Source organism: Sphingobium agri, assembly GCF_023051225.1.
GTDB lineage: Bacteria > Pseudomonadota > Alphaproteobacteria > Sphingomonadales > Sphingomonadaceae > Sphingobium > Sphingobium agri.
In genome coordinates this window covers 1-57,671 of record NZ_JALKHS010000002.1, presented here as the reverse complement: position 1 = coordinate 57,671, position 57,671 = coordinate 1, and the positions used below count along the sequence as shown (strand labels likewise).

51 protein-coding genes (1 of these 51 running past the window's edge) are annotated in these 57,671 nt (G+C 59.3%); 29 read left to right on the top strand and 22 right to left on the bottom strand.

Annotation, left to right across the window (positions count from 1 at the left end; genetic code table 11):
* The 3 genes in view from MU848_RS00555 to MU848_RS00545 are tightly spaced (at most 4 nt apart) and all read left to right on the top strand, a layout consistent with a single transcriptional unit that may run on beyond the window.
* Positions 1-221 carry the final stretch of an SDR family NAD(P)-dependent oxidoreductase gene (locus MU848_RS00555; protein ID WP_247229499.1) on the top strand. 541 nt of this gene lie to the left of the window's left edge, so the window shows 221 of its 762 coding nt (coding positions 542-762); its start codon lies beyond the left edge, outside the window; the stop codon is at positions 219-221.
* Positions 222-225: 4 nt separating this feature from the next.
* Positions 226-1,038: a ThuA domain-containing protein gene (locus MU848_RS00550; RefSeq protein WP_247229496.1), complete on the top strand. Its 813-nt coding sequence runs from the start codon at positions 226-228 to the stop codon at positions 1,036-1,038.
* Complete coding sequence (locus tag MU848_RS00545) at positions 1,035-1,496, top strand: nuclear transport factor 2 family protein (protein ID WP_247229494.1); 462 nt, start codon at positions 1,035-1,037, stop codon at positions 1,494-1,496. The genes MU848_RS00550 and MU848_RS00545 overlap by 4 nt, the downstream gene beginning before the upstream one ends.
* Here MU848_RS00545 and MU848_RS00540 read toward each other — a convergent pair.
* The 4 genes from MU848_RS00540 to MU848_RS00525 all read right to left on the bottom strand — a co-directional run bounded on the left by MU848_RS00540 (position 1,493) and on the right by MU848_RS00525 (position 5,350).
* The gene (locus MU848_RS00540; RefSeq protein ID WP_247229492.1) at positions 1,493-2,608 is read right to left on the bottom strand and encodes an acyl-CoA dehydrogenase family protein; all 1,116 of its coding nucleotides are present in this window, start codon (positions 2,606-2,608) and stop codon (positions 1,493-1,495) included. The two genes, MU848_RS00545 and MU848_RS00540, sit on opposite strands and share 4 nt — an antisense overlap.
* Before the next feature lie 4 nt (positions 2,609-2,612).
* Positions 2,613-3,818 (bottom strand): acyl-CoA dehydrogenase family protein, encoded by a 1,206-nt coding sequence (locus tag MU848_RS00535; protein WP_201516628.1) that lies wholly within the window; start codon positions 3,816-3,818, stop codon positions 2,613-2,615.
* A 95-nt stretch (positions 3,819-3,913) separates the two neighbouring features.
* The gene (locus MU848_RS00530; RefSeq protein WP_201516627.1) at positions 3,914-4,711 is read right to left on the bottom strand and encodes an enoyl-CoA hydratase-related protein; all 798 of its coding nucleotides are present in this window, start codon (positions 4,709-4,711) and stop codon (positions 3,914-3,916) included.
* A gap of 108 nt (positions 4,712-4,819) precedes the next feature.
* Positions 4,820-5,350: a MarR family winged helix-turn-helix transcriptional regulator gene (locus MU848_RS00525; protein WP_247229490.1), complete on the bottom strand. Its 531-nt coding sequence runs from the start codon at positions 5,348-5,350 to the stop codon at positions 4,820-4,822.
* Between the two features lie 197 nt (positions 5,351-5,547).
* On the opposite strand from MU848_RS00525, the gene MU848_RS00520 reads away from it, so the two are divergent.
* From MU848_RS00520 to MU848_RS00510, 3 genes are all read left to right on the top strand, one after another.
* Complete coding sequence (locus MU848_RS00520) at positions 5,548-6,354, top strand: enoyl-CoA hydratase/isomerase family protein (RefSeq protein WP_247229487.1); 807 nt, start codon at positions 5,548-5,550, stop codon at positions 6,352-6,354.
* A gap of 102 nt (positions 6,355-6,456) precedes the next feature.
* Complete coding sequence (locus MU848_RS00515; RefSeq protein WP_201516624.1) at positions 6,457-7,206, top strand: SDR family NAD(P)-dependent oxidoreductase; 750 nt, start codon at positions 6,457-6,459, stop codon at positions 7,204-7,206.
* A 26-nt stretch (positions 7,207-7,232) separates the two neighbouring features.
* Entirely contained in the window at positions 7,233-8,672 is a 1,440-nt protein-coding gene (locus MU848_RS00510; protein WP_201516623.1) for an aromatic ring-hydroxylating oxygenase subunit alpha, read from the top strand.
* A gap of 84 nt (positions 8,673-8,756) precedes the next feature.
* On the opposite strand, the gene MU848_RS00505 is transcribed toward MU848_RS00510, so the two are convergent.
* From MU848_RS00505 to MU848_RS00495, 3 genes are read right to left on the bottom strand one after another with little or no spacing between them, the layout of a single operon-like run.
* Entirely contained in the window at positions 8,757-9,452 is a 696-nt protein-coding gene (locus MU848_RS00505) for a 2-oxo acid dehydrogenase subunit E2 (RefSeq protein ID WP_247229485.1), read from the bottom strand.
* Between the two features lie 52 nt (positions 9,453-9,504).
* Positions 9,505-10,641 carry an epoxide hydrolase family protein gene (locus MU848_RS00500; protein WP_247229483.1) on the bottom strand — a complete coding sequence of 379 codons (1,137 nt, stop codon included), beginning with the start codon at positions 10,639-10,641 and terminating at the stop codon, positions 9,505-9,507.
* Positions 10,641-12,038, bottom strand: coding sequence for a phosphotransferase family protein (locus MU848_RS00495; RefSeq protein ID WP_247229481.1), 1,398 nt, complete (start codon positions 12,036-12,038; stop codon positions 10,641-10,643). The genes MU848_RS00500 and MU848_RS00495 overlap by 1 nt, the downstream gene beginning before the upstream one ends.
* A gap of 251 nt (positions 12,039-12,289) precedes the next feature.
* On the opposite strand from MU848_RS00495, the gene MU848_RS00490 reads away from it, so the two are divergent.
* The 5 genes from MU848_RS00490 to MU848_RS00470 are packed head-to-tail and all read left to right on the top strand — an operon-like array spanning position 12,290 to position 17,364.
* Entirely contained in the window at positions 12,290-13,456 is a 1,167-nt protein-coding gene (locus MU848_RS00490) for an acyl-CoA dehydrogenase family protein (RefSeq protein WP_201516619.1), read from the top strand.
* Positions 13,457-13,478: 22 nt separating this feature from the next.
* The gene (locus tag MU848_RS00485) at positions 13,479-14,462 is read left to right on the top strand and encodes a thiamine pyrophosphate-dependent dehydrogenase E1 component subunit alpha (RefSeq protein ID WP_201516618.1); all 984 of its coding nucleotides are present in this window, start codon (positions 13,479-13,481) and stop codon (positions 14,460-14,462) included.
* A 10-nt stretch (positions 14,463-14,472) separates the two neighbouring features.
* Positions 14,473-15,492, top strand: a complete 1,020-nt coding sequence (locus MU848_RS00480; RefSeq protein ID WP_247229479.1) for an alpha-ketoacid dehydrogenase subunit beta — start codon at positions 14,473-14,475, stop codon at positions 15,490-15,492.
* Positions 15,489-16,331 carry an enoyl-CoA hydratase/isomerase family protein gene (locus MU848_RS00475; RefSeq protein ID WP_247229477.1) on the top strand — a complete coding sequence of 281 codons (843 nt, stop codon included), beginning with the start codon at positions 15,489-15,491 and terminating at the stop codon, positions 16,329-16,331. Before MU848_RS00480 ends, MU848_RS00475 begins: the two co-directional genes overlap by 4 nt.
* A gap of 34 nt (positions 16,332-16,365) precedes the next feature.
* On the top strand, positions 16,366-17,364 hold the full coding sequence (locus MU848_RS00470; RefSeq protein WP_247229475.1) for a hypothetical protein: 999 nt from the start codon (positions 16,366-16,368) through the stop codon (positions 17,362-17,364).
* Between the two features lie 48 nt (positions 17,365-17,412).
* Here the strand turns inward: MU848_RS00470 and MU848_RS00465 are convergent, their stop codons facing one another.
* From MU848_RS00465 to MU848_RS00440, 6 genes are all read right to left on the bottom strand, one after another.
* Positions 17,413-18,372, bottom strand: coding sequence for a hypothetical protein (locus MU848_RS00465; protein ID WP_201516614.1), 960 nt, complete (start codon positions 18,370-18,372; stop codon positions 17,413-17,415).
* A gap of 138 nt (positions 18,373-18,510) precedes the next feature.
* Positions 18,511-20,760, bottom strand: a complete 2,250-nt coding sequence (locus MU848_RS00460) for a TonB-dependent receptor (RefSeq protein WP_201516613.1) — start codon at positions 20,758-20,760, stop codon at positions 18,511-18,513.
* Positions 20,761-20,994: 234 nt separating this feature from the next.
* A complete protein-coding gene (locus MU848_RS00455) occupies positions 20,995-22,623 on the bottom strand; it encodes an FAD-dependent oxidoreductase (RefSeq protein ID WP_247229473.1) in 1,629 nt (542 codons plus the stop codon).
* A 68-nt stretch (positions 22,624-22,691) separates the two neighbouring features.
* Positions 22,692-23,555, bottom strand: coding sequence for a sugar phosphate isomerase/epimerase family protein (locus MU848_RS00450; RefSeq protein WP_201516611.1), 864 nt, complete (start codon positions 23,553-23,555; stop codon positions 22,692-22,694).
* Positions 23,556-23,616: 61 nt separating this feature from the next.
* Positions 23,617-25,239, bottom strand: coding sequence for an FAD-dependent oxidoreductase (locus tag MU848_RS00445; RefSeq protein ID WP_247229471.1), 1,623 nt, complete (start codon positions 25,237-25,239; stop codon positions 23,617-23,619).
* 81 nt (positions 25,240-25,320) lie between these two features.
* The gene (locus MU848_RS00440; RefSeq protein WP_247229469.1) at positions 25,321-26,943 is read right to left on the bottom strand and encodes a GMC family oxidoreductase; all 1,623 of its coding nucleotides are present in this window, start codon (positions 26,941-26,943) and stop codon (positions 25,321-25,323) included.
* 227 nt (positions 26,944-27,170) lie between these two features.
* Here MU848_RS00440 and MU848_RS00435 point away from each other — a divergent pair, with 227 nt between their 5' ends.
* The 6 genes from MU848_RS00435 to MU848_RS00410 all read left to right on the top strand — a co-directional run bounded on the left by MU848_RS00435 (position 27,171) and on the right by MU848_RS00410 (position 33,191).
* Entirely contained in the window at positions 27,171-27,920 is a 750-nt protein-coding gene (locus tag MU848_RS00435; protein ID WP_247229467.1) for an SDR family NAD(P)-dependent oxidoreductase, read from the top strand.
* 45 nt (positions 27,921-27,965) lie between these two features.
* On the top strand, positions 27,966-28,757 hold the full coding sequence (locus MU848_RS00430; RefSeq protein ID WP_247229465.1) for an SDR family NAD(P)-dependent oxidoreductase: 792 nt from the start codon (positions 27,966-27,968) through the stop codon (positions 28,755-28,757).
* Between the two features lie 43 nt (positions 28,758-28,800).
* Positions 28,801-30,048 carry an MFS transporter gene (locus tag MU848_RS00425; RefSeq protein WP_247229463.1) on the top strand — a complete coding sequence of 416 codons (1,248 nt, stop codon included), beginning with the start codon at positions 28,801-28,803 and terminating at the stop codon, positions 30,046-30,048.
* A 54-nt stretch (positions 30,049-30,102) separates the two neighbouring features.
* Positions 30,103-31,776, top strand: a complete 1,674-nt coding sequence (locus MU848_RS00420; RefSeq protein ID WP_201516605.1) for an FAD-binding protein — start codon at positions 30,103-30,105, stop codon at positions 31,774-31,776.
* Positions 31,777-31,907: 131 nt separating this feature from the next.
* Positions 31,908-32,291, top strand: coding sequence for a VOC family protein (locus MU848_RS00415; RefSeq protein ID WP_201516604.1), 384 nt, complete (start codon positions 31,908-31,910; stop codon positions 32,289-32,291).
* A gap of 156 nt (positions 32,292-32,447) precedes the next feature.
* Entirely contained in the window at positions 32,448-33,191 is a 744-nt protein-coding gene (locus MU848_RS00410) for a TetR/AcrR family transcriptional regulator (protein ID WP_201516603.1), read from the top strand.
* A gap of 55 nt (positions 33,192-33,246) precedes the next feature.
* Here MU848_RS00410 and MU848_RS00405 read toward each other — a convergent pair whose 3' ends face one another.
* The 6 genes from MU848_RS00405 to MU848_RS00380 form a co-directional block, all read right to left on the bottom strand.
* Complete coding sequence (locus MU848_RS00405; protein WP_201516602.1) at positions 33,247-34,701, bottom strand: acyl-CoA reductase; 1,455 nt, start codon at positions 34,699-34,701, stop codon at positions 33,247-33,249.
* Between the two features lie 26 nt (positions 34,702-34,727).
* The gene (locus MU848_RS00400) at positions 34,728-36,158 is read right to left on the bottom strand and encodes a hypothetical protein (RefSeq protein ID WP_201516601.1); all 1,431 of its coding nucleotides are present in this window, start codon (positions 36,156-36,158) and stop codon (positions 34,728-34,730) included.
* Positions 36,159-36,212: 54 nt separating this feature from the next.
* Positions 36,213-37,733, bottom strand: a complete 1,521-nt coding sequence (locus MU848_RS00395; protein ID WP_247229461.1) for an FAD-dependent oxidoreductase — start codon at positions 37,731-37,733, stop codon at positions 36,213-36,215.
* Positions 37,730-38,272 carry a VOC family protein gene (locus MU848_RS00390; RefSeq protein ID WP_247229459.1) on the bottom strand — a complete coding sequence of 181 codons (543 nt, stop codon included), beginning with the start codon at positions 38,270-38,272 and terminating at the stop codon, positions 37,730-37,732. The genes MU848_RS00395 and MU848_RS00390 overlap by 4 nt, the downstream gene beginning before the upstream one ends.
* A 35-nt stretch (positions 38,273-38,307) precedes the next feature.
* Entirely contained in the window at positions 38,308-40,656 is a 2,349-nt protein-coding gene (locus MU848_RS00385; RefSeq protein ID WP_247229457.1) for a TonB-dependent receptor, read from the bottom strand.
* A gap of 408 nt (positions 40,657-41,064) precedes the next feature.
* Positions 41,065-41,985 (bottom strand): TetR/AcrR family transcriptional regulator, encoded by a 921-nt coding sequence (locus MU848_RS00380; protein WP_247229455.1) that lies wholly within the window; start codon positions 41,983-41,985, stop codon positions 41,065-41,067.
* 391 nt (positions 41,986-42,376) lie between these two features.
* On the opposite strand from MU848_RS00380, the gene MU848_RS00375 reads away from it, so the two are divergent.
* From MU848_RS00375 to MU848_RS00345, 7 genes are all read left to right on the top strand, one after another.
* On the top strand, positions 42,377-42,703 hold the full coding sequence (locus MU848_RS00375; RefSeq protein WP_247229453.1) for a Rieske (2Fe-2S) protein: 327 nt from the start codon (positions 42,377-42,379) through the stop codon (positions 42,701-42,703).
* A gap of 207 nt (positions 42,704-42,910) precedes the next feature.
* Positions 42,911-44,515, top strand: coding sequence for a GMC family oxidoreductase (locus MU848_RS00370; RefSeq protein ID WP_380799898.1), 1,605 nt, complete (start codon positions 42,911-42,913; stop codon positions 44,513-44,515).
* 54 nt (positions 44,516-44,569) lie between these two features.
* Positions 44,570-46,192, top strand: a complete 1,623-nt coding sequence (locus tag MU848_RS00365; RefSeq protein WP_247229451.1) for an FAD-dependent oxidoreductase — start codon at positions 44,570-44,572, stop codon at positions 46,190-46,192.
* A 13-nt stretch (positions 46,193-46,205) separates the two neighbouring features.
* Positions 46,206-46,814 carry a CoxG family protein gene (locus MU848_RS00360; RefSeq protein WP_201516593.1) on the top strand — a complete coding sequence of 203 codons (609 nt, stop codon included), beginning with the start codon at positions 46,206-46,208 and terminating at the stop codon, positions 46,812-46,814.
* Positions 46,815-47,020: 206 nt separating this feature from the next.
* On the top strand, positions 47,021-48,349 hold the full coding sequence (locus tag MU848_RS00355; RefSeq protein WP_201516592.1) for an aromatic ring-hydroxylating oxygenase subunit alpha: 1,329 nt from the start codon (positions 47,021-47,023) through the stop codon (positions 48,347-48,349).
* Between the two features lie 135 nt (positions 48,350-48,484).
* Positions 48,485-49,045: a VOC family protein gene (locus MU848_RS00350; protein WP_247229449.1), complete on the top strand. Its 561-nt coding sequence runs from the start codon at positions 48,485-48,487 to the stop codon at positions 49,043-49,045.
* A gap of 17 nt (positions 49,046-49,062) precedes the next feature.
* Complete coding sequence (locus MU848_RS00345) at positions 49,063-49,998, top strand: aldo/keto reductase (protein ID WP_247229447.1); 936 nt, start codon at positions 49,063-49,065, stop codon at positions 49,996-49,998.
* Between the two features lie 83 nt (positions 49,999-50,081).
* Here MU848_RS00345 and MU848_RS00340 read toward each other — a convergent pair whose 3' ends face one another.
* Positions 50,082-50,396, bottom strand: a complete 315-nt coding sequence (locus MU848_RS00340; protein WP_247229445.1) for an NIPSNAP family protein — start codon at positions 50,394-50,396, stop codon at positions 50,082-50,084.
* A 390-nt stretch (positions 50,397-50,786) separates the two neighbouring features.
* Here MU848_RS00340 and MU848_RS00335 point away from each other — a divergent pair, with 390 nt between their 5' ends.
* Positions 50,787-53,132, top strand: a complete 2,346-nt coding sequence (locus MU848_RS00335; RefSeq protein ID WP_247229443.1) for a TonB-dependent receptor — start codon at positions 50,787-50,789, stop codon at positions 53,130-53,132.
* A 49-nt stretch (positions 53,133-53,181) separates the two neighbouring features.
* Positions 53,182-53,976, top strand: coding sequence for an SDR family oxidoreductase (locus MU848_RS00330; RefSeq protein WP_247229441.1), 795 nt, complete (start codon positions 53,182-53,184; stop codon positions 53,974-53,976).
* Between the two features lie 278 nt (positions 53,977-54,254).
* Here MU848_RS00330 and MU848_RS00325 read toward each other — a convergent pair whose 3' ends face one another.
* The gene (locus MU848_RS00325; RefSeq protein ID WP_201516586.1) at positions 54,255-54,806 is read right to left on the bottom strand and encodes a VOC family protein; all 552 of its coding nucleotides are present in this window, start codon (positions 54,804-54,806) and stop codon (positions 54,255-54,257) included.
* A 26-nt stretch (positions 54,807-54,832) separates the two neighbouring features.
* Positions 54,833-55,018 carry a hypothetical protein gene (locus MU848_RS00320; RefSeq protein ID WP_201516585.1) on the bottom strand — a complete coding sequence of 62 codons (186 nt, stop codon included), beginning with the start codon at positions 55,016-55,018 and terminating at the stop codon, positions 54,833-54,835.
* A gap of 277 nt (positions 55,019-55,295) precedes the next feature.
* Here MU848_RS00320 and MU848_RS00315 point away from each other — a divergent pair, with 277 nt between their 5' ends.
* From MU848_RS00315 to MU848_RS00305, 3 genes are all read left to right on the top strand, one after another.
* A complete protein-coding gene (locus MU848_RS00315; protein WP_201516584.1) occupies positions 55,296-56,114 on the top strand; it encodes an SDR family NAD(P)-dependent oxidoreductase in 819 nt (272 codons plus the stop codon).
* A gap of 205 nt (positions 56,115-56,319) precedes the next feature.
* Positions 56,320-57,465 carry an NAD(P) transhydrogenase subunit alpha gene (locus MU848_RS00310; protein ID WP_247229439.1) on the top strand — a complete coding sequence of 382 codons (1,146 nt, stop codon included), beginning with the start codon at positions 56,320-56,322 and terminating at the stop codon, positions 57,463-57,465.
* A gap of 18 nt (positions 57,466-57,483) precedes the next feature.
* On the top strand, positions 57,484-57,671 hold a 188-nt coding region (locus tag MU848_RS00305; protein ID WP_247229381.1), incomplete at its 3' end, for a proton-translocating transhydrogenase family protein.

Genomic DNA, 57,671 nt, shown 5'->3' with positions numbered 1-57,671 from the left:
TCAACAACATCGCACCGCTGGCAGGATCACCGGCCATGCTGGCCTGGCTGGACGCCAAGCCTGAAGGACCGGACGCCTATCTTTCCACCATTCCGATGCGGCGGATCGGTGATCCCCAGGCGGATATCGGGCGCGCCGTCCTCTTCCTCGCGAGCGACGAGGCCGCCTACATCACCGGCGCCACGATACCAGTGGATGGCGGACAGGCGAATTGGAACTGAGGCTGTGACTAAGGGGAAAAGCAATGGGGATGAACGGTCAAGCGGCACCGTGCGGGCATTGCTTTTGGTCGGTGGCAATTTCCACGACTTCGACATGGTGCGCCGCCGCCTGCTGGAGGCGCTTGGAGCGGATGAACGGATCAGGACGACGTGTACCAACGGCTTCCACGATCTGGACGCATTGAAGGCCGCTGATTTTCTGCTGACCTACACCACCAATATCTTCCCCGAAGGCGAAGCTCTGGCGGAACTGGAACGGTTCCTGGCGCGCGGCGGACGCTGGCTCGCCATCCATGGCAGCGCCGCCTATATTGAGTTTTCCGGCCCGGAGGTGGAGATTGGCGGCATCAAGCTGCCGGGCCTTACCGACACGCCGGATCGCCATCCCGCCTATATGGATTTGCTGGGCTGCCGCTTCATATCGCATCTCGCGCTCCAGCCCTTTACCGTGCGTTCGGTGTCCGATCATCCGATCGTGGCGGGCCTGCCGCCGTTCGAGGTAGTGGACGAACCCTATATCCTGGAATTGCGCGGGGAGAGCGAGATCCTGCTTGAATCTCGCTATACCGGCGACGCGCCCGGTTACGTGAAAGGGCCCTGGCTGGAAGACCTGCCGCGTCCGCAGGCGGTGCTCCATCGTCATGGCGCAGGCGAGGCACTGTTTCTGGCTCCGGGCCACAGCTGTGGACGATATGACCTGCAGCCATTTATCGCGGAGATCGAACCGCAAGTGGGGCCTTGGGGCAACCATGTCTTTCTGGAAATCATCCGCCGGGCGATCCGCTGGGGGGGGCGCATTCCATCGGACGCGTCATGACCGATGCCGCTTCTGTCGAAGCAGTGCTGAGAGCCGCATATGTGCTCGATGAAGCGGTCGATGCTAAAGATTGGCTGCGCGTAAGACATAGTTTCATGCCCATGGTCACGGTCAGAATCGGCGTGCTTGTCGGTGATGAGGCTGCGCTGGTGCCGGTGGACGAACTGGTGGCAGGCATAGCCTCGCTCAATCCCCCGGCGAAGCTGTCCTGCCACACGCTGCTTAACCCGATCGTCACGGTGACGGCCGACCATGCGAGCTTGCGAGCGAAGCGCCATGGCTGGGCCAGTTGCGCGGAGCTGGCACCGTCGCTTCATGAACTATGGGGCTTGGTATCTTATGGTTTCAAGCTGTCGGAAGGCGCGTGGCTGATCGAGGAAATGGGGCTGGTCACGCTGCGCGAAGCGGGCAATCAGGATGTTGCCCTGTTTCGCGGTGTAGGCCGCCCTGCTGATTAGCGACTTTCTACCTCGTCCGTCGCACGGGCGAAGCGCGCAAGGTGCATGTCGGCGTCGCCAAACTGGCGCGCGATGACGAAGAGACGGCGATAATGGTGGCTGATGTTCAGTTCTTCGGTCACGCCGATGCCACCATGAAGCTGGATGGCCTGCTGGCCGACGAACAGCCCTGCGTTCGACGCCTGAACCTTGGCAGCTGACACGGCGGCGGTCCTGACCGCCTCCTCCTGCTGCATGGCGCCCAAAGCGTTGAAGAGAGCGGATCGGGTCATCTCCACCTCGATCAACATGTCCGCCATGCGATGCTGAAGAGCCTGGAAATTGCTGAGCGTCGTGCCGAACTGCTTGCGGACCTTGAGATAATCCCGCGTCGTCCAGAGCGCGGTGTCCATGATGCCGAGCGCCTCGCCGCATAGCGCGATGATGGCATGATCCGCGGCCAAGGCGATCGCGCGTTCGGCGTCCTCGCCTTCCATGAGCAACTCCGCCGATGCGTCATTCAGATGAAGGTCGCAGACCCGGCGATTGTCGAGCGTACGATAGGGACGAAGTTCCAGACCAACCTGTCTTTGGCTGACGAGGTAAATGCCGATTCGATCGTCCTGCCGAGCGGTCACAAGGAACATGTCCGCCTGCCTCGCGGCCTCGACCAGAGATTTGACGCCCGTAAGGAGCCGCGACGAGCCCGAACCTTCCGCGCGCACTTCGACAATCCGCCAATCGCCGCGCCCAACCGGCTCCTGCAATGCCGCGGCGGCCCGCTGCTCGCCCATGATCAGGTTTGTCAGAAGGGTGCTGGCGCTGTCCGATCCGACGGCGGCCAGCAACTGGCTGGCGAGAACATGCCCGATAAAGGGTTCGGTCACCAGGCCGCGCCCCAATTCTTCGGCTATCAGCGCATTTTCTATCGGGCCTCCGCCAAATCCGCCTGCCTCTTCCGCAAGGCCCGCGCCCAACCAGCCCAATTCGGCGAAGGCGCCCCAATGATCCGGCGCGACGCCATCCGCTGACCGGATGATAGCGAACCGCTTGTCCCAGTCATATTCCCGTTCGACGAAGCGCTTGACGCTGTCGCGCAGAGCGTCCTGCTCAGCTGTATAGTTGAAATCCATGATGTCACAGCTCCAGGACGGTCTTGGCGATCAGGGTGCGCTGAATTTCGTTTGCCCCGCCATAGATAGTGGTGGCGCGGCGGAACATCGCCTTGGCCGCGACGCCGATGCCATGCTCGGGGATGGGACTGCCACTCTCGTCCTTATCGGAAAGGCGATGTTCGGCATTGCCATCGGTGCTGACGGCCATGCCATAGTCACCCAGGGCTTCGGCGGCGAGATCAGCGACGCGCTGTCGCAGTTCCGATCCGCGAACCTTGACCAGCGACGCGACGGACGCGCTGCCGTGATTGTCGGAGGTGAGGGCACGCAACACCGCATATTCCAGCGACTTCGTGTCGACTTCGATACGCGCCAGTTTCGCGCGAAACACCGGATCTTCGATCAGTGGGCGGCCATTCTTCGTTTCGATCCGGGCGATCTCGCGCAACTGGGCGATGTCTCGCCGAGTGTGCGGGACCTCTGCGCTGTTGGTGCGTTCGTTCCCCAGCAGGAACTTGGCGTGAGTCCAGCCCTGGCCCTCCTCTCCGATCAGGTTTTCCACCGGAACGCGCACATCGTCGAAGAAGAATTCGTTGACCGTCAGCCCCTCGTCCAATGTCCAGATCGGGCGGCGGGTGATGCCGGGCGTCTTCAGGTCCACGACCAGCGACGATATACCTGCCTGGGGCTTCACGTCGGGGTTGGACCGCACGAGCATGAACATCATGTCGGCATGGTGCCCTTCGGTGGTCCAGGTCTTTTGTCCATTGACGATATAATGGTCACCGTCTCTCACGGCGCGCGTGCGCAGCGAGGATAGGTCCGAGCCAGCGCCTGGTTCGGAAAATCCCTGCGCCCAGAATGTCTCGCCCAGCCTTATGGCTGGCAGATAGGTTTGCCGCTGTTCTTCCGAACCGAATGTGTAGATAACCGGCGCGACCAGTTCGGCGCCGATGCGGTCGGCCGTGGGGGCGTAAGCCCTGCGCATCTCATCCTCGAAGATGAAGCGCTGAACCGCGCTCCACCCAGGCCCGCCGTGTGCTGCGGGCCAGTGCGGCATAGACCATCCCCGCTCGGCGAGAATACGAGTCCATGCCGCCTGATCTTCGCGGTGGGGATGAAAGTCGTGGCGGCCGCGCCGGGCGAGGTCTGCTGGAAGGCTGGCTTCTACAAACTCCCGGATTTCGGCTCTGAACGCCTTATCCTCTTCACTGTAGGCGGGATCCATCGGTTTAAACCCAATGCTGTTTAGTATGTAATAATATGGTATGCATACATACCTAATGGGCGGGAGCGCAAGATGCAAATCACAGTCAGCGTTACTCAGCGGCCGGTGAAGGATGGGTGCCGCTTTTCGCGGATGGCGTTCAATGCTTCGCCGAAATCAGCGGTATAGGTCGCCAGTCCTTCATAAGCGACGCCGGCTTCAAACACCGAACTGAACAATTGCCGCAGGGCGATGTTGGTCACCGACTTGGTGTAGCGTATCGCTGATTGCGCGCCGCGGGCAAGGCGAGTCGCATATTCCGCGACATACTCATCGAGTTCGTCGGTGGGGACGGCGAAACTGATTAGGTTGCATCGTTCCGCTTCCACCGCACCGATAGCCTCGCCGGTCAGCAGATAATGTTTTGCCTTGCCGAAACCGATAAGTTGCGGCCAGATCAGGGCGCCCCCGTCGCCTGCAACCAGCCCCAGCTTGACATGAGGATCGGCGAACCGGACGTGGTCGGCGGCGATGACGATGTCGCACAGCAGCGCAATCGACGCGCCAAAGCCGATCGCGTCTCCGTTCACTTTGGCAATCACGGGCTTGGGGCAGTCGAGTAGGCCCATGACGATGCGCCGCATGCTTTTCGCCTCATTGACGAAGGGCTCCCGACGCCCCGCTGCCTGGTCTTCAAGCCATCCGAGGTCTCCCCCGGCCGAAAAAGCGCTCCCGGAGCCAGTCAGAATGATGATATCGCTGTCGGCATCGTCCGCAGCGTCGAAGAAGACGCGCGCCATTTCCTCATGAAGGGCGGGACTGACGGCATTCAGCACGTCCGGGCGGTTCATCCTTATGGTAAGAATGCGCCCTTCGCGTTCGAACGCCAGGGCTTCATAATGTTCGAACTTCATGTCTTCTCCCATTGATGCTCGGGCTGTCCGGCTTCGACAGCCAATTGCAGAATCTAGAACGCTAGCATACTAACGTGTGGCCATCATGTGAATGGTCCGGTGGCTACCCTACTCCAACATGCCCGCACTTTCCGCATCGGCTGAAAAGCTACCCGACAAGAGTCGATTGGATTCCCCCAGAAGGTTCGTCAGCATGGCGATGCGTTCTGACCCCAGCTTCCGCAAGAGCAGTTCGTCCTGTTCAATCGCTCCGCTCTTCAATGGCTGATGCAATGTCTGGCCTTTTGCAGTCAGGTGCACCATGACCAGTCGCCGGTCGGCCGCAACCCGACGCCGCTCGATTATGCCGGCTTTCTCCAGCCTTTGAAGTGTCTGGCCGATGGTGGCCTTCCCGATCTCCAGCCTGCGGGACAGTTCGACCTGCGAAAGAGGTTCTTCCAGCCACAATTCGCCAAGGACATAGGCCTGGGCCGGCGCAATGCCGGTCATCCTGATCCGTTCAAGATAATCGGCCTGCGTGATGCGCGCCAGCAATTGCGCCTGATATGCCAACGTCCTTTTGAACATCGGGAATGAACGTTCTTCGGTCGCCCCAACGGTCTGCGCTGGCTCGCTCATCTTGTTGGCGGCTCTCGCCATTCTCATCCTCCCCTGCGTCGCGCGGTGCAGCCGCGAATCATTGATAGTCGCGGCGGCCTTGCATCGCCACCTTGCACAGAGGCTCGCCTGCATCAATAAATGACATTTGTATGTTTATGCGCCATGTTGTAGTGACGGTTGTCAATAATGGTCGGCAGGAACCTCAAGTGCCGCCGGCGGCATCAGGAGAGAATCACGTGACAGGAAATGTAGACACGCAGTGGCCCGGTGATGGCATCGCATTGATCACCGTGGGCGATGGCGGCGTATCGGGAAAGCTCACCACCTGCGCGACGGTAAGCCTGCTTGCGGATGCATTGGAGGCTGCAATTGAACAGAAGGCGCGCGTCATCGTGCTTGCATCCTCGATGGAAGGGCACTGGCTCGAACATGCCTATCTGGCGGATATCGTGAACCTGGTTGAAGGAAAGCCAGCGACTGGCGATCCGGCGGGTTGGTTCCGCTCGCTCCAGCTCCTCAATCGCGGGCCAGCGGTCACGATCGCGGCGATCAATGGTGACACGTCAGGTGGCGGATGCGAGCTGGGCTGGGGCTGCGATCTGCGCGTCGCGGAAGAGCAAGCGCGCTTTAGCCAGCCGGAAGTCGCCATCGGCGCTGGAACGGGGATCGGCGGAACGTCGCGCCTGATGCGGCTGATCGGGCGGACAGTCACGGCCGAAGTCGTCCTGACAGGACGTCCACTGACCGCGCAGCGACTTTATGAACTCGGCGGTGTCAATCGCGTGGTGCCCAAGGGCAAAGCTGTAGAGGAAGCACTGGCGCTTGCCCAGCATATCGCATCGCTGCCGCCGCAATCGGTCGCTGGGATGAAGAAGATGCTGGGCGAGGCGGAAGACCTGAACCAGAGCCAGGGTATCGAGAATGATCAGCAGATCAGTCAGGGCTTGTTCGCGCATCCTGACAGCCTCGCCAGCATGAAGGCGATACAAGCGCGTTTTGACGAAGGCGAGAGCATGGACCAGCTCTATTGGAAAAATGACTGATGTCATCTATTGAAAATAGTATGCTAGCATAGTAACGATGGTGGCGAACAGCGGTCGGCCGTACGGCCTCGCCAATCATATCTAAAAAATGGGAGAGAGTTCATGGATCTGGGCTTGTCAGGATTGAAGGTCATCATGGGCGGCGCGACGCGCGGGATCAGCCGCGCTGCCGCAGAACTGTTCGCTGCGGAAGGTGCACAGCTGGGCCTCTTCTCCCGCAACGGAGAGGCGCTGGAAGAATTTAACAGCGAGTTGGGCGGCAAGGCCGCCACGCGGGAATTCACGCTGGAAGATCGCGAAGGTTATAAGGCGATGCTCACGGGCCTAGCCGACGAACTGGGCGGATGCGACATCTTCATCCATTCGATCAGTTCTTCGGGCGCGCAGGGCGCCATGGACTGGGACGAAAGCTACCGCATCGACATGCTGGGCGCGGTGGATGCGTGCGAAGCACTCGAACCCTATCTCGAAAAGTCGCACGCTGGGTCCGTCATCTTCATGTCGAGCACGGCGGCCATCGAGACATTCCTGATGCCGCAGGCGTTCAATGCGATCAAGGCAGCGTTGATCACCTATGGCAAGCAGCTGTCGCAGGCTTGGGCTGCCAAGGGCGTGCGCGTGAACATGGTCACTCCCGGCCCGATCAGCTATCCGGGTGGGAATTGGGAAGGCGCAAAGGCGCTGATGCCAGACCTCTATAACGGTATCGTCGCCCAGATCCCCATGGGGCGCCTAGGATCGCCCGAAGAAGTGGCGAAGTCGATCGCATTCCTGGCAAGCCCGGCCGCCAGCTATGTGACTGGCGCCAATCTCGTCATTGATGGTGGCTTTACCAAACGCGTCCAGTTCTGATCCGGGGTTAGTCAGGAGTAGGGTGAATGGCGGCGAATGTTCGCTACGCAGAAATCCGGTTCAACGATCGTCCTATAAAGGAACAGTTGTCCGATCCAGAAAGCTTCATCCTGGAGCCGGGAGAAGTCACCGCAGACTATGAGAAGAAGTCGCCGTGGCGGCTGGAAGACCTCCATCCCAACATCGCGAATTATCGAACCGTGAAGACAAGCAGGTCGATCGACCCGGCGGTCATGGCCGCCGAGGAAGAGCGACTGTGGAGCAAGGTCTGGCTGCTCGCGGGAATTTCTAGCGATATTCCCGATGTAGGCGACTGGTTCCGCTTCGACCTTGGCAAGCAGTCGATGATCGTGGTTCGCAACAAGGACGGTGTCGCCGCATTCTACAATGTCTGCAAACATCGCGGCAACGAACTTGTGCAGGATGATTTCGGCCATGGCGCCACGTCCTTCACTTGCATCGTGCACAGCTGGCGGTTCAACCTCAATGGCAAGAATGTCCGCGTGACGGATCGGGAGACTTTCCGGGAAGAAGCGCTATGCCAGAATCTGGACCTGACGCCGGTACATGTAAGGGAATGGGGCGGCCTGATTTTCGTCAGCATGAATCCCGATCCCATGCCGTTTGAGGAATATTATGCTGACCTTCTTCCCATGTTGGCCTCTTACAAGATTCAGGATATGTTCGTTGTCAAGCATTTGACGATCGATGTTCCAGCCAACTGGAAGACGATGTATTCGGCATTCAACGAGACCTATCATGCTCATGCGACACATCCTCAGATAAAGCCCTATGTCGATGATCATTATGTCCAGTACGACTTCTATCGGAACGGCCATAACCGGAACCTGTTTTCGGTAGGTTCCGTCAGCCCGCGCTGGCCGGACAATCGCTTCGTCAATGTGGGGCTTGCCTATTTCCTGCAGGAAGCGGGCATCAAGATGTCGGCGCTGAAGGGCGACGCGCGTCACGTTCGCAGAGCATTGCAGCAGGCCAAGCGCAAGGAGGACAACCCTTTCGGCGTGGACTATTCGGGCTACACGGACAATCAACTGACCGACGACTGGAACCCGTCGCTGTTCCCCAATGTGACGATGAACATGCACCCGGAAGGCATATTGCTACAGCGGTTCAGGCCTCATCCGACCGACCCCGAACGGGGCTATCAGGATGTGTTGGTGCTGTCCGCCAAGCTAGCCGAAGGCCGCCGCCCGCCCGCTTACATGGGTGTAGAGGATGATGTCGATGTCTCGGGGAAGATCCGTCCTCCAATCCGTCGCTCGACCCATGAAAACCCGCAGGCCGGAGAGGTTGTCGAGCAAGACATTGCCAACATGGTGACGATGCAGCGTGGCATGCGGTCGAAAGGACTTAACGGAACCATCGTTTTTTCCGAACAGGAGCGTCGAATTCAGCACTTCTACGCTGAGCTCGACCTCTATCTGGAAGGAAGGAAAGGGGGCTAAGCCAGATCAATAAACTGAAATGGCTTAGCAAATCGCCGGGGGCTGCATATCAATGATATGCGGCCCCCTTTTTTCGCCCCTGGATCAGCCCGACGTGGGAGAGAAAGCGGCCCCGCTTTCCAGTTCCTGAGCCAGACGTGTAAGGAAGTCGCCGGCGGGCGCCCCATCGATAATCCGGTGATCGACAGTCAACGACAGACCCATGACAGGCCTGATCACGAGGGTTTCGCCATCTTCCGCGACCCATGGTCTGGCGGTCATCCGGCCCAAACCGATGATCGCCTGTTGCGGGTAGCTGAGGATCGGCGTGAAATGTTCGACCCGCGTAAGACCCAGATTGGTCACGGTAACGGTTGCGCCCGTCAATTCAGCGATTGTGAGCTTGTTCACCTTGGCCCTCGCAACCAGGTCGGCCCGCCGCTGGGCGATGTCGGCCAAGGACAGGCTGCCCACGTCGAAAATGGCGGGCGCAACCAATGCACCGGGTAGCGCGATCGCGCAGCCGACGTGGAACTGGTCCTGCGGTTCGGCTCCCCGTTCCGTCTCGACCGCGTTGAACAGGGGGAAGTCGCGCAACGCCGATGTCAGTGCGGCGATGATCAGATCTTCATAGCCCAGTTTCAACCCGCTCGCTTTCCATCGGTTGCGTGCCTCGACCAGCGCGGATGCGTCAATGTCGCAGAAAAAGCTCAGCTGCGCCGTTTTCTGAAGGCTCTCGCTCATCTTTTGGGCGATGATGCCCCTGATGCCGGTCAGGGGAAGTATGTTGTCAGACGCCATGATGTGACCTCGATATCAGTGAGTTGATTTGCAGGCTCTGCCGCGCATGCCGTCAGCCACGAATGGTGCGGAAGCAGTCCCGAATTTCGCGCACGAAAATGCTGGGCTGTTCCCAGGCTGCGAAATGACCACCTTTTTCGACATTTTCCCAATGGATGATGTTGTCGAAATAACGCTCAGCCCATGCGCGCGCGGGCCAGATGATCTCGCGCGGGAAATGGCTGTAGCCCAAGGGCAGCTTGACATGCCGGGGACGGAAACCGTGCATGCTTTCCCAATATAGCCGCGCGGAGGACGCGCCGCTGTTCGTCAGCCAGTACAGGGTGATGTTGTCCAGCATCTCATCCGGGGAGAAGACGCTTTCCGGTACGCCGTCGCAATCCGACCAGCGCTGAAGCTTCTCGTAGATCCAGGCCGCCTGGCCGATAGGAGAATCCGCCAGCGCAAAGCCGATGGTCTGCGGCTTCGTCGCCTGAAGCCTCGCATAGGCGGATTCCACTTCGCTGAACTGTCGCATGGAATCGAGCGCTACTTGCTCCTCGGGAGCAAGGGTTTCCGGCAGATCGGGCGGCACGATGGAAAGCATGTTGAAGTGTACGGCGGCCAGTTCGGCAGGCGCGTCGACGGCAAGGCACATCGTCACCAACGAACCCCAATCGCCGCCCTGCGCGACATAGCGGTCATAGCCCAATCGCCGAATCAATTCGGCCCAGGCTTTTGCGATCCGTTCCACCCCCCACCCGGTGGTCGGAGGCTTACCGGACAATCCATAGCCCGGCAGCGAGGGGATAACGAGGTGGAAGGCGTCGGACGCCTCGCCGCCATGGGCGCACGGGTCTGTCAGAGGACCGACGACGTTGCGGAACTCCAGCACCGAACCGGGCCAGCCGTGCGTCAGCAGCAGCGGTATAGCGTCCGGCTCTGGCGAGCGAATGTGGAGGAAATGAATGTCGATGCCGTCAATGCGCGTGCGGAACTGGCCAAGGCCGTTCAGCAGCGCCTCGCATTTCCGCCAGTCGTAATCGGTGCGCCAATAATTGGCCAAGGCGCGTAATCGCTCTGAAGGCACCCCCTGTTCCCAACCTGAGACCGGTTCCTCGTCGGCCCAGCGCGTCCGCTCCAGCCGATTGCGCAGATCGTCAAGCTGCACCTGTGGAACGTCGAGCGTGAAACCTTCAATGAGCGACATTAGGGGCGCTCCAGCACGGATTGCAGCACTACGGCAATGCGATGCATCAGCCGCTGGGTGAAATGCGCCCCGGCGCTTGCGACCAATATGTCGTTGCTCAGCCCTTTTTCAAAAGTGTCCCGGCCGCCCTTCAGCACCAGGTTCATGAGCCTTAGTCCGCCTCGTAGCGCGAAATAGTCGATCTGCCGCTGTGGAATGTCCAGTCCGCCGGCAGAGCGATAGGCGGCCATGAAGCTTTCCCAATCTGCTGCGGCAATCACGATGGGGTAACAATAGCCGAGATCCTCGCCCGGATGACCGATCGCCGCTTGCTCCCAGTCGAGGACTGCCGTGATGTTGCCATCCTGCGCCAATATATTGTGAAAAATCATGTCATTATGCACGATCGACTGCTGGCCTTCGATGCAGTCGACATTGGCGCGCAGCCATGAAATCACCGCCGACATGGTGATTGATGGCCACCGGGCGAGGCTGTGCCATTCCTGGGCCATCTCCTCCAATTCCTTCTTCCAGCTTTCACTGTCGAACGCATTGCGCGAAGGGCGCAGGCCCTGTCCCACTTCGCCAATCGGCTGCCTGTGCAGGACTGCCATCTGCCGTGCCAGATCGAGTACGACATTGCCGTCGGCGACCGGGAGCCAATAGTCCGGTTGCACGGTCGCGCCGGGTGCATGCTCCACCAGCATGAAGGGGGCATCCAGCCATACGGGATCCGTTTCGACCAGAACAGGCGCCGGGACGCGCATGCCTGCACTATGCAACCGGCCCAGCAGATTGAATTGTGTCAGCTCATCCAGAAAGCTGTCATTGGTCGCCAGATTGGGAATGCCGCGCTGGATGACCAGCCTGGCGGGCAGATCGCCCATATCTGCCAAGCCGATCAGCGCCGTCTGGCGCGATCTGCCGCCCACGACCAGTTTGAACGAATCGATGCGCAGAGCATCGCGTGCCATTCGCTGCCGCAGATAGGCTTCCAACCTCTTGGGATCGATGGCGTCGCTGTCGGCATCCGCCTGCTGGGGCTGAGCGCGTTCGACATCGTCCATGCGGGCAACCGCTGACTCAAGCAGGCTGCGTTCGCCCGCTATCGCATCGAGAAATCCGGTGATGTGCTCACCCCTGTCGAGACATTGCGCCACTTCGGCAATGGCCCCGCCAGTCGTCCGGTAGGCCGCCGCATTTTCGGCAGGGCCTCCCAGGCGATCCGTGTCAGCGAGTTCCGATATATTCGGCGAACCCGGGAACTCCGATGGTCCCCGTTCGAGCCCGTTCGCCGTCGCGGTGAGGACCCGGATGCCGCTGTCGAGCGTGGCGAGGGCGCCATTGTCGGTAACGAACGGGCGAACTTCGCGCTGCAATGCTTCGGCGACGGCCCAAAGATGACGTGCGTTTGTCATAGCTTCCTCTTTTGGGAAAGAAGCATATGGTACGATAGCGAATTAATCAACTGAACGAGGTACGGAGGATGAAAATTCCTTCCGATCCCTGATCTTTCCCATTGGTAACGGGTTCAGAAGCGTACGGACCACATTGTTTTTGGCTGCAGGGCGCCGCGCTGCTTGACATAGGGAACGCAGCATATAGTAATATCGCGTACCAATGTAGGGCGCACCTGAATCAGCAGGCTTGACGCAAAGAGAGCGATGCAGTGGATATAAGCTTATCAGAGGAACAGGAAGCCATCCGCGACAGCGTACGCAAGGTATGCGACCAGTTCGGGGACGAATATTGGTCCCGCTGCGAAGATGAGAAGATCTTCCCATCCGAATTTCACAGGGCGATGGCCGATGCCGGCTGGCTTGGCATCACCATGCCGGAGGAGTTTGGCGGCGCCAATCTGGGCGTGACCGAAGCCGCGATCATGATGCACGAGGTTTCAGCGAGCGCGGGAGGTTATTCTGCAGCGAGCACGATCCACCTCAACATCTTCGGCCCCCATGCGGTGGTCGTTCACGGCACGGACGAGCAGAAGAGGCGAATGCTTGGACCGTTGATCGCGGGCGCGGACCGTGCCTGCTTCGGAGTGACGGAGCCGGATGCCGGACTCGATACGACGAGTATCAAGACCTTCGCCACGAAGGTGCCTGGCGGATACCGGGTGACTGGCCGCAAGATTTGGACATCGTCCGGCCAGGTCGCAAACAAAATCCTGCTGCTGACCCGCACCACGCCCAAGGAACAATGCAAGAAACCTACGGATGGGATGACGCTATTCTATACCGACCTCGACAAGAGTCAGGTGGAGGTGCGTCGCATTCCAAAGATGGGACGCAACGCGGTCGATTCCAACGCGACCTTCATCGACGATTATTTCGTGCCGGATGAGGACAGGATCGGGGAAGAGGGCAAGGGGTTCCACTATATTCTCCACAGCCTTAATCCCGAACGCATACTCGTCGGCATCGAGGCCGTGGGATTGGGCCGGGGCGCTCTGGCACGTGCCGCCAAATATGCGTCCGAGCGCAAGGTCTTTGGCCGCTATATAGGCCAGAATCAGGGTATTCAGCATCCGCTGGCGGAAAATTGGACCTATTTGGAATCGGCCTATTGGATGATCATGCGGGCCGCAAACCTCTACGACACCGGCAAGCCCTGCGGAGCGGAGGCAAATGCCGGTAAGTTCCTGGGCGGCCGCGCAGCCTTCGACGCCTGCACCCGTGCGGTGATGACGCATGGCGGCATGGGCTATTCGACCGAATATCAGGTGGAAAGGCTGTTCCGCGAATCCATCCTGATGCGTATCGCGCCAATCACCGAACAACTGATCCTCAGCTTCATCGCCGAAAAAGTGCTGGATCTGCCGAAGTCTTACTAAAAACTCAGCTGGAGTGGATGACATGTCCAATTGGCCAAAACCAGATGCGGCAACGCTCCTGGAAATCTATCGCAAGGCAACGCTCATCAAGCAGAACGACGAGCATGTCATCAAGCAGATGATGGCGGGCAAGCTGGTGATGCCCTATTACAGCCCGCGCGGGCAGGAAATCATCCCCTCGGCGATATCCGTCAGCCTGGACGATGACGATTATATCTGCACCATCTATCGCGGCATCCACGACATGCTCGCCAAAGGCTTTCCGCTAGATGAGCTGTGGGCGGAACTTGCAGGCAAGGTCACCGGCACGTGCAAGGGCAAGGGCGGCCCGATGCACCTGACTTGCCCGGAAAAGGGCATGATGGTGACGACCGGGATCGTCGGATCGTCCATGCCGATCGCGACCGGACTCGGCTGGGCCGCGAAGCTCGACGGCCGCAACCGTGTTTCGGTGGCGAATTTCGGGGACGGGGCGACGAACATCGGCGCTTTTCACGAATCGATGAACATGGCGGCCGTATGGAAGCTGCCCGTCATTTTCCTGTGTCAGAATAATCATTATGCCGAACATACGGCCCCTGAATATTCCCGCGCGATCGACCGCATTTCGGACCGCGCAGCGGCTTATGGAATGCCTGGCGTCACCGTCGACGGCAACGATCCGGACGAGATGTATGGCGCCGCCAAGGTCGCGATCGAACGCGCCCGGGCGGGCGAGGGGCCGACGCTGATCGAAGCCATGACCTTCCGCTTCAACGGCCACATACTGGGCGAGGCTGGTCACTATATGGACAAGGACATCTACGCGAATGCGCAGGCCAAGGACCCGATGCCGGTCCTGCGCGCGCGCCTGCTGTCCGAAGGGATCGCCACGGAGGCGGACCTCGCCGAGATCGAACAGGATGCCGACAGCCGGATCGTGGCGGCGATCGAAGCCGCCATGGCTGCAGACTTTCCGGACGTCGCCGAACTGAAGCGTGACGTGTTCGCTGAAGAAATCGCTTGAGGTAATGGCAATGACCGACACAATCACTGCACCCGCCACGTCGCAGGACAGCACCGCAAAGAAGATGACGATGGTGGAGGCCATCAACCTGGCGCTTCATGATTCCATGGAGGCCGATTCCAAGGTGATCGTTCTTGGTGAGGATGTCGCCGATCCGCAGGATGGCGGCGTCATGGGCGTGACCAAGGGGCTGTCCACCCGTTTTGGCGAAGAGCGGGTCAAGTCCACGCCCATTTCCGAACAGGTGATCATCGGCGCCGCGATCGGCGCAGCCGTGGGCGGCTACAAGCCCGTGGCCGAGATCATGCTGATGAATTTCATCGCGGTCCCGATGGACATGATCTTCAACCATGCCGCGAAGCTGCGCTTCATGTCGGGCGGGCAGACTGGCGTGCCCATGGTCATCCGCACCATGACCGGCTCGGGCTTTTCCACAGGCGGTCAGCACAGCGACTATCTGGAAGCATGGTTTGCCCATACCGCAGGCATAAAGGTGGTCGCACCCTCGACCCCCGACGACGCCTATGGCCTGATGCGCGCGGCAATCGATGATCCCGATCCCGTGCTGTTCATCGAAAACATGCCAAGCTACTGGACCCCAGCGCCGGTCACCAAGCAGGTAATTCCCATCGGCAAGGCACGGGTTGCCCGGAAAGGCACCGACGTCACGATCATAGCGCATTCGCTGATGGTGACGCTAAGCCTCGCAGTCGCCGAAGCATTGGAAGCAGAGGGCAAGTCAGTCGAGGTCATCGACCTGCGCACCATTTCGCCTTGGGATCGGGAAACCGTTCTTGCCTCCGTGCGCAAGACCGGCCGGGCGGTCGTCGTCCACGAAGCGGTGAAGCAGTTCGGCATCGGCGCGGAAATTGCGTCGACCATCTCCGAGGAATTATGGGGCACGCTCAAAGGCCCGGTCGAGCGGGTAGGCGCAGCCTATTGCGCCGTGCCTTTTTCCAAACCGCTGGAGCAAGCCTTCGCACCCAATGCCGATACGATCCAGGCCGCCGTTCGCAAGGCGCTCGGTTGACCAGCCGCGAAGGGACAGCGGCGATGCTCCAGTCTGCGCCTGACGAAAGCTATCTGGTCGACACGCAGGATGGCGTCCTGCGCCTGTCGTTCAATCGGCCGCAACAGGGCAATGCCATCCCCAAGGCCATGGTGCCGCTGCTGACTGATCTTTTCCGCGCCGCGCAAGCGGACCGGACCGTCCGATGCATCCTCGTTCGCGGAGAGGGAAAGGTGTTCTCGGCTGGCGGTGATGTCGCGGGCTTTGCAGACTCGATCAAGCAAGACGTGGCGGTCCGGCAGTCGGATTTCGCTCGCCGCCTGCCACTGGCGCGGGCTCTTGTGGAAGCCATCGTCGCGTTCGACCGGCCGATCGTCGTGTCCGTGCGGGGGGCGGCGGCCGGTGCAGGGCTCTTCTACCCTCTGATCGCCGACTATGCGATCGGCGATGATAGTGCCACCTTCGTCTTCGCGCATCAGCGCGTGGGGCTCAGTCCGGACGGCGGGGTTACTGCCGTGCTGCCGCAAGTTGTGGGTACGCGCATGGCCCGCATGCTGCTGATTACAGGGGCCAAGGTCGATTCCGTGGAAGCGCTCCGGTTGGGCATGCTTCACAAGATCGTCCGGGCGGACGCGTTGGACGAGGAAGCAATGAAGATCGCCCGCCGCCTTGCTCAAGCGCCGCAGCTGGCCGTCGTCCAGGCGAAGAGGCTCGTCAACGATGCGGCTGCGCGGAGCCTGGCACAGATCCTTGATGCCGAAACGGACGGCATCGTCGCGTGTGTTGGCGACGCCGACTTCGAAGAGGGCGTTACGGCCTTCCTGGAAAAGCGCGCGCCCGCATTTCCTTCTGCCCGCTAAAGGCGCGGGCGCTCGCCGCGCGTTGGAGAAGATCATGCATATTCCGCTACAGGAAACACCGTGGGAAGGGGATTTCCCCGACATAGAGAATTGGAGCGAGAATTTCTGCCTCGCCGGGTTCGATCCACAGTCGGGTGTAGGCTTATGGCTGCATATCGGTCGATGGCATCATGACCTCACTTTGTTCCGGGAGGTCGTCATCATCCGCTTGCCTGACGGCACGGTAATCGCGCATCGGGCGATCGGCGATGCCCACGCCGCTCAGGATGGGCCGGGCGGCCCGCATCTCGCCGTGCGCATCGTGGAGGCTGGGCGCAAGCTCACTTACCGCTTCAGCGGCGGCGTGATGCGCGTACCCGCCGCGCAGATGCTTCAGGGCTTGGTGGGTGATGGGCGACGCACGCCCGCTTCCTTCGACCTGACCTTCACATCGACTGCGAACATCTGGGATCTGCACAAAGTAGGCGGGCTTCAGGAATTTCTCCCAGCAGGTCATATCGAACAGCCTGGCCTGCTTTCCGGATCGATCCGCGTGGGCAGCGAGCAATTCAGCTTCAACGCAATGGCGAACCGGGATCACAGCCTGGGCGGCCGGGACAATCGCAATCTGCACAGCCATCAATGGTTTCAGGGTTATTTCGAAAACGGCTTGGCCTTCTTGCTGTTCGATGCGGAGATCGACCAGGGCGAAGTGGTTTTCTCAGAGGCGGTTGTCTATGAAGATGGCCAGAGCTTCGACGCCAAGATCGACCAGATCGAACGATGCGGCCATGTGAATGACGATCAAAAGCTGATCAGGACAGTGCTGAGTTATGAAAAGGGCACGCTCGTCATCGATACGGCCGCATTCCACGGCAGCTCCTATCTGTCGCTTGCCTCTCCGAACGACACCTATGTCGGCGTCTATCCTACCGATCCGGGTCCGACGCGCGTGGTTGACGAGCAGTCCGTCAGCCTCCTTCTAAATGGCGCGGTGAAGGGTTATGGCTGTTATGAACGGACGATCCCCGGCGCCCATATCCGGGAGGCGTGAGAGGGGCCGCCATCCGGCAAGCTGTGAGCCGGATGGCATGCTGGCGCTTCAGGCATCCTTCAATGTGCCGATTTCGACATTGGCGAGACCCTCTTCCCCCGTTTCTTCGCACCGCACTCGGCACATATTCTCGACATTGTAATAGACTTTCGCGCCGGGCTTTTGCGAATGTAGAGGCAAGCGGGCAAAGGCATTGCCGACGTCGGCGGTGAGGGTGAAGGTCTCACCGCCCAGCGTGACGGTGTGGAATATGACCTTGTCGGGCATGCCTTCCGGCCCTTCACCGACATTCTCGATTCTGAGTGTTTTGATGACCTCATTGCCCTCCGGCCGCGCGATATAGCCTTCTGCCGTCATATTTTCAGGACGGACGATGTTGCGCACCGTGAAAAGATGAAAGCCCATGGTCGGGAAGTTGAAGAATGACCAGTTGTGATCCTTCACGATCTGGTCATTGCGCATGCCCCAACTGTGGTCGCGATAGCCTGACCCGTCCACGTCCACCGACAGGCCTGCGAGTTCCCCGGTCTTGAACGTCACCACCCCGGTTGCATTCATGCATTGGCCTTGATGGCGAAAGCCAAATCGATCGAGGGCGGTATTTTCGGAAATGGAGAACTGGTCCGGATTGACGTCCGCGCAAGCGAGAAAGTCGAACAGATGCATCCGGCGCGTGAAATGGAGAGAAGCCGCTACCGTGTCATCCTCATATTCAACGAGAAATTTTTCCTGCGGCTTCAGGAAATGAATCCTCTGGTTCCCGTAACGCAGCAGCTTCTGATGCTCGAAGGGCTGAGGTAGAGGAACCTCGCCGCTGTGGCTGACCTTCACACCCTTATGCAGGACGGTGAAGGAGGCGAACGCCCGGTCAAAAGTCGGCTCCGCCGTGCTATGGGCCAGGCAGCACAGGTCACGATCGGGGTCCATGAAGACCCAGAAGTAATTTTCCTTCCAACGAAGCCAAGCCCGTGCCGGGACCGTATGGGGGTAATCTTCGTGCAGCAGCATAGGGCCTCCAAAGGGCGGCAAAAGGGCGCGAGGGCGCCCTGTGGACCATAGACATGGCTGGCCAGGTTCATGACCCGCGTCGATTGAATTCGGCGCGGGTCACATTCTGTTTTTCAGCAACCACGCAGGCGACCATGATCAGAGATCGAAACGGACCTCGACCCCATATGTCCGCGGATCTCCAACACCGCCCAAGTCACCGGCCGGCGTATTGGTCTGCGGAATCTCGTTGTTGAAATATTTCTCGTTCGTAAGGTTGGCGCCCCACAAGCGGAAGGTCAGCTTATTGTTGAATTCCGGCTTGAACGAGATGCTGCCATTGAACAGCGTCAGCTTGGGTTCCGTAAGGATGTTGTCCGGGTCCCACTTCAAGCTGGAACGATAGGACATTTGCCCGGCGAAGCTGAACTGACCGACAGCGGTCGGCAGTTCATAGTTGAAGCCCGCATTGACCTTCCATTTGGGCGTCTGGGAAAGCCGGTTGCCGCCAACGTCGCCAACGGCCAGGGTGACGCCCCAAGGCGGCGTGAAGATGGGAACGTTGATCGGCGCACTGTCGAAGCTGATAAATTTCGCCCAGAGATACTGCCCCGCCAGGTCAAGCCTCAGTCGCTCGGTCACCTGGAAGGATGTATCGAATTCGAAACCCTTGGTGCGCGCTTTGTCAGCGTTCGCGAATGCGACGAACGGCGTCGGCCCAGCAGGGGTGTCCACTAGCTGAACGAGCTGGACCTGCGGGTCCTTGATGTCGTTGCGGAACACTGCGACGTTTGCGCGTACCCTCCGATCGAACAGGGTCATCTTCAGGCCTGCTTCATAGGAGGTCACCGTTTCCGGATTGGTCGGCGGAGCGCTCAGCGGAATGGTATTGAACGTACCCGACTTGTAGCCGCGGCTCCATGTCGCATAAGCCATTATGTCATCGGTGAAATTATGATCGACCGAGACCTTGTAGGTCCACTTGTCGAAGCTTGCCACTTGATGATAATCCGGCGCTGCGGGTATGTCGGCTCCAACCAGCGGGGTCAGCGACACTTGGCCGTCCCCCTGAACGCGATCTTTCGTATAACGTAGGCCAATCGTGACATTGGTCTTGTCATCGACGACAGGGAAAGTGGCCTGTGCGAAGGGGGCGAGGGATTCGATCTTCTGTCGGCTGTGGATATTCTGGCTGGCGAGCCCGTTCAAAGTGAGAGCATCACCATTGATGCGGACATTTACGTTCGTGCGCGAATTCATATAGAAGAAACCGAGAATCCAGCTGATCTTCGAGGAAGGCAGTGATTTCAACTGGAGTTCTTGCGTTATCTGCCGGTCTCCGATCCTGATCGGGAAGGCTAGCCAGTTCAACTCGGTGTGATCGCCCTCATAATTCAGAAGTTCCTTTGCCTTCCGATAGGAGGTGATGCTTGTGAAATCGGCGAAGCCAAGTTCCTGATCGATCTTGATCGACCCTCCCCAACCACGCAACCGGTGGAAAATCTCGGTGTTGGCGTAGATATCGTAAAAGCCTGGAGGATCGAAATATTGCGTGCCCTGAAGGGGAGATCCCAAAGGATAGCCACGGGTCGTGCCTGGATAGATACTGACGGCGTTGCCCTGGTTCTGCCGCTGATAAGTGTAGAAGCCGCTCAACCGGATCTTGGTCGTATCGCTGGGTTCAAAGACAAGCTTGGAGCGAATATTATAGAATTTGCGCTTGTACGTGTCCTTGTCCAGGAATTCGTTTCTTCCCCATCCGTTGCGCTGATCCAGCCCGACAACGGAGATACCGGCGGCGACGCCATCTCCCAATGGTGTGGCGGCATACAACTTTCCGCTGATCGTGTCGTAATTGGCATAGCCCAGCGTTGCCGAGAGATCCGTGCTGTCACCAGGATCGCGGGTGAAGACTTGCATCAAGCCGCCGGTCGAATTCCGGCCGAACAATGTACCCTGCGGACCTTTCAGCACTTCGACACGTTCGATGTTCGCTAGTTCAAGATAGGCGCTGGCAAGACGGGAATAATAAACGTCATCGATATAGACCGGAACGCTTGCCTCGTTCCCGGGGGTAGACGCCCCGGGATTTCCGACGCCGCGCAGGAATGGGATGACGACACCGGACATCTGTGACACGAACAGCGAGGAGTCAGCCTGCTGCAGGTCTGCCACACGGGCAATGCCCTTCGTTTCGAGAGCTTCCCCAGTAAACGCCGTGACGGCAACAGGAACGTCCTGCAGATTCTGGCTGCGGCGCTGGGCCGTGACGATGATATCGGTGAGGCCTGTTGGCGAGGACTGGGGCGCTGCATCATTTTGCGCGGCCGCATCAGTCTGGGCAAGCAGCGGCGCCGGTGCCACGCTCGCCAACAACAAGCCTACGACAGAAAATGCCTTTTTCCTCATGATCTTCCCCTAAGCTAACGATTATGATTATCAGCTAATCGAACGAAAACGGGTAAGGCGGACATTGCAATGTCCTTTTCGTGCCCCTTCAAGACGTCGCACCATCTTCGGTCGCTTCGCAGTTCGTGCGACACATCGCACACCTATCAGGCGATCGCACTTCAGCACCATTCACGACGATTGTCAACTAAGTAAACATGCGAACGGTAAATAGGTGTATCGCATTGTGAGCTGCTATCGACGGTTCGTCCTGACCGCAGCTTCGCGCCCGGCGATGTGGCCGAAGACCAGGGCCGGGCCGATCGTCCCGCCTGCGCCTGGATAGGCCATGCCCGTGATACCCGCCGCGGCGTTGCCCGCTGCATAAAGGCCGGGAATGTGGCCCCCACGCAAATTCTGCACTTCGGCTCTGACACTGATTTTCGGACCTCCCTTCGTTCCCAGGACGCCGGGATAGACGCGGCAGGCATAGAAGGGCGGCTGATCGAGGGGGCCGACGGTTTGAAAGGGGCCCTTCAGAGCCCAGTCGCCATGGTAGCGATCATATTGGCTCTCACCGCGATGGAATTGGGGATCAGCGCCCTCTCGCGCCGTTTCGTTGAACTGCTGAACCGTCCGCTCAAGGCCATCGGCATCGACGCCGATCTGGTCGGCCAGTTCGCGCAGCGTCGCCGCCTGCACCATCCAGCTCGGAACCGGATCACCGGGATAGCGCGTCAGCACCGGATATTTGTCCAGATAGGCGTGGTGAAAGATGATCCAAGCTTCCCGATTGGGATATTCGAACGTCTGCGGATCGAACTGGAAAAAGGAGCGGCCGAGGTCGTTGTAGTTGCAGGCTTCGTTGACGAACCGCTGCCCCATGCGGTTCACCATGATCGATCCGGGCTTTGTGAGTTCCGTCACTGCGAAACGGATCGCTGGATTGCCCTCATATTCCTCGCCGGGGATTTTCATGATCGGCATCCACCATGCCTCATCCGTGTTGGCGAGGGCGGCTCCAGCCTCCGCCGCCATCAGTAAGCCATCGCCCTCATTATCGGATGGACTTGCCGCCCCCTCATGTGGGCCGCGCAGCAGGTCCTTCACCAGACCGGCATTCCATTCAAAGCCGCCGCTCGCAATGATGACACCCCTGCGCGCACGCATCTGAAATGGCTCGCCATTCTGGCTGCCTGTAACGCCCGCGGCTGCGCCGTCCTGCATGATGAGACCTTGCGCCCGCATGCCGAACAGGACGTGGACGCCCTTTTCGACCAGACTGGCCGCCAGCCCTGCCACTAGGGCATTGCCGACACCCACCAAACCCTTTTCCAGCCGTTCGCCGATGATCGCGGGGTCGAAGATGTCAACGCCGTCCTCCAGGTCGTTGCTGGAGACGGGAATTGGAAAGGTCAGGCTACCCCTCAGCCTGGGCCGTAACGCCCCCAGCTTCTCACCGGGAAACAATCCAGCCGACAGCGACCGGCCATATGTCCCACCGGGCAGTTCGGGATGATAATCGGGCCATTTGAGTGCCCGAAAGCGAATGTCCGTCTGCGCCTCGATGAATTTGATGACGTCTGAACCCTGATCGACATAGGTTTCGATCATATCGTCGTCCATGCGGCCCAGTGACTGGCGGCGCAAATAGGTAAGCGCTGCCTCGCGGCTGTCGCTGGACCCGACCTCATGCATATGGTGGTTGCATGGGATCCAGGGCACGCCACCGGACATCGCCGTGGTCCCGCCAAGCTTTTCCGAACGTTCCAAAATGACGACATCCGCTCCGGCATGGCGTGCGCTCAGGGCCGCTGCCAGCCCGGCCGCGCCCGAGCCGATCACGATGACGTCGGTTTCTTCAATTCGATCCTGCGCTGACACCTTATCCTCCCGAAACATCTATGAGCACTGCAGCGGCGCCTCCTCGCGGGAGGCGCCGCCGCCGCAGATCAGGCATCTTCCCGTGCCAGTGCGAATTGGCGGGCGACGGCGTCGAAAGACCGCTTCGCCGCTTCTTCCGGTTCAAGCGCGCGGAATTCGTGCGACAGCATCTCGACCCCGTAACAGCCATCATATCCGGTCGCCGCGATCGCACGCAGAAATGCCGGCACGTCGAAGCTACCTTCGCCTGGCAGAAGGCGATTGTCCGTCGAATCGTCGAAAATGCCGCCAACGACTTCAGCGGCCGCATCGTCCAGTTCGACATGCTTGATATAGCTGGCGGGCAGGGCGGCTACTTCATCATAGGGAATCCCCGGACGCGTCATGTGCCAAATGTCGATTAACAGCCCGCCATTGTCCGAACCCGCCATTTCAATGAGTTGCCGCCCCGACTTGAGATCGCGAATATTCGCCAGCGGGAAGACCTCGATCGAAACATAGGCACCCACCTCGGCAGCCTGCTCGCTCAGCAGCCGGAAGTCTGCGGCCATCGTTTCCATCGAGACACCGCTGTCGCTGATGTCGCCGACGATCTTGATATGCTTGGTCCCGATCTCCATGGCGGTATCCAGCCATAGGCGCCGCATCTTGTCGGAAGCAGCGCGCGCCTCGCCCTGTGCGAACCAGTCGGTCAGGCATTCGACTTCCAGGAACTGAACTCCGGCATCGTTCAGGATGCGGCGGATGCCAGCCGTGCCGTGGAGCGCGACGTTTGCGGCCAGATCATCCCCTGACAGCCCCATCCCATAATATCCTGCCGCCACCGCTGCGGCGGCACGCCGCTCCAACGGGAAAGGACTAGCGACCGGCGCGCCTGGATAGGCATCGCCTGCGATCGTGTAATAAGTCGCGACAATTTTTGGATCATTCATGATGAAATTCCTTCGTCAGCATCGCAGGAAGGGGCAGGCCGCTTCCGCTGGACAGGGGTTTTCAGAAGCGGTTGGAGCCGCGCGCGGCTTCGCGCCCGGCGATATGGCCAAAGGTCAGCGCCGGGCCCAGCGTCGCTCCACCGCCCGGATAGGCCATGCCCATGATGCTCGCCATGGCGTTACCCGCCGCGTAAAGGCCGGGGACGATGCCGCCGGACAGGCTCATTACTTCGGCGCGCTCGTTGGTGCGCGGACCACCCTTCGTGCCGATTGTCCCGATCTTGGTTTCTACGGCATAATAAGGTCCGCGCTCGAGCGGCCCCAGCGTCCTTGCAGGGCCTTCGGCGGCAGGATCGCCCCAATAATGTTCATAGACGCTTTCTCCGCGGTGGAAGTCCGGGTCGACGCCTTTGCGTGCATTATCGTTGAAGCGCGCGACCTCTGCCTCCAACCCGGCAGGATCGACGCCGATCTTCGCTGCCAGTTCAGCAAGCGTGTCCGCGTTTGCCATCCAGGACGGGACCGGATCGCCCGGGTAGCGCGTCAGGAACGGGAAGCGGTCCATATAATCCTGGCTGACGATGTGCCAGGCAGGCAGGTTGGGATAGTCGAAATTGACCGGATCGAACGCTTGAAACACGCGCCCAATGTCATTGTAATTGCACGCTTCATTGACGAACCGGCGACCCATCCGGTTGACGATGATCGATCCGGGGCCGCACCGTTCGATGCCGGTCAGCCGGACCAGAGGGCGGCCGTCATATTCTTCGCCAGGTATCGTCACTGATGGCTGCCACCAGGCTTCCGACATATTGCCAAGCTCTGCGCCCGCCTGAATCGCCATCTTCAACCCGTCGCCTTCGTTCCAGGGCGGGCTGTGCGGGCCATGCAAGGGCCCGCGCAGAAACTGGCGGGTCATTTCCTTGTTCCACTCATATCCGCCGCAGGCCAGGATCACTCCCTTGCGCGCGCCGATGCGCAGCGGTTCTCCATCTTTGTCGGCTTCGACGCCGATGACGACATCGCCATCCTGTACGACCCGCAGCACGCGTATATTGCGCCTGATCCGGACACCGTGATCGATCGCACCCTTGATCAGCCCCGCCATCAGCGCGCCGCCCATTCCGACCATGTCCTCGTTGAGGCGACCACCGATGACCTCGGAATCCAGCACGTTGATGCCGTCTTCCACATCGGCGATGGAAATCGGGATGGGGAAATGTGCGCTCGATCGCAGGGCGGGCCGTAATTCGCCCAGCTGCCCGGCCGGAAAAATGCCAGCCGTCACTGAACGGCCGATATTTCCGCCCGGAAATTCAGGATGATAATCGGGCATCTGAAGAGCGCGGAAGCGAAGATCGGTCTCCTGTTCGAGGAACAGCAGCACCTGTGGTGCGGTGTCCACGAAGGTCTCGATCATGACATCGTCCATCTTGCCCAGCGAAATGCGGCGAAGATAGGTGAGGGCCTGCTCGCGGGAATCACTGCGCCCGATCTCATGCATATGATGATTGTTGGGAATCCAAGGTACGCCGCCCGAAACCGCACTCGTACCACCCAGCTTGTCCGTACGTTCAAGCAGCAGCACCTCTGCGCCCGCTGTCCTGGCGGCCAGCGCCGCGGAGCAGCCCGCAGCGCCGGAGCCTATCACCAGAACGTCTGTTTCCTCATCCCATTGGGTCACGATTATCTCTCCTGCATTTTTCAGACGATCGCCTGGCTGCATGCCCTTTATGGGTCTTGCGCGCGGCCGCCCCGTTTGCGCCTAGCGCGCGTCTTCAAGGATCAGCGATGATGCATGCCACGCCATCGCCATCGCCGGTGCATTGGTATTGCCCGAAGTCAGGTTGGGCATGATCGAACAATCGACCACGCGCAGGCCTTCCACGCCGCGAACGCGCGTGCGGGGGTCCACCACGGACTCGTCATCGCTGCCCATCCGGCATGTTGCGACGGCATGGGTGCCGCAACTCAAATGGCGGCGCACGGCAGTCAATATCTGTTCGTCGCTGTCGTTGCCGCTCAAACCCGGCGCAACTTCGCGTGTGACGAATGGAGCAATGGCAGGCTGCGCCATCAACTTGCGCACGAACCGCACCATGGCGATCGCCGTCTCGCAATCCTCCTGCGTCGTCAGCCAATTGGGATTGATCCGCAAAGGATCGTCCGAGTGAGGCGAGGTGATTGTCAGGGTGCCTTCACTGGTGGCCCGCAGCATCGCAGTTGCGATCATCATGCCGGGTGTCTTGTTGACGCCGTTGGTCGGGACCGCGACATCCGCCTCTCCCTGCGCCAGAGTCACGCCGCCGACGAAACACTGAAGGTCCGGCCGCGTGACGCTTGGACGGCTGCGCGCAAAGATGCCGATCTCCTGCGGCACCGTCGCCATCGGGCCGCCCTTGAACAGGAAATATTCTGCAAGGCTGCGCGCAAGGCCCAAGCCACGATAGCGGTGATTGAGGCCCTTTTCGCCCTGCAAATCATAGTTGATACCGTAAATCGGGTGTTCCTGCATCCGCCGCCCGACATCGGGGCTGTTGACAAGAACATCGACGCCTGCAGCTTTCAAATCTTCTGCAGGCCCGATCCCCGAAAGCTGGAGCAGCTTGGGAGAAGCGATCGCGCCTGCCGATACGATGACTTCACCCCTGCAGCGGAACTCCGTCTTCTGTCCGCCGATCCTGCACATGACGCCCTTCGCCCTGCGCTCTTCGATGATGATCCGGTCTACCTGCACGCCTGTTCGGATCACCAGGTTGGGTCGATGGCGTATTGGGTCCAGAAAGGCGACCGCCGCGCTCTGCCTGCGGCCATTCTTGATATTATGATGATAGTAGCCAACGCCCTCCCGGCTTCCGGCATTGAAATCGTCGTTGCGCGGCAGCCCCATCTGTCCGCCTGCTTCGATCATCCGGTCGGCAAGGGGGTAATGGAACTTCGACGTCGATACATGCACCGGGCCGCCGACCCCATGTTCTTTCGACGCCCCCAATTCATGATCCTCGATGGCGTTAAAGGCGCGGAGCATGGTGTTCCAGCCCCAACCTTTGGCGCCGCGCTCCTCCCATTGTTCGAAATCTTCGGGTTGGCCACGGATATAAATCATGCCGTTGATGGCGGACGAGCCGCCAAGCCCTCTACCTCGCAACCATATCTCGCTCGCGTCCAACCCGTCTTCGCGCGGCTGTTGAACCGGAAAATACTGGGCGAACTTAGGGTCGCCGACCAGTTTCGCCACGCCTTTCGGCATGCGAACGAAGATATGCTTGTTTTCGCCACCAGCTTCCAGAAGCAGCACCCGATTCGACGGATTTTCAGAAAGCTTGTTCGCAAGCACGCAACCGGCGCTGCCTGCTCCGACGATGATATAGTCGAACTCGTCAGCCATGTCCTCTCCAGAAATTAAATGACATCCGTCTTATATAAGCTTCTATGACACGGCGGATTGGCAGATACAATGGACTTTGCGTTCTCTATGTTCGGCCGCGTATCAAGCGCATATGCCAGAGCTATTGACAGTTTGTACGACATTAGTCACGTAATGAGGGAAGATAAAGCGGTCCGTTAGGGATGGCCGGTCTGCCGAGTGTCGGCTCACTGCTGGGAGAGGTTGAGATGGGTGTATTGGACGGCAAGGTCGCCTTGGTGACCGGCGCCTCAGGTGGCATCGGGCGACAGGTTGCCATTGCCTTGGCGCAAAATGGCGCGCGGATCGTTGCGCACTATTCTTCCCGCCGTGAAGGTGCTGAACGGACGGCAGCCGACGTGCGCCAGGCAGGCGGGGACGCCGTGATCGTCCAGGCGGATCTCAGCCATGCGGACGGGGTCGCTCATCTGTACGAGCAGTTCGATCAGCAGGCTGGGGGACGGCTGGATATTCTGATCAACAATGCTGGCGCCGGACGAAGCTCGCCGATCACCACGATCGATGAAGAAGAAATCGACAGCATGTATCGCGTCAATTTCAAGTCGCCGATACTCGTCACGCAGCAAGCGTTGAACCGCTTCAACGACGGCGGCGCGATCGTCAATATCTCATCGATGAGCGGACTGATGGCCCAGCCCCCCGGCTTTGCCTATGCCATGAGCAAAGCTGCCGTTAATTCATTCACGGTTTCGATGGCCGTCGAGCTCGCGCCGCGCAAAATCCGCGTCAACGCCGTCGCTCCCGGGCCAGTGGATACGGACCTTATCAACGGCTACCGCGAGAGCGACGAGGCGATGCAGATGTTCAGGAGCATGGCGGCGCTCGGCCGCATCGGCACTCCTGACGACATTGCCCAGATCGTGCTTTTCCTAGCGTCGCCCGCGTCAGGGTGGCTGACGGGCCAGGTGATCCAAGCGAGCGGCGGCATGAGGCTTTGAGCCTCATCTTGCACGAGCGCGCGTCACTGCACTTAGGAGAATGAGATGTCTGTAACCTATGACTTCAAGGAAGGCGCGGTCGTCATATTCGGCGGCAGCGGCGGCGCAGGTGGTCACCTCACACGCGCCTTTGCAAAGGCGGGGTGCACGGTCGCCTTCACCTATTTCGGTGGAAAGGGGCGGGCGGACGATCTGGAAAAGGAACTGCGCGACGCGGGATGCACTGTCGCTGCCTACCAGGCCGACATAAAGCAGCCGGAACGGCCGCAGGAAATCATAGACGAGGTCGCCTACAAATACGGGCCAGTGCATACGGTTGTCTATGCGGCCGGTCCAGTGATCGAGGTTTGCCCGATCGTCGAAAATGGACCGGAACGGTTCAAGCTGCAGGTGGATTCGGAGCTGCTAGGCTTTTTCCACATCGTGCGCGGCGCCATCGGTCATCTGCGGGAGAACCGCGGTACCTTGATCGCGTGCACATCCTTCGCCAATTACAAGGTTCTCATCAATGACGGCTTGTCCGCTTCGGCAAAGGCAGGCATCGAGAGCTTGGTTCGACAAATAGCGGTGGAGGAAGGCCGCTATGGCGTGCGCGCCAATTCCATCGGGCTTGGCTGGTTCGACATCGGCCAGGGCGCGATCGCACCGATTGACCAGTCCACGACGCAGAGCGACATCGGCAAGGACATGGTCAAGCTGATGAGCAGCATGATCCCGCTCGGCAATCGTCCCGGCCGCGGGGAGGAGTTGGCAAACACGGTGCTATTCTTCGCATCCGAGCAGGCGTCCTACATCACCGGGCAGACGCTGCTGGTGGATGGGGGTATTTCGCTGTGATGACACTTCGCGCCTGAGGATGGGACCGCGAGGAGCGATGCTCATGAGGACGACGGAGATGAATGAGGGCGCCTTCTCTGGCTGGCGCATGGCCGCGCTCCTGTTCGTGGTGTTGAACATCGTCCTTGGCATCAATTTTGGCAGCTACGGCGCGCTGGTGGACGCCATTCAAAAGGCGTTCGGCACCACCCGGGCGCTGGCATCGGCAGGGTCGAGCGTGCTGACGCTGGCGATGGGGCTATTGTCGCCGCTGGCAGGCGCACTGATGCTGCGCTTCCCTATCAGGTTGCTGATGATGGCCGGTGCCCTGTTCAGCGCCGCGGGCTATCTGCTGATGGCCCATGTTCAATCCATTTATGCAATGCTGGCCTGCTATGCGCTGCTGATCGGGCCGGGTTTTTGCTTGATTGGCGTTATCCCCTGCACCCATGTCGTCAGCAACTGGTTCATATCGGAGCGTGGCAAGGCCATCGGCCTCGTCAATATGCCCATCGGCAATATGATCATGCCGGTGGTCGCCGCGATGATGCTCCAATCCATAGGATTGCGCAGCGTCTTCCTGTGCTTTGGCGTGATGATGGCGGCGCTTGTCCCCTTGCTGTTCCTGCTGATCGATCATCCCGCGCGCGTTGGGCAACTTGGAAGGAGCGCGGGCATCGGCGCGGTTCCGGAGGCGCAAGCCGCCCGTGGCACCCCCGTACGATTGCTGCGCGAGCCAGCCTTTTGGGTTATGACCATCGGCGTAGGCGTGCTCAGTGCGGCGGGCCTCGTCATGATTACGCATCTTGCTGCGCTCGCGATTAGCCGCGGGCTTGACCTTGGATCTGCCTCGCTGTTGCTGGCTGTGCAGGGGATGGCAGGGGTCGCGGGCGCCCCGCTGTTCGGCTGGATCGCCGACCGCATCGGTGGAGCGAAGGCTTTCGCCATCCTCTCACTTGCCCAGATCCCGCCATGGCTCGGCCTAGTCCTGGCGGGCGCGAATTTCCCGGTCCTCCTTGCCTTGTCCATCCCGGTCGGTCTGTGTTGCAACGGGATATTGACGCTGTTCGGCACATTGACCGCCGAATGGCTAGGACGTGATCGTGTCGGCATTGGGATGGGCATGTCCTACCTCTTTCAAGTGCCGCTGATCTTCGCTGCAGCGCCGATGGCTGGTATAATCTTCGACATGAGCGGCTCTTATGACGGGGCCATCTATATTCACACCGCCTCCTTTGTAATGATCGGCCTTTTGTTCCTGATCTACAGGCCCGTCACCGCTAGTGACCCAGCGGGGGCTGCGAGAGGGTGATGGACCGGACGAATATAATGATATCGGACCAGAATGGCCGGAAGGATTGAGATGATGACATCGATGCAGGGCGAGCCGCAGGTTTCCATCGGCGATGCCGACAGCTTCCAGTGGGATGATACGGCTGACGTTGTCATTGTCGGCTATGGCGGAGCGGGTATCTGCGCCGCGTTGGAATTGGTCGAAAACGGCGCAAGCGTCATTGCGATCGACCGCTTCAATGGTGGGGGCGCTACGGCATTCAGCGGCGGCGTGGTCTATGCCGCCGGAACGGACATCCAACGACAGAACGGCGTTGTCGACGATCCTGACAACATGATGAAATATCTGAGACTCGAAGTCGGCGATGTCGTCAAGCCGGAGACGCTGAAGCGCTTTTGCGATCAAAGCGCGGGCAATCTGCAATGGTTGCAGGCCCATGGCGTTGTGTTCGGGACAAAGCTTTATACAGGCAAGACGACCTATCCGCCCGAGGGCTATTTCCTGCAATATTCAGGCAATGAAAAGGTGGAAGCGTATTGCCGCGAGGCCAAGCCCGCGCCGCGAGGGCATAGGACACTTGGACGCGGATTCACGGGTAACAAGCTGTATCGCGCGCTGCGGGAGACCGCTGATCGATCGGCCATTCGCACGAGGCTGCATACGATCGTTCAAAGCTTGGTCGTCGATGGCAACGGGCGAGTCGTCGGCGTCGCCGCGCTCGAGCTGCCAGCGGCGAAACATGCCGAGCATCAGAAATATTACGACAAGTTCCCGCCTACCGCTCCATTCAAGGAGAGCAAGGCCGAAGCCGCGAACAAGGCGGCGCGGGCTGTGGAGCAGGAGCATGGCCAGTTGCGCTATATCAGGGCGAAGACCGGCGTCATCCTTTCGACGGGCGGTTTTGTCTTCAATCTGGACATGCTCAACCAGCATGCTCCGACGCTCGCCAGGCATTACAAGACCATGATGCGCTTGGGCACGCTGGGCGACGACGGAACGGCAGTGAAGCTCGGCACGGCGCTCGGCGCGGATACCGTGGGGATGGATGCCATGTTCGTAGGTCGGGTCCAATCTCCGCCCGCGGCGCTGCTGGATGGCATCCTCGTCAACCAGGCGGGCGACCGGTTCGCCAACGAAGCCGTTTATGTCGGCACTCTCGGCCGAGCTATCGCCGCCCAACCCGAGGGCAAAGCATGGCTGATCATGTCCACCAAGGACATTCGAAAGGCGATGCGGCAGGTGGCCACGGACGGCGTGGACGCATTCATGCGCTTTGGTGCTCCAGCCATGCTCAATCTTCTGCTTGGCGGCACGAAGCGAGCTAGGGATCTCGACGTGCTTGCCGAAAAATGCGGCATCAACCCCAATCGCCTGCGCCAGACCGTGCGCCGCTATGAAGACTTGGTCCGCAACCGGCATGACGATGATTTTTCAAAGCTGAAGGATCATTTGAAATCGCTCGGCAACGGCCCCTATGTGGCGATGAATGTGTCCCTGGCCAACCGCTACAGTTTCATCACTTTCCATACCTTGGGAGGATTGGCGCTAGATGAAGCGACGGGTGCGGTCCGACGCGCCGACGGCAGCACGATCCCAGGTCTCTATGCAGCGGGCCGGGCAACAGGAAGCATTCCATCGCGCACCTACATTAGCGGTCTTTCCCTGGCGGACTGTGTCTTCACGGGCCGCAGAGCTGCCCAATCCTGCTTGCAAGAGGCGAAGCAGGACGCGCTCGCTCCGGCCTGAGAGGCAACAGATGCATCCGACGTCAGATCGGCGTTGCGAGCAGTTTTTGACAAATGTCATTTATTCCGAGATAAACCGAGTGCCTAACTGCAAGTTGACGCCCGCAGGGCTATTATTTTGGAGAGAGATTCATGTTTTCCCATATCGTGCTTGGCAGCAATGACATCGAAAGGTCTAAGCGCTTCTATGACGCAACGATAGGAGCGCTCGGGGGCCCGTCGGCATTCATTGATGATAATGGGCGGCTGATCTACATGCATAATGGCCTCTCGCTGCTGATTACCAAACCGATCGATGGCCAGTCAGCGACCCATGCCAATGGTGGTACGGTCGGCTTCGCCGTTCAAGATCCAGCGCAGGCCGATGCGTGGCATGCGGCAGGGGTAGCCAATGGCGGCGTGTCCATTGAGGATGCTCCGGGCGTGCGCGAAGGGCCGATGGGAGCCCTCTATCTTGCCTATCTCCGTGATCCGGACGGTAACAAGCTTTGCGCGTTGCACCAGCTTCCGCAGTAAGTTCATCAATCCATGGCTGAGGCGCGACGCAGCCGGCTTTCGCCTGCTTCTTTGCAGGAAAGAGGCGGTAAGGCTTCAAGCGGTTGCGCCTCTCTTCCTTCCATGGGATAATGGCGGCGGGAGTGACTGCATCGATAAGTTGATGGAGAGGTGCCCATGACGAAGCTAGGCGACGCCCGCCCTGGTGCATTTGCCGCGCGTGGTCGACCGACGGTTTCCGACAACCGCGAAGTATCGAACGAGTTGCTCCATGCGATGGAGCATGGCTTGCGAAACAAGAGTCATTTGGACCTGACGACGCGGGAGATCGCGTCCGCCGCGGGCACCAACGCGGGCATGATCCACTATTACTATCACGGCAAGAATGGCTTGATCGACGCGGCGCTGGACAATCTGAGCAGCGACATCGCGCAGACTCTCAATGACCTGAACAGCTTGTTCCTGACCGACTGCCAGGACGCCACCCGCAAGATCGTCAGCGGCTGGATGAATGTGCTCGAAATCCACCGCGGTACGGCTAGCGTGGTCCTGATTGAAAGTTTCCGCCCCTATTCGACGGTATGGCATTCCTACCGGCAGAAAAAGTCGCAGGGCAGCTTCAATCGGATGCAGGAACTGATCCGGACCTTGGTACGGCAAGGCTATTATCGGGCGGATACCGACCCTCAAGTCGCAGCTTTTTCAATCATCTCCATTGTTCTTTCGCCTCTCCTGGTAGGACAGATAATGTCGGAGATCGGTCACAAGATCAGTCACATAATGGATGACTGGGAAAATGAGGCCGTCAAGCTGATCGATGAGCGCTACCGTCAAGTTGACGCAGGGCGCGGTCGCGCCGCGTGGCAAAAGGGAAGGGGAGCTTTGACAGGAGCCGCTGATCGGGGAAGATCACAGCATTGAGCGGCCCGTCGGAGCGTATTGATCCCGCTCCCCTTCATGAAATGTGCGCATCTCGTTAGGCCGCGCACATCATCCCGGCGCCTGCTTCCGCAATGGCTTCGTCGAATTGCTCCCGAACACCCCAGCGGGCGAGCCTCCGCATGATCTCCATCGCGTCATGAGGATAACCAAGTCCCTCATAGGCAATGCAGCCGAGCGGTGAGAGCCGCTGCGCCCCGCGCAACATGCACCGGTCAGCGATCTCCGCCTGCGTCGCATCGGGATAGATGCCGATCGTCTGCGTATGGATGGTCACGGCGGCAACTGCGGCATCGAGATCGGGGACGGGGATGATGTTGATGACGCGCCCGCCGATCCGGTCGCTGAATTCGACAGCCTCGGCTTGTTGCGACACGATCACGCCGCCCTCATTCGCCTTGACGCCGAACACCCTGTAATCTTCGGAGTAGCGGATGCCTTCTATTTCGTCGCGCAGCACCGGGTCGAAAGCGGGATGGGGCGAGCTATAAGCGGCGGGCAGCGCCTGCAACGCCTCATGGACCAGTCGGCCAAAGTGGTTCAGCCGGTCGAGCGAAGGCCCATCACTGCCGCATACGACATAGGCGAGACGGCTATTGCCGCAGCCTTCCTGATTGAAATAGCCGAAGTCCTTGGCCAGTTGCTGTGCAACCCAGCGCATCTTTTCCTCTGATTCCAACGCTTCCGCGCCAATGATCGAGGCGCTGACCTTCGGATCAAGCGCGATCAGGTCGAGGCCCGAGGTCAAGTGCTGACGGATGTGATTCATCGACGCCGGGCCGCCCCAGGCGACGATCTTGTCGATATTGCGTGTGTCATATAGCTTCTTCTCGAAGCCAAGGTCGCCGCCCTTCCAATAAGCAACTGTCATATGGCGGGTGATCGGATGGTCGGGGTCCATCGCGATCATCGTCTTTGCGATGGCGACGGCGGTGAAGGGATCGTTAGAGGGGCTCTTGACGATATTGTCACAGCGCAGCACGGACCCGTTGATCACCGCGTGCAACGCCACATTGGGTGCGTTGCCAGCGTTCAGGTGAACGATGCGCGACCCAAAAGCGCGCACCATCGCGTCCCGGTCATGCAGCGGCCTTGGCTTCCAGCCTTCCAGATAGTCGCGGCCGATATTTTGATCGACGGCTTCCTCGACGATTGTCCGCCGCAGGTTCGCGGCGAAGGAAACATAGGCGGTGCGCAGTATATCGGGTGACTGGCCCGACGACTGCATGTTCATTTCCAGCGCCAGGCGAATGTCGGGATTTATGTCCGGGTGCAGCCTGCGGCCCAATTCCTCAAGGAAGTCGAGAATATTATCCAGGCTGACGGAATAATAATCCTGCAGGTCAGCGCCATTGCGCAGGACGATCTGGTCCAGATATTTGTTCACGTCGGGGGTGAGGAAAGCGATTTCTCCCCGACGCCCTTCATAACGGACCAGATTATCCTCTATGATGCGGCCCCGGATGATGAGCGGGATAGTATATTCTTTCATCTTCAGATACTCCGAGACAGATTGGGTCAGGACGCCTTGGCCAGGAAATCTTCTAGGCTCTGGAATGCCTGCGGTGTGCGGGCACATACGATTTTGTCGTCGCCGCCATTCAGCTCCGAAATGCGGGTGATGTCATTATCCATGAACGGACCCTTGCGCCCGCATGCGCATCCGCCGTCGAAATGTACCGTCACCTGATCGCCAGTGATGACTCCGGCCCAGAAGGTGGTCGGCATGGGGTCGAACACGACCATGCGTCCTGTCTGTGTGCCTGTGCGCGGCAGCGATTGGCCGGTTGCCGGGTCCATCAGGTGAGTGATGCCCCAAGGCAGGGGATGCAGTTTGTCATGGGGGCAGCAGACCGCAGTCGAGCTGGATTCGGTCATGCCATAGACTTCTTTGACGCGCCCCGGCACATGATGTGGGAACCGTTCCGCGACGACATCGCGCCACCCTTCAGGGAAGCTGAACCCCTTGGCTCCGCCGCCGGTCATGATCATGGAATCGGGATGCCATTCAACGAAGATGTCCATCTTCCGGCAGGCCTCAGCCATGAGGTAGAGGTTCATGAGCGCTCCGTAGAACATGACCTTCTGGCCTTTCAGGCCAATCACGGCATTTTCGATGAAGCGGGTCCACCGTTCATCCGCATTGGACGCGCGGGTTGCGAGCGCCTTGGCGATTGCCTGCTCGGCAGGGCTCAGCTCCAGTTCCTCGCCAAGCGCCTGTGCCCGTTGCAGTCGTCCGTTCAGCCACATTTCGTCAGCGGTCAGCGTGCCATCGTCCAGCGTGATGAACATGTCTTCCCGGCCGCCGTAGCAATTTTCCTTCAAGACACGCATGATGAGGGGGATGTTATGGCGGCCGTAGCGGGAAGGCCACGGACAGACGAAAACATATTCACCGCTCTTCGCGTAAATACCCGGCTCGTCATGATATGGCTCGACGATATAGGTGTTCTTGTCGATGAAAAGTTTTTCTTCGACCGTACTGAGCGGGAATAGCGAAATTTTTCCGCTCGTTCCTGATGAAGTGACAGGACGCAGCGGCGTCGAACGCTCGACTTCCAGCAACCATTGTTCGATCGACTCGCAGTGTTCGGCATGAGCGCTCGACAGATCGTGCGTAGTAAGCGCCTGAAGCCAGCGAGTCAGCTTGTCGAACCGTGCTTTCTGCACGTCCAGCGCGGAATAGGATTTGAACATTGTGTGCGGCATCGCTAGACGCGTGAGGTCATCGAACCCGCTGATTTCTTCTAATCCGACTTCCTCGGCCAGGCGCTGGAGAGCGCGTAATTTGGGTTTCAAATCCCGGAACCGCCGCTGGAAGAGGGCGAGCTGAATCTTTTCGACCTCAGTATAATCCAGGTCGAACAATTCTTCCTGGCTCAGTTTCAGGAAACGCCAGGGATCTTCTTCCAATCTATCGTAGAGATTGGCCGTTGGGTTGGATGTCATGAATTGCTCCTGAAATGATAGGCGTATGTTTGGAGACGGCCGATCGCTGTCGCGTTATCGGGCGGCGTCGGCTGGAAATTCCGGGCGCTCCGAGCCGGGATCGAGAGCGAGGCGGACGGGTTCAGCGGCGGCAGCCTTGCCTGCCCTGCGCCCGAAAAAGGTCGCGCCGCCGATCAACAGACCGCTCGCGTAGCCCCAGCCTTCGACCGAAAGGTTGGGGGCAACCTGACCGACTGCGTAAAGGCCGGGGACAGGCGTGCCATCGGCCTTCAATGCCCGACCGTCAACGTCAGTATCGATGCCGCCCAAGCTAATGCAGCAGAAATAGGCCGATCCTACTGAACAATCGATTGCCGCGAAGGGTATTTCCGAAATGGGCGCGAGCCATTTGGGGTTCTTGCGGAATTCCTCGTCATATCCGGTTGTGGCATAGCGATTGTAATTGCCGATCGTCTCCACCAGCGCGCCCTCAGGCATTCCAAGATCGGCCTCCATTTCCGGGATATTGTCCCAAGCATCGACGACCTCATGCTTGCGCTCGGATCGGATGTCGCCAAGCTCTGGCCGCCCGAAATTGACATTGTCGCAGATAAGATAGGCTTTGCCGTCGGGCTGGTTCAAAATCGCGTCTGTGGACCAAGCGTGATAGACATCCTCGGCTACGAACCGGCGGCCCAGACTGTTCACCAATATACCTTTTACCAGGCTGGCTGGCGGATAGAAGGGCGACGTCACCATGCTCTGGTCGAGCGCCATGGTTGCCGCACCCATGCTCTGGCCTAGGGCGATGCCTGACCCGTCGGCGGTAGGGACGCCCAGAGGTGAGATGCCGTCGCGCACGCCCTTCGATCCATGGGCAAGGCCAAGCTCCCGGTTCCATTCGCTGCCGCCGGTGGCGAGCACCACGCCCTTGCGCGCCGCCACTGCGACGTTTCGGCCTTCCTGTCGATACTGGATGCCGACGACCGCGCCCGCATCGTCACGGACGAGCGCGTTAACTGCCGCATCGTAGATCACGCGTACCTTGAGTTCATTGAGGCGCTGAAGCAACCGGTCGAACAGAAGATGCCCAACAAATCCGCCACCCGGCTTGTGCCCCCGAGGCATAGGCTCAGCCGCTTCAGACAGAGGCCAGCAGGCTTCGCTGCCAGTCCACACCAGCGTTTCATCGCTATGGGGATGGAAATGCTTGCCGTCGAAATAGCGTTCGTTGAACGTGACGCCCAGCGACATAAGCCAGTCATAATGGCCGACGCTGCCCTTACAATAAGCCTCGATCTTGTCTGCTGCGGCCTTCGGTTGCGTGGCCCTCAGGAACCGGGCCATATTCTCTGGCGTGTCGGCGAAGCCATTGGCCTTTTGCGGAGGCGTGCCGCCGCCCAGGTAGATGAAGCCGCCCGACATGGCGGTAGACCCCCCTCCGCCGGACGTCCTTTCTATGACCAGAACGTCGGCTCCCGCTTCGGCGGCGGCAATCGCTGCAGAGGCGCCAGCACCTCCCAGCCCAGCGACTACAACGTCCACCGCCGTCGCGAATGTGACCTCGTCCAGCGTCTTGGCTGCCTCTGTCTTCACTGTGGTGCTCCCATTTCCAAGTCCCCGCCATTCTTGAGCTTCAGCATGCGGATGGGATCGGTTCCGTCCCAGTTTCGTGCGGCTTCGGCCACGTCACGGAACAGGTTGATCAACACTGGCTCTGCAGGCACCAATTCCAGCATGCAACCTAGCTCGCTGCGGGTGTCGGCATAGGCAACCTTCGCTCCGCCGACCGAGCGGAACTCGCTTGCCATCTCTATGCCTCGCGCTCGCAAACGCTCGATTTCTTCTTCGACGCTTTGAACTATCCGGCACATGTGATGAAAGCCGCTCTGACCTTCAGGAACCATGTCGCGATAGGCGGATGCACCTTTGCTGGTCTGTTGGATCAATTCAATTTGAACCGGACCGGCTTGGGCCAGCGCAGCCTTGAAGGCGAGCGGCTCTGGTTTTCCACGATAAAGGGCTTCGGGATAATCGGCATCGCGCCGAAAAAATGGCCCCACCCCCATTGATAGCCACTGCTCCATCGCAGCATCCAAGTCGGGTACAACCCAGCAATTCTGGAGCAGCGCCATCTTGTCACTGCCGTGAAAGAAATCGTGGGCCGCCATCAGAAGTCTGCCGCCAGGGATGCGCCCCACGTCCGGCCTACCGACGGGATCGCAAAGTCAATGAAGGATCCGATGGTGTTGCTGGACGTGAACCCGTCATAAATGGTGTTGTTTGTCACATTCTTGACGAAACCGGTCAGCGTCATCTTTAACTTGTCATGCACCGGGAACTCGTAGCGCATGGCAAGGTCGATTTTTGTCACCGGGGGAATGGACCCGCGTGGATCATTGAGTACACTCGTTTCATAGCGCGAGGTGTAGTAGAGTGCGGCATTAAGTCCCGCTCGGCCGGCTCCAAGGTCAAACGCATAGTCGGATATCAGCCCAGCGGTCCATTTGGGGGTCCGGCGAAGCTTGAGGCCGGAGAGGTCGGCAAGACCCTGTCCGGCAAGATTTCCGACGAAGCTAAGATATTTCGCGTCCAGGTAACCGGCCGATCCCGTGATTGTCCATCCGGAAATGGGTACGATCGCGAGTTCAGCCTCCACGCCCTTGTACCGCGCCTTCGCGGCATTCACGGTCGCGGTCACAACGGCTCCCCCAGGCGCAATTGTGAGGACATCTTCCTGCTTGTCCTTCAGCGTGTTGTGGAACGCGGCGACGTTGAGGCGGACGCGGTGGTTAAACCACTCGCTCTTGAAACCGACCTCATAGGCATCCATGATTTCGGGGCGATAGGGAATGACGGCGTTAACGATGCTTCCTGCTCGGCCGTTAAACCCGCCAGCATTATAGCCGCGGCTCCAGTTGGCGTAGACGAGGAGGTCGGGCTTTACATCATATTGCAATCCGATGCGCGGCGTCAGTTGGTCGAACTTGACCGAAGCGTTCACCGGGCCTTGTTGCGGGCCGAGCACGAACTGGTCGCGGATCGGCTGAAGGATGCGTCCCCAGAGCGTGAAGTTAGTCTGTTTGCGATCCCACGTCTGCCGTGCGCCTGCCGTCAGGCGCAGCTTATCAGTGATGTCCCAATCGCCCTGAAAGAACAACGCGAAGGAACGGCTCTTCTGATGGATGCGGTAGGCGTTGAGCGAGTTGTAGAAGGCTGTGCCCGGCGGGGTCGTCGCCGACAATCCGGCTAGATCGACGGAAGGGAATTGCCGCGCGGTGAATGCATATTCGATGAAGAATGCGCCCGCCACGAAGTTGATCGGACCGTCGAACTGCGTTTCCGCGCGTAACTCCTGGGAAAACTGCCAAGAGCTTTCCCGCTTGTCGTTCCGCTGGATTGCAAAGCGGGTCGCGTCGAAATCGCCAAGCTGGTCTTCTTCGTCTTCACGATAGCCTGAAAGGCTGACCAGCTTGACGCCATCCAGTTCGTGAGCGACTTCCAATGTCATCGCGCTCAGATTGTAATAAGCCGGGAACTGCGATGTCTCTACGTCATTGCGCTTTTTGCTAAGCGGCCTGCATACGATTGAGGTTGCGGGATTGAGGCACTGGATATTGCGCCCTGAAACGTAAGTTGGGTAACCCAGCGTGCCCAAGCCATTGGGCGTGAGCAGCTTGGGACCGGTCAGCGGAATAAGATCCGGAGTGAGGAGAGGGACGTAGGGCGGCACCTCACTGTCATCTTCCATCCGTTCTAGTGACAGATAGATGCTGGTCCGGTCGGACGGAGTTGCCACTAGCGACAGCATATAATCCCGCATATCGCGTTTGCCTTCGCGATCGCCCGTGATGCTGTTGCGGAACTCACCCTTATGCTTCTTGATCGCGATCGCGCCCTTTACCGCCAACAGGCCGGGAATGATCGGCGCCATCACGACGCCTTCAAAATCCGTTCGTCCGAAACTGCCCACCGTCGCGCGCAGTTTGCCGCTGACGGGCGCGTCTGGATCAGGGCGAGAACGAATGACGTTCACCGTCCCGCCCGTCGTATTGCGACCGAACAGAAGGCCCTGTGGGCCACGCAAGATTTCCAAACGTTCGATATCGAAGGCATCAAGCAGCGTGCCGCGCTGAAACGCCAGCGGAATACCGTCGATCGTAAAGCCGATGCCGGATTCGACGGCGCGGTTCGGGTCCTGGAGTGAGATGCCGCGAAGGCTGATCTGGGGCGTGTTGAGGGCTGCGCCGGATCGTGAAATCGTCATGCCGGGCACCATGCCGCGCAGGCCGGTCAGGGCATCAAGGTTGGACGCCCGCATCGTCTCGCCAGTGAAAGCCGTCACTGCGACCGGCACATCCTGCAATGGCACTGCTCGCTTCTGAGCAGTGACGATGATGTCCGCCAGTTCTGCGGCGGAAGACTGCGCCGCACCGCCTGAAGATTGCGCCAGAGCATTACCAGTCCCAATCGCGCTCAAACTGAGCGCCAACAGCGAAGAGCCTGTAAAGGTCCGCATGCTATCCCCTCCATTGTCGCGTCCTTTGCCGCGCGACTAATCTGATTACCGGTGGCTCATCCTTGGACGGCCACAGATGCATGAGAACGCAATCCGGTGATTATGGAAAGTTCGATAATAGGCCACAGGACCAAGCTAGCAATCGCCGGACCGAATTGGCACCTTTCGGGCATCAGAAAACTAGGACAATGGGCGCGCGAGCTTAGAGTACTCGCCTGTTGCGTCAGCATATGATCGCTGGTTCAGTGCGGCTCCCGGACGGATTCCGCTCTAAATGGTGGGTTGACGTGGGTGGCAGACGACTCGTCAGCGACAGCCATTCCCAGTGCCATTCTCGCCCGTTGAGTAGTTTCGCCGACTGCGGTCAACCAGAGAAACGGCACTTGCGCTGTGTCGATGCCGTTCCGGTCAAACTTTCTTGCGGCGCTTTGGCGCGGGCTTCGCTGCCAATTTTGTTACCGTAGACGCCAGCAATTCGATCTGAGCCGTTGCCATTTCGAGCATAGCGGGGTCGTCATGTGCGGCCAGGGTTCTCGCGGCCGCCATTATCCTGTCTTCCTGCCTGCTTTCCGTGGCCGTGGCTTCTTCCGGCGCTGCGCCGTAACGCGCCTCGGCACGCGCCAAGAAATCCAGCGCGACTTCTGTCGCCTGCTTCACCGCTAGATCCGTGATCTTACCATGCTGCTGTATACTGGCTTCGAAAATTGCCGACTGGATGATCACCAGTGTCCGAAACGGGTCTTCTTCCGACAGTGGTTCGATCGACCATCCCGTGTGCCACAAAGTGTGGTAGGGCAGAGCTGCAACCTTGTCGAAATCACGCACCAGATGACGCGATTCAAATGGAATGTGACGCGCCAGTGCGCCCGGCTTCGCTGGATTGGGCTGGTTGAAATAGTTCTGGATGCCCTTGATCATCAACGTGACCAGTTGTTCCAGGCTCTGCGGCTTGCGTCGCCGCACATAGCGCTCCACTTCAACGCCCGTCTGCTGGACGAACCGAATTGCAATCTGGCCCAATATCTCATCAACGCTGGCGAAGTGGGAGTAGATTGATGTGCGGGTGATACCGCCGTGGTCGGCGATCATCGCAATGGAGATGTCGGCCGGCTTATGCTCTTTGAGCAACTCTATCGTTGCCTCAATGATCCGGTCGACACGGGCTCTGCCGGGCGCGCGCTGCCCCAGCTTCTCCCGTTCGGAAAGCAATTCACTTTGAAGGGTTTGAAGGGTGTTTGGCTCCGAATCCGTTCTCAAACTATGCGGTTTGATCTTCGTCGCATTTTTTTCCGCTTTGGCTTTACGCGGCGCCAGTCCCTGTTTTGTCATCGCTCAACCATAGCATAGAGGGGTGAAGTTTCAAGTAAGCGCAGTCCCGCCAAACCTGCCAATTGTCACGTGGCAAAAAATAGTATCCTAGCGCACGATATCGCTTTACAGGCCATGGCTGCGGCGATAGATGATGGTATGTGACATTTGTCTGTCTTTGAACAATGTGAGCTGGATTCCGGCCGCACGGAAACAAGCTATGAGGAGAGGTGCGTTGGCACAAGCGCCAAGGGTAGGCCATAGCTGCGGACGATCTCGCCGTCGTCGTGCTTACGGCATCAGCTCTGCTATGTCGGCCGAAGGATGTCGCTCATATCGCTGTTCCTGCCATCTTAACGGCGTCATATGGCTCATGCCAAAAATTGGTGGTTGATGGAGGCTTGATCATAGCATGAACGCCGATTTCCTTCCGGTCGCGGCGGCGGCCGACCTGCCGAACAACAGCAGCAAGCCGATCAGCGTGAACGGCTTGGACCTTCTGCTGTGTAATGCGGATGGAGAGTTTTTTTGCGTGCAGAATGAATGCACGCATCGTGCCTTTTCTCTGGCCACTGGGCGCATCAGACGCTGCATGGTGCTATGTCCTGAACACGGCATGCCCTTCGATCTGCGAACCGGCAATCCCAAGGGGCAGCTTACGGACAAGCCGCTGCGAACGTTCCAAACACGTGTCGTGGATGGCCAAGTCGAGGTTGCGGTGCCAGCGGAGGTGGGTTGAGATATTTGCGAAGGCGGCCATTGCGCCACGTGACAGCAGTCGCATAAACAGGTGCAGGATGCCGAAGGGTGCCGATAGATAACAGGTGCGGACTACGCGCCTAGCGGGAGTAGGATTGTTGCAGGGTCTTTTGCGTTCAGGCCAACGCGCGCCGGTGAGCCATTGCAGCGGGAATCCCGTTCCCGACGGTCGGGTCTTGATGGTGGAGTGTGGGCATTGAACGCGGATTATATTATTGTGGGCGCTGGGGCGGCAGGCTGCGCGCTTGCCCACCGCCTGTCGGAAGACAGTCGGCGCAAGGTCATCCTGCTGGAGGCGGGTGGTGCTGACCGTGACCCCTTCATCCACGCTCCCGGCGGGCTGATGCCGCTCCTGATGTCGGGAAAGCATAGCTGGAATTATACAAGTGCGCCCCAGACGGAATTGAACGACCGTATATTGTTCTTGCCTCGGGGCAAGGTTCTCGGCGGGGGCAGCTCCATCAACGGAATGATCTACGATCGCGGCACGCCGAGTGATTATGACCGGTGGGCTGCACTGGGCAACAGCGGTTGGTCCTATGCGGATGTGCTGCCCTATTTCAAGCGGGCTGAAAATTACGAACCCGGCGGAGACGCTCTGTTGCACGGTCATTCCGGGCCGGTCAGGATCAGCCGTCCGGGTGTTCACAACCCGCTCGCCAAGGCGTTTCTGCAAGCCTGCGAACAGGCCGGCTATCCCTATAATGACGACACGAACGGGGCGGCTCGCGAGGGTGCGGGTCCCGTCGATATGTTCGTCAGCGCAGGACGTCGGTGGAGCGCGGCGACGGCCTACATAAAGCCGTTCCGGTCGCGCTCAAACCTGGACGTGCGGTTGGGCGCGCATGTGCTCAAAATACTGGTCGAGAACGGCCGCGCCGTGGGTGTCCGCGTCCGGGAAAAAGGTCAGGATTTGGATCTTCGGGCAGATGGTGAGGTGATCCTCTGCGGCGGCGGCATCAATTCGCCCCAGCTCCTGATGCTGTCTGGCATCGGTGACGCTTCGACATTGTCGCAGCTTGGCATAAACCCAGTGTCCAATCTGCCAGGCGTGGGTCAGAACCTTCAGGACCATCTTTCCCTTTATGTGAAGCAGGCGGTCACGCAGTCTGTGTCCCATTATCAATATGTCAGCCCGCTCAAAGGCGCGCTAGCACTTGGCCAATATCTGGTTCTGCGCAAGGGGCCGCTCGCCAGCACGGGTATGGAGGCGGTTGCCTATATTCGGTCGCAGCCCAACGTCACTGAACCGGACATAAAGCTCTCGCTTGTGCTCGCCCTGATGAACGACGAATTGACCGGCCTGATGCCCCGGCATGGCTTCATGGCGCATGTCTGTGTGGTTCGGCCCCACAGTCGCGGGCAGGTAACGCTCGCGTCACCCGACCCGCAGGCGGCTCCGGTTGTGGATCACCGTTACCTGAGCGACGCTCGCGACATGGTCGATTTCCGCAACGGCATCAAAATGTGCCGCCGGATTTTCGGCCAGGCCGCTTTCGATCCCTATCGTGGCGATGAACTGTCACCTGGCCCGTCGGTGCAGACTGACAATGAGATCGATGCCTTCATCCGCGCCAATGCGAACGCGGATTACCACACCGCCGGCACCTGCAAGATGGGATCGGACGATGACAGCGTCGTTGATGCTCGTCTGCGTGTCAGGGGCATTGGCGGCCTCAGGGTTGCCGACACGTCGGTGATGCCGACGCTGGTGGGCGGAAACACGAACATGCCCGCCATAATGATCGGCGAAAAGGCCGCGGACCTGATCCGGGAACGCAGCCATGCGTAACACATATGAACGACAAAGGACGCGGCGCGGACCGCGAACGACTGGAGAGCTATAATGGCTGCATGGGATGAGGTTTTCGACGTGGTGGTCATGGGTTCCGGCGCGGCGGGCGTGTCGGCGGCGATCGCTGCGCAGCATCGCGGCTGTCAGACCCTGGTGCTGGAGCGCAGCGACAAACTGGGTGGGACGAGCGCCGTGTCGGGCGGGGTGCCGTGGATTCCCAACAATCACCATATGCATGAAGTGGGGACCACAGATTCGCGCGAGCAGGCTCTTACCTATCTGCGCAGCCTTTCGCTCGGCAAAATGGACGTCGAACTCGCCGAAACCTATGTCGATGAAGCGCCGGGTGTGCTGCGTTTCCTTGAGGAGGAGACGCAGCTGGCGTTCCGGGCTCTGAAGACTCCAGACTATCACCCTGAACATCCCGGCGGCACCTTCGGCCGCTCCGTAAGTCCCGGCCTGTTCCCTGCGGGAGAATTGGGGGAACTGCGCGCTCACCTACGTTCGGCGCCTTGTTTCCCGCTGCCCGTCGCGATGACTGATATCGATGACGGAACCAATATGCTGGATCCGGAGGTGATCGGCGACCGGCTTGCCAAGGGCATGGTAGGGACCGGCATGGCGCTGATGGCTGGGCTCATCAAGGGCGCAGTAGACAAGGGTGTCGAGTTTCGCCGGAACGCGCGTGGCCGCCGCCTCGTGATCGAGGATGGCGCGATCGTGGGGATCGAGGTCGAGCAGGATGGCCGCATGGTCAGGATCGGCGCGCGCCGTGCCGTCATCCTCGCGAGTGGTGGCTTTGAGTGGAACAAGGACATGGCGACCGATCTCATGGCCGGTTCTATCGAAGGTCCGCTCAGCCCGCCTTACAACGAAGGCGACGGCCTTATCATGGCAGCGGAAGCCCAGGCGAGCATGGCCAACACCCATGAAGCCTGGTGGATGCCGATGATCCGCATTCCCGGGGATGAATATGAAGGGCAGCAGCTCAACCGCATGGTTGTCGGCGAAAGGGCTTCCCCCGGTTCGATCATGGTTAACCGCGCGGGAAAGCGCTTCGTCAATGAAGCCCATAATTATAACGATGTGGGCCGCGCCTTCCGCAATTTCGATCCCGTGGCGTTCGATTATCCAAACCTCCCCGCCTGGATCATCCTCGATGGGAGCTTCCTCGACAAATATCCCTTCGGCACGCGCTATCCCGGGGATCCCATTCCCGCGTGGCTTGAATCCGCACCATCGCTGCGCCAATTGGCGGAGAAAATCGGCGTCGATCCTGATGGCCTTGAAGACACGGTCACGCGTTTCAACGCGAATGTGGCGCGTGGGGAGGACCCCGATTTCCACCGGGGGCAGAGCAAATATGATCGTCATTATGGCGACCCGTCCCGCGAAGGGGCGCTCCAGTCATTGGGCCCGGTCGATCAGGCTCCTTTCTACGCCTGCCGTGTCTATTCCGGGGTCCTCGGCACCAAGGGGGGGCCGAAGATCAACGCCAGATCCGAGGTTGTGAATGTCAGGGGCGGTCGGATTCCCGGCCTATATGCAGCGGGCAATGTTTCCGGAGGGTTCACCGGCATGGCCTATCCAGGCGCCGGGGCGACGATCGGACCGGGCCTCGTCTTCGGCCACATCGCGGGGCGCGAGGCAGCGTCCAGCGTCAACAGATTCTGAAGAGGAGGCGAGATTGCCTGAAGTCGAACATACTACAACGGTCGCCGCCTCCCTGCCTCAGGTCTGGAATTTCGTGGAGGACATGGACAATTGGGCGCCATTTCTGACAGGCTATCAGCGGCATGAGAAGATCAACCGCGACGAGTCCATCTGGGTGGTGAAGGGCGAGCTGGGCGGTTTGACCCGCAGCGCGGAATTCAAGGTACAGGTCACGGAATGGAACGAGCCTAGCCGGGTTACTTTCGTCATGGAGGGCTTGCAGGAGCCTGTCACAGGTTCGGGTGAATTTCTCGCGACCGACCTCGGCGGCGGCGTGCCCGATGCCGCGCCAGCTTCCACCGGCTCTGCGACGCCTCCATCGAGCGGCTGGCTGAGCCTTTTGTGGGAGCGACTATCCCGCTGGTTGCTGCGGCGTGTGACGAACAGTGCCGACGTGCAGACGGTGAAGCCGGTGGCGGAGGCGGGCAGTTCGAATACACAGATCACCTTCAGGCTGAACGTCCAGGCGGGCGGCGCCACCGGTCCAGTCCTAAACCTGTTGCTGGGTCCGATGCTGAAACCAGTTGCTGAAGATCTGGCGATGAAGATTGCCCAGGCGGTGGACAAACCGTCAGCAAGTTGAAGGAGGGGTCTGCGTCAGCGGGACGTAGGCCCCGGCCGATACAATTACTCTACTATTGACGGACAATTGTCCGTTATGCATGATCGTCTGGGATCGGGCCGCCCATCACCTTAAGAGTGTGATGCGGGTCGCCAGATATGACTGGACGATTGGAAACAGGATCAGCGCGCCGGGATGCGCCTGGATTGAATCGACAGGAGATGGATATGACGGAAAATCTGGTCGCCGAGGCGGGAGCCGGGCGTTCTTCAAAACTTCAGGGTTGGCGCTATTTCGACCGCGATTTCGCGGCGCGGGAATGGGATGCGGTCTGGACCAAGAGCTGGCTCGTGGTTTGCCGTGAAGATCAGATCCCTGAGCCGGGCGACTTCCTGGTGGAAGAGGTCGGCGCGGAGTCGATCCTGGTGGTGCGCCAGGAAGACGGCGGCATCAAAGCCTTCTACAATGTCTGCCAGCATCGTGGGAACAAGCTGGTGTCGGTGGCGGAAGGGTCGATGCCGTCCTTCACCTGCGCTTATCACAGCTGGAAATGGTCGCTGGAAGGCGAGTGCCTGAGCGCGCAAGACCCCGAGGATTTCAGCGCCGGATCGCCGTGCGGGCGCAAGCGGCTCGCTGAACTGAACAGCGAGACCTTTGCCAGCTTCGTCTGGGTAAACATGGATGCCAACCCAATGCCTCTCAAAGAGTATCTGGGTGAACTCTACGAGCCCTTAGCGCGCTATCCCTTCGAACTGATGCACTGCACACAGGCCATTTCTGTGCGGATGCCCTGTAACTGGAAGATCATTTCAGACAATTTCCGCGAAACATACCACATCCCGACGGCCCATCCTGAAGGGCTGTATGTGAACGAACCCTATTATGTGACCGCGATCATCGAAACGTTGAAGAACGGTCATGCGCGCCTTGTAACGCCGGGCAGCCAGCCCTCGCGCTATCTGCCGGACGGCAAGCTGGCGATCGACGACTATCTGATTCAGGACCTCAAGACCTGGGAGTTGAATCCAGAGGATTTTAGAGACAAGCCGCTGGCGATCCGTGAGGCGATCATCGCGCAGAAGCGCAAACTGGGCGTTGAGCGCGGCCATAGCCATTACGACCGGATGGAAGATGCGCAACTGACCGACACCTTCCTTTATTCGATCTTCCCCAATCTGACGCTGACCTGTTTTTCGGACGGTATGCTGTTCCTGCGCGCCTGGCCGCACCCGACGGACCCGGAAAAATGCACCTTCGACACGTGGTTCTATGCGACGGGCACGGAGGATTTCTTCACCAAGATGCTGACGTCGGCGGGTGGCGTGGCCGACACCGCGCGCGCGCCTGTAGAACGCGAATGGCGTAACTTCGGCGAGGGGAGCCTTGGCATCACACTAGATGGTGATGCGGGCATCATGGAGGCGCAACAGCGCGGCATGCATTCGCGCGGATGGAACGGCGCCGAATTGGCCGGGCAGGAAAAGCGGATCGCCCACTATCACGATCGCATCGATCAACTGATCGCCGAAAATGAAATGTCTATTGCCGCCGAATGACGAATGGTCTGCGGGCGCCCGCGCCCGCAGCGCCTATGGCGTGACGGATTTCGTGGGTAGCTGGCGAAAAGCAGCGTGCGTCGCCCCTCTAGCGGCGAACCAACGATTGCCGATTTGAAAACAAGGAGAGGCTCGATGTTCCTGGACCCTGTTTCAGGCCAACTCAAGAAGGTGCGGCAGATCGCATTCGTTGTACCGGACGCGATCGAATGGGCGCAACGGCATATGGCCCGCTTCGGGTCCGGCCCCTTCTTTGTGCTCGCGCATCTTCCCCATGACCTGCAAACCTATCGGGGCAAGGAGATCGATCTCGATACGACAGGTGTCGTCGGCCAATGGGGCGACGTGATGGTCGAATTGGTGGAGCAGCATTGTGACACGCCGTCGGCCTACCGGGAACTTTATCCCACGGGCGGGCCCGGCGTGCACCATATGACGGTGTTCGTCGATGACATCCACGGGGCGATCAAGGATTATGAAACTAAGGGCTTTGATAACATCCTCTATTCCGTCGTGTCACCGCTCGGAGACTCCAAGCCCAGCCCTTATGCGATGATGGACACCCGCAAGGAGTTCGGCATGCTGACCGAATTTTATGAAGAAGCTGTTGTCAGCGACTTTTACAAAATGGTGAGGGATGCCGCCGAAGGGTGGGACGGCTCAGATCCCATCCGGTACATATACGGCCAACCTTGAAAGGGGATATTCTCGACATGGAAAAGCGCAATCTCGGGAAATCCGACCTGAAGGTCTCTGTTGCCGGTCTTGGCTGCAACAATTTCGGCTGGTTCCTGGACAAGGAAAAATCCCTCGAAGTGATCTCTGCTGCGCTCAACGCCGGAATCAATTTCTTCGACACGGCGAACAACTACGGCTTCCCGCCGGGGGAATCGGAACGCATCCTGGCCGAAGCATTCAAGGGCCGCCGGGATTCCGTGATCATCGCTACCAAGGTGGGCGACAAGGTTGGCGACGGCGACGATAAGCAGGGCGCCGCTCCTGCCTATGTGCGACAGGCATTGGAAGAGAGCCTGGCCAACCTGGGCACCGATTATGTCGATCTCTACCAGCTGCATTATCCCGATCCGGCTGTTCCGATCGGGGAAACGCTGGGCGCATTCGATCAGCTCATTCAGGAGGGAAAGGTGCGCTATGTCGGCTGCGCGAACCACAGCGCCGCGCAACTGGCTGAAGCACTGGAAGCTGCCGGCACCAGGCATCGTGCAGCGTTTATTTCCTGCCAATCGGAATATAGTTTGCTGGCGCGTGACATTGAACAGGAGCTCGCGCCCTTGATGATCGACCATGGAGTCGGGTTTTTACCTTACTTCCCCCTCGCCAACGGGCTTCTGACTGGCAAATATCTCGGCGGTGACGACAGTTCGGGTCGTCTGGAAACGCTCAAGAAGATACCCTTCTTCGACAAGTTCCTGACGCCCGAAAGGTTCGAGAAGGTTAGTCGCCTCGCAGAAATCTCTCGCAAATCAAACGTCCCGATGACGAAGCTGGCGCTCGGCTGGCTCGCTGCCAAGCCCTTCGTTTCATCGGTAATCGCTGGAGCGACGAAGCCCGAACAGGTTCATGCCAATGCGCAAGCCTGCATGACAGTCCTGCCGCAAGATATAATGGCGGAACTGGATCAGCTGTAAGCAGCGGCTATGCTTTATCGCTGCCGGGGCGCAGAATCGTGATAAAGGCGGGAAGCGTTAAGCCTCCCGCCTTTCATTTCTGCTCAATGTGCTGGGGAATAGGGGGCCGCATCGGCGAAGATCAACGTCTCCTTCGCGCCGCTGCGGCAGATTTCCTGATATATTTTGCCACCTTCAGGTGCGCTCGCCATCGCTTGTATTCCGGCATCGAATGCGTTCATGTCCGGCAATTTCCAAAGATGGATCACAGTATTGGCCCGACCGATCTTGGTAACTAGCCCAGCAATCATCTCCCATCCCGTGCCTTCGGCAATACGCTTCATCTCGGGAACTATATTCAAGAAGACTGGAAGCGTCTCATAATCGAGTTCCAACGTTGCCTGAAGATAAACGCTCATCTGGTTTCCACTCCTTACGATCTTGGCCGCGATATTCTGCCACCGCACGATACGACAATAAATGACGACCGTCCGATATACAAGCGCCGACGTGATGCATCGAAAACGAACAGCCGAGTCGCCGTGGCGCGCGCAAGGTCCGGCAAAAATATCGCGTTTCCTACTATTCCTGGCTCTGAAACCGAAAAGTAGCCGTCACTTGTCATATAAAAACGCGGCTACGGCTCGTTGCGGGCGCTTGCCTGTTGACCGTCCGCTCAAAAGCAGTTAGCTAGCACACTTGTGTAGCGACAAGAGTATCCGGCAAGGATCGCCGCCACATGTGATCAAGAAACAGCGTTGGATGGGGAGGACATGATGCGAGGCTTGGCATTTTCGTCGGCGATAGCGATGGCAGCTGCGATGGGAAGCGGTCAGGCGGCATGGGCCGCAGAACCGCAGCAAACACCGGATGCCACCGCTGCTAATCAGCAGCAATCTGGCGGGCTCTCCGATATCATCGTGACGGCGCAAAAGCGCGCCGAACCCCTGCAAAATGTGCCTGTTTCCGTTTCGGCATTCAGCAATGACACGCTTCAAAAGGCCCGCGTCGATGGCCTGACGGGACTGCGCGGCCTGGTGCCGGGCATGACCGTCACACGTTCGGGCGCAGCCGTTGACGTTCCGCAGATCAGCTTGCGTGGCATTTCCATTCAGGACGTCCTGCCCAGCGTTGAACCAGGCATCGGAATTACCCTGGACGGCATTCCCATCGCCTTTCAGCGTGGCGCCTTGATAGATGCCTTCGATGTGCAGCGGGTGGAAGTGCTGCGCGGTCCGCAAGGCGTTTTGAACGGCAAGAATACGACAGGCGGTTCCATCAATGTCATACGCCTGCGTCCGGACCCCTCCGCGGATACGACTGGAAAGGCGCGCTTCACGATCGGCAGCTTTGGCCAGAATGATTATGAAGGCTATATCATGGCGCCAGTCGTCAGGGATATACTTGCGGTCAAGGCCGCCATATCCGTGCGCAAGGACAATGGTCAGTTCCGTAACATCGTGGATGGCGGACGCGAAGGTGATCGCGACGTGCGTCAATATACGCTGGCCGCGGTCGCAACGCCGACAGATCGGCTCAATATATATGTATCGTTCGACCGGTTGGAAAATGACAGCGCCATTCCGCCTTACGTCGCCACGCCTGTTCCTGATCTGATCGCCTATTCCGTTCCAGGCTATTTAGGCGGGATGAATTCTACCTGTCTCAACCCGGCGACGCAAATCGTCTGCCGCCCGTTGAGTGATTTCGACAAGGGGAAGAATGAAGTTGAAACCACTCAGTTGCCCGCTTCTTTGCGCCTGACTGCCGGTACTGGCGAAATCTCCTATGACCTGACCGACGAAGTGAAGTTCACTTCGCTCACGGGATATCGGGAATTCCACGAACGTCAGACCAGTGATTTTGATGCGACGCGTTTCGCCCTGTTCCGCGATAAGGCGTCAGTCGACGCGAAGCAGTTCTCGCAGGAAGCGCGCTTTGCGACGTCTTTCTCAGGCCCGTTCAACATCGTGGCGGGCGCATTCTATATGAACTACCGGTACATCGAAAAGCAAAACCCATCGCTGGATGCGGCAGTCTTGCCGGACACGGATGTCGACGGGAACGTCATCCTAACCAACGGTATGCCGACATTCTCGACGCCGCCCGGCGTGGCGTTCCTCAACTCCTTGAATCGTTATCGCACTTTCCAGACCAACAAGACCTTCGCGCTGTTCTTCCAGGCTGATTACGATATCACCGATCAGTTGCGCCTGACCGTCGGCGGGCGTCAGACCTGGGACAGGAAGACGACGGATTACAGCCTTTGGGCGCCGGTCTTCTCAACCACGCGTGACAATGACGCGATCGGTCCTTTGGTCGGCCAGGTCACAGGCCGGGCGAAGTTCAAGAAATTCACGCCGAAGGTCAATCTGCAATATAAGTTCACGCCCGATATCCTTGCCTATGCGCAGTATAGCAAGGGCTACAACACCGGCGGCTTCAATGGACGTCCCGGCAATCTTGTTACCGCTGTTCAGGCTTATGAGCCGGAAACGATGCAGGCTTATGAGGTCGGCCTGAAGACCGAACTCTTCAACAAGCGTGTTCGGCTCAATCTTTCGGCCTTCCACAATACGCTGGATGACAAGCAGGAAAATGTCCTCCAGGTTGTGGGTACGACTAATGTCGCTACGACCCTGAACGTGGCCGAGGCGCAGTATAAGGGCTTTGAAGCAGAGCTGGTCGTGGCGCCGATGCGCGGTTGGACGATCACGGGGTCGCTTGGATATTTGGACGCAAAATATAAGGACTTCGTGGGCGACCTGGGTCAAGGGACGAGAGACTTGAGCGGCCTCAAGCTGCGGCGTGTTCCGAAATGGACGGCAGGCGCCATATCGGACTACAGCTTTGCCGCCGGGCCGGGCACTGTGGGGTTAAACGCGGCGATTTTCCACACCAGTCGCTATGAGACCGACGTGCTGAACGATCCCCGTGGTTCCATTCCGCCGGTTACGAAAATCGATCTTGGCATCCGTTATGAGCTGCCCATCACCGGCGCGACGACGATAGAAGTGGCTGGCTTCGTGAAGAACGTCACCAACAACACGACATATGATGGGTATACGTCCGGCGACGCGGTAGGCACTTTCATTGATTTCGCCAATCCGTCGATTGGCCGTCAGTGGGGCGCGTCGCTGACTGCTCGCTTCTGATCCAAAAGGGCAAGCTGCCACCAAGAATTGAAATGTAGGAGTTGTTCAGATGAGGCTTGAGGGAAAGGTGGCGCTCGTCGCCGGAGCGGCAGGACCTGCCAATATGGGTCAGAAAATCGCCGAACGCTTGGCGCAGGAGGGCTGCAAGGTCGTCGTGACGGGCCGGCACGAAGAGCCGATGCGTGCTATCGCAGAGCAGATCGGCGGCAACTACATATTGATGGACATCACCAGCAAGGCCGATGTAGATGCCGCCGCAGACTTCGCCGTCAAGACCTATGGCAAGCTGGACATCGGCGTCAATGCCACTGGCTGGGGCTTGATGAAGCCAACCCATGAAACGACCGAGACCGACCTCGACAAGATCATGGGCATCCAGTTCAAGGGACCCTTCTTCTTCATTCAGGCAATGTTGCGGGTGATGGGGCAGGGTGGATCGATCATCCAAATTTCTTCCGCCACCGCCACCATCATGCTCGAAAATCATGCGGCCTATATGGGCACGAAGGCCGGGATCGATCATGTAATCCGCACCGTGGCTAACGAATATGGCGCGCGCGGCATCCGGGCGAACTCCATTTCGCCCGGCCTGACTGAAACGCCGATGGCGGGCGACAGCTTCAGCGTGAAAGAGCTGATCGATGCATTCGCAAAAGAATATCCGCTTGGACGCCTGGGGACGCGCGAAGACATTGCGGCTGCCGTCGTGTGGCTTGCATCGGATGAATGTTTCATGACCGGCCAGAATCTTCAAGTGAATGGCGGGCTTACGCTCCGTCGTAACCCAATCCTGTCCGAACTCGGCGAGATCGCTGCGCGCGCGACGGCGCATTTGAGCAGTTGACGAGATAACGTAGCGTGGGGCGGAGCCCATGCTTTCGTCTGAAACAATACGGCAACAGGCAAGGGAGGGCGCATGAGCGACCCTCCCTTTTCGCTGCTGATTGCATGATAGCGGCGTGCGGATCTTTGGAAGCGCCTAACAGCAAGCCATGACTACAGCCCGACTGAGCCCATAGGCTGTCGGGCACAACGGATGCAGGTCTGACGGCGGCTTGCCTACATCTCCTTGGGCATGGAAAAGCCGCCCCGCCTTACATGCCGGGGCGGCTCCACATCAGCTTAGATGTCGGTGAACTGCATCCGGCGGATCGGATCCGTCCCATCAAAGCCTTCGGCGGATTTCTTCAAATGGTCGTAGAAGGGGCGAGTGCCTTCTTCCTCGTAAAGTTCGGTCATCACGCCAAGTTGCTTTGACGTGTCCATGATGGCGTAGCGGCCCAGCCGATTGGGGAAGGTTTCGCCATAAAGAGCAGCCTCGCAGCCCTCAGCCTCATATTGAGCGATCCGCTTGTCGAGATCGTCGACAAACATCGCGAAATGGTGGATGCGTGACTCGCCCTTCTTCACGAGATCGCGATAGGCGGACGGTTCGTCGTCATGCTGCTGCACGAATTCGGCCGTGATATTGCCCCACTGACCATAGACGGAGGTGACATCTATGACGCTTTCCTTGCCGCGATAGCGGTGCACGTGAAGCGGATAATGTTCGACTGCCCAGAACGGCCCTGACCCATAGCGGCGGGAATGAGCGCGGGCGGCTTCGATAGCGTCTGGCACCACGAAAGCGATCTGCGTGATGGCGAGGGCGGGTGTGAAGATAAAATCACTCATATCGTCGTTTCCTTAAAAGACATTTGTCAGTTCATTGATTCGATGTTGAGGGTGGTCGCGCGAGTGATCTGATCATGGCCGATGGCTTTGGATCGTGTCGGCTTCAACTGGCCCGGAAACATGTCGCAGGCGCGAAAACCTGCACCATTCCTTGCCCTGAAGTCAGCAGGGCTAAGGCTATGCAGCGCTTTCGGTGGCCTGTTGATGGTCATTCACCCTCTACCCGGAGCGGCTCATGCTCTGCTCCTCCGCCGTTACTTTTTAAGCAACCGACATTTGTCTGGTAAAGGATGTGCCCACATTCGTCAAATTCATAAATGCGTGGACCGCCCGGATGGGGCGGTGAGAATATCCATTCCGGGCTCCGGCTCACGCTTTGGTGATTGACTAAATGAACGACAATCGTCAGTTAAGCTCTCAGCACTCCGGGCGCTGACATGCGTATGTCGGCGATCGGGCAATTGCAGCCATATTATGGAGAGGAAGGAAATGAGCTACAATCTGACGGTACGTCGTGAAGGTGCCGTGTTCATCATCGGCGGAACCGGCGGCGCTGGCTCGGCAATCGTCCGTGCTTTCGCGAAGACTGGCGCCAGCATCGCTTTCACCTATAACAGTAACGAAACCAAGGCGAATGCGCTCGTGGATGAACTGGCAGGTGAAGGCGTGACAGCGGCGGCCAGCAAGCTGGACATTACCGACTTGCAGGCCGTGGAAAAATGCGTCGGCGAAGTAGTGGAACGCTTCGGGCATATCCACACGGTGATCTACGCGTCCGGTCCGATGTGGGACAATACATTGCAATTGGCTGACGTGAAGCCGGGCTTCATGGAATTCCTCGTCAAGACAGAGCTATTCGGCTTCTTCAACGTGATCAGCGCCACGAAGGAACAGATGCGTGCGCACAAGGGTGTGATCACCATTTGCACCAGCTTTGGCAACGCCCGCCGCTTCGATCGTGACGGCCAATCCGCAGTGCCCAAGGCAGGTCTGGAAAGCATGGCGCTCTATCTGGCGGCGGAAGAGGCGGTCTACGGCGTGCGCGCGAACGTCGTTCGCCTCGGCTGGTTCAACTTCGGCATGGGCGCGATCGACAAGACGGAAGCTGCGCTGGATGATCCAGGCCGCGCGATGACCGGCGGCGAAGCGGGTGCGGAAGCGCTGGAATGGATGACCAGCCGCATTCGTCTCGGCAATCGGCCTGGCCGGGGCGAGGAGCTTGCCAGCATGGTGCTCTATCTTTCGTCCGAGCAGGCGTCCTACGTCACGGGGCAGATCACCTGCGTGGACGGCGGCATCTCGCTTTGAGGATTGGGGGGCAGGCGCCGACCCTGCGATTGCGCCTGCCCTACGAGTGCCGCTCTGAAGGGGCTGATGTTATTAATAATTGACAAATGTCAGGTAAAAGGCATTATTAAATGCGGCCCCTGAGGCCAAAGGACAACCGCCTCCGCATTAGCCAAATATCAGTTGCGGTGAGCATTGCGATCTGACTGACGCAGAGAGAGGATCGATGGTAAAGATTTCCGTCCTGGCCAACCAGGTGGCTGGTGAGCATCGCACAGCCATCACTCCCTCGATCGTCGCGCGATACACAAAGCTTGGCCTATCGACAGTGGTCGAGAGCGGCGCAGGTTCTGCGGCAGGCTTTTTGGATGAAGCCTATGCTGCGCAGGGTGCCTCGATCGTGGATCGCAAGGAAGCGCTGGCGCAGGCTGATGTTCTGGTCACGGTACGCCCGCCAGTTCCAGCTGATCTTATGGGGGTCCGTAAGGGAACGAAGCTGATAGGCGGCTTGGCGCCTTTCGCTGATCCGGCGCGGATGGCGGCCTATGCCGAACTGGGGGTGGAGGCGATGGCGCTCGAACTGCTCCCGCGTACGACGCGCGCCCAGGCCATGGATATACTGTCCAGCCAAGCAAATCTTGCCGGGTATCATGCCGTTGCACGGGCCACGACCGAACTTAATCGCTGCCTGCCGATGATGACCACGGCAGCAGGCTCGATCGCCGCTGCCAAGGCGTTCGTCATGGGCGTGGGCGTCGCAGGTCTTCAGGCAATTGCCACGGCCCGCCGGCTGGGCGCGGTTGTCTCCGCCACCGACGTTCGCCCTGAAACGCGCGAGCAGATCATGTCTTTGGGCGCCAAACCCATATTTGAAGAAATCCAGGATGGCGACCAGCTTACCGCGGCGGTGGGCGGCTACGCCGGAGAAATGAGCGAAGCCTATCGGCAGCGGCAGGCCGCGCTGGTCAGCGGGCACATCGCGCAACAGGATATGGTCATCACGACCGCACTCATTCCCGGCAGGCCGGCCCCCCGTCTGATCAGCGATGCGCAGATTGCGAGCATGAAGCCCGGCAGCGTGGTCGTCGATCTGGCAGCCGAAAGCGGCGGGAATGTGGAGGGGGCCATCGCCGGGGAAATGGTGATGCGTCACGGGGTCAAGATCATCGGGCTTGTCGACGGGCCTTCGCAGGTCGCCGTGGACGCATCGAACCTGTTCGCTCGCAACTGCTACAATTTCATCGAAGCCTATTGGGACAAGTCGGAAAGAAGGTTGGCGATGCCCACCGATGACGCGCTGATCGAAGCGGTGACGCTGACCCGCCATGGCGAAATTGTTCACCCGCGCTTCGTTCAGGCAGCGGCTGCCTGACAACAGGGGGATAAGTCAGTGAACGCATTGAATGCAGATTATCTGTTCGTCTTCATTTTGGCGGCTTTTCTTGGTTTTCAGCTGATCAAGAAGGTGTCGCCGCTGCTGCACTCGCCGCTGATGTCGCTGACCAATGCGATCGCGGCGGTGGTGATTGTGGGGGCGATCACGATCACGGGTGAGGAAGGGGCGACGCCTCTTGCCAA

What these genes read in the sequence shown, in the direction of transcription:
- MU848_RS00420 (WP_201516605.1), top strand. Translation starts at nt 30,103, where the DNA reads ATGACATCGATGCAGGGCGAGCCGCAGGTTTCCATCGGCGATGCCGAC.
- MU848_RS00460 (WP_201516613.1), bottom strand. Translation starts at nt 20,760, where the DNA reads ATGAGGAAAAAGGCATTTTCTGTCGTAGGCTTGTTGTTGGCGAGCGTG.
- MU848_RS00540 (WP_247229492.1), bottom strand. Translation starts at nt 2,608, where the DNA reads ATGGATTTCAACTATACAGCTGAGCAGGACGCTCTGCGCGACAGCGTC.
- MU848_RS00535 (WP_201516628.1), bottom strand. Translation starts at nt 3,818, where the DNA reads ATGGATCCCGCCTACAGTGAAGAGGATAAGGCGTTCAGAGCCGAAATC.
- MU848_RS00500 (WP_247229483.1), bottom strand. Translation starts at nt 10,641, where the DNA reads ATGTCGCTCATTGAAGGTTTCACGCTCGACGTTCCACAGGTGCAGCTT.
- MU848_RS00310 (WP_247229439.1), top strand. Translation starts at nt 56,320, where the DNA reads ATGGTAAAGATTTCCGTCCTGGCCAACCAGGTGGCTGGTGAGCATCGC.
- MU848_RS00480 (WP_247229479.1), top strand. Translation starts at nt 14,473, where the DNA reads ATGACCGACACAATCACTGCACCCGCCACGTCGCAGGACAGCACCGCA.
- MU848_RS00330 (WP_247229441.1), top strand. Translation starts at nt 53,182, where the DNA reads ATGAGGCTTGAGGGAAAGGTGGCGCTCGTCGCCGGAGCGGCAGGACCT.
- MU848_RS00315 (WP_201516584.1), top strand. Translation starts at nt 55,296, where the DNA reads ATGAGCTACAATCTGACGGTACGTCGTGAAGGTGCCGTGTTCATCATC.
- MU848_RS00530 (WP_201516627.1), bottom strand. Translation starts at nt 4,711, where the DNA reads ATGAAGTTCGAACATTATGAAGCCCTGGCGTTCGAACGCGAAGGGCGC.
- MU848_RS00510 (WP_201516623.1), top strand. Translation starts at nt 7,233, where the DNA reads ATGGCGGCGAATGTTCGCTACGCAGAAATCCGGTTCAACGATCGTCCT.
- MU848_RS00345 (WP_247229447.1), top strand. Translation starts at nt 49,063, where the DNA reads ATGGAAAAGCGCAATCTCGGGAAATCCGACCTGAAGGTCTCTGTTGCC.
- MU848_RS00440 (WP_247229469.1), bottom strand. Translation starts at nt 26,943, where the DNA reads ATGGCTGACGAGTTCGACTATATCATCGTCGGAGCAGGCAGCGCCGGT.
- MU848_RS00450 (WP_201516611.1), bottom strand. Translation starts at nt 23,555, where the DNA reads ATGAATGATCCAAAAATTGTCGCGACTTATTACACGATCGCAGGCGAT.
- MU848_RS00465 (WP_201516614.1), bottom strand. Translation starts at nt 18,372, where the DNA reads ATGCTGCTGCACGAAGATTACCCCCATACGGTCCCGGCACGGGCTTGG.
- MU848_RS00375 (WP_247229453.1), top strand. Translation starts at nt 42,377, where the DNA reads ATGAACGCCGATTTCCTTCCGGTCGCGGCGGCGGCCGACCTGCCGAAC.
- MU848_RS00515 (WP_201516624.1), top strand. Translation starts at nt 6,457, where the DNA reads ATGGATCTGGGCTTGTCAGGATTGAAGGTCATCATGGGCGGCGCGACG.
- MU848_RS00355 (WP_201516592.1), top strand. Translation starts at nt 47,021, where the DNA reads ATGACGGAAAATCTGGTCGCCGAGGCGGGAGCCGGGCGTTCTTCAAAA.
- MU848_RS00365 (WP_247229451.1), top strand. Translation starts at nt 44,570, where the DNA reads ATGGCTGCATGGGATGAGGTTTTCGACGTGGTGGTCATGGGTTCCGGC.
- MU848_RS00400 (WP_201516601.1), bottom strand. Translation starts at nt 36,158, where the DNA reads ATGACATCCAACCCAACGGCCAATCTCTACGATAGATTGGAAGAAGAT.
- MU848_RS00470 (WP_247229475.1), top strand. Translation starts at nt 16,366, where the DNA reads ATGCATATTCCGCTACAGGAAACACCGTGGGAAGGGGATTTCCCCGAC.
- MU848_RS00425 (WP_247229463.1), top strand. Translation starts at nt 28,801, where the DNA reads ATGAGGACGACGGAGATGAATGAGGGCGCCTTCTCTGGCTGGCGCATG.
- MU848_RS00385 (WP_247229457.1), bottom strand. Translation starts at nt 40,656, where the DNA reads ATGCGGACCTTTACAGGCTCTTCGCTGTTGGCGCTCAGTTTGAGCGCG.
- MU848_RS00380 (WP_247229455.1), bottom strand. Translation starts at nt 41,985, where the DNA reads ATGACAAAACAGGGACTGGCGCCGCGTAAAGCCAAAGCGGAAAAAAAT.
- MU848_RS00335 (WP_247229443.1), top strand. Translation starts at nt 50,787, where the DNA reads ATGGCAGCTGCGATGGGAAGCGGTCAGGCGGCATGGGCCGCAGAACCG.
- MU848_RS00495 (WP_247229481.1), bottom strand. Translation starts at nt 12,038, where the DNA reads ATGACAAACGCACGTCATCTTTGGGCCGTCGCCGAAGCATTGCAGCGC.
- MU848_RS00485 (WP_201516618.1), top strand. Translation starts at nt 13,479, where the DNA reads ATGTCCAATTGGCCAAAACCAGATGCGGCAACGCTCCTGGAAATCTAT.
- MU848_RS00415 (WP_201516604.1), top strand. Translation starts at nt 31,908, where the DNA reads ATGTTTTCCCATATCGTGCTTGGCAGCAATGACATCGAAAGGTCTAAG.
- MU848_RS00430 (WP_247229465.1), top strand. Translation starts at nt 27,966, where the DNA reads ATGTCTGTAACCTATGACTTCAAGGAAGGCGCGGTCGTCATATTCGGC.
- MU848_RS00325 (WP_201516586.1), bottom strand. Translation starts at nt 54,806, where the DNA reads ATGAGTGATTTTATCTTCACACCCGCCCTCGCCATCACGCAGATCGCT.
- MU848_RS00405 (WP_201516602.1), bottom strand. Translation starts at nt 34,701, where the DNA reads ATGAAAGAATATACTATCCCGCTCATCATCCGGGGCCGCATCATAGAG.
- MU848_RS00410 (WP_201516603.1), top strand. Translation starts at nt 32,448, where the DNA reads ATGACGAAGCTAGGCGACGCCCGCCCTGGTGCATTTGCCGCGCGTGGT.
- MU848_RS00320 (WP_201516585.1), bottom strand. Translation starts at nt 55,018, where the DNA reads ATGACCATCAACAGGCCACCGAAAGCGCTGCATAGCCTTAGCCCTGCT.
- MU848_RS00525 (WP_247229490.1), bottom strand. Translation starts at nt 5,350, where the DNA reads ATGGCGAGAGCCGCCAACAAGATGAGCGAGCCAGCGCAGACCGTTGGG.
- MU848_RS00435 (WP_247229467.1), top strand. Translation starts at nt 27,171, where the DNA reads ATGGGTGTATTGGACGGCAAGGTCGCCTTGGTGACCGGCGCCTCAGGT.
- MU848_RS00350 (WP_247229449.1), top strand. Translation starts at nt 48,485, where the DNA reads ATGTTCCTGGACCCTGTTTCAGGCCAACTCAAGAAGGTGCGGCAGATC.
- MU848_RS00390 (WP_247229459.1), bottom strand. Translation starts at nt 38,272, where the DNA reads ATGGCGCTGCTCCAGAATTGCTGGGTTGTACCCGACTTGGATGCTGCG.
- MU848_RS00505 (WP_247229485.1), bottom strand. Translation starts at nt 9,452, where the DNA reads ATGGCGTCTGACAACATACTTCCCCTGACCGGCATCAGGGGCATCATC.
- MU848_RS00340 (WP_247229445.1), bottom strand. Translation starts at nt 50,396, where the DNA reads ATGAGCGTTTATCTTCAGGCAACGTTGGAACTCGATTATGAGACGCTT.
- MU848_RS00545 (WP_247229494.1), top strand. Translation starts at nt 1,035, where the DNA reads ATGACCGATGCCGCTTCTGTCGAAGCAGTGCTGAGAGCCGCATATGTG.